Annotated in this window: 55 protein-coding genes and 1 tRNA gene (2 of these 56 cut by a window edge); 18 read left to right on the forward strand and 38 right to left on the reverse strand. The window is 71.5% G+C overall.

Features of this window, described 5'->3' with window-relative positions:
- The 5 genes from AB0F82_RS07420 to AB0F82_RS07440 form a co-directional block, all read left to right on the forward strand.
- On the forward strand, positions 1-843 hold the 3' portion of the coding sequence (locus AB0F82_RS07420; RefSeq protein WP_356815651.1) for a cellulose-binding protein. It extends 96 nt beyond the left edge of the window; 843 of the gene's 939 nt are visible here — the last part of the coding sequence; its start codon lies off the left edge, out of view; its stop codon occupies positions 841-843.
- Between the two features lie 101 nt (positions 844-944).
- Positions 945-1949 carry an ABC transporter ATP-binding protein gene (locus AB0F82_RS07425; RefSeq protein WP_356815653.1) on the forward strand — a complete coding sequence of 335 codons (1005 nt, stop codon included), beginning with the start codon at positions 945-947 and terminating at the stop codon, positions 1947-1949.
- Positions 1950-1951: 2 nt separating this feature from the next.
- Positions 1952-2728 carry an ABC transporter permease subunit gene (locus AB0F82_RS07430; protein ID WP_362624935.1) on the forward strand — a complete coding sequence of 259 codons (777 nt, stop codon included), beginning with the start codon at positions 1952-1954 and terminating at the stop codon, positions 2726-2728.
- A gap of 153 nt (positions 2729-2881) precedes the next feature.
- Positions 2882-3997 (forward strand): ABC transporter ATP-binding protein, encoded by a 1116-nt coding sequence (locus tag AB0F82_RS07435; protein WP_356815655.1) that lies wholly within the window; start codon positions 2882-2884, stop codon positions 3995-3997.
- The gene (locus tag AB0F82_RS07440; protein WP_356815656.1) at positions 3994-4827 is read left to right on the forward strand and encodes an ABC transporter permease; all 834 of its coding nucleotides are present in this window, start codon (positions 3994-3996) and stop codon (positions 4825-4827) included. The genes AB0F82_RS07435 and AB0F82_RS07440 overlap by 4 nt, the downstream gene beginning before the upstream one ends.
- A 20-nt stretch (positions 4828-4847) precedes the next feature.
- On the opposite strand, the gene AB0F82_RS07445 is transcribed toward AB0F82_RS07440, so the two are convergent.
- Entirely contained in the window at positions 4848-5174 is a 327-nt protein-coding gene (locus tag AB0F82_RS07445) for an ATP/GTP-binding protein (protein ID WP_356815658.1), read from the reverse strand.
- Between the two features lie 229 nt (positions 5175-5403).
- Here AB0F82_RS07445 and AB0F82_RS07450 point away from each other — a divergent pair, with 229 nt between their 5' ends.
- Complete coding sequence (locus AB0F82_RS07450; protein WP_362624819.1) at positions 5404-6435, forward strand: LLM class flavin-dependent oxidoreductase; 1032 nt, start codon at positions 5404-5406, stop codon at positions 6433-6435.
- Between the two features lie 22 nt (positions 6436-6457).
- Here AB0F82_RS07450 and AB0F82_RS07455 read toward each other — a convergent pair whose 3' ends face one another.
- Entirely contained in the window at positions 6458-6850 is a 393-nt protein-coding gene (locus AB0F82_RS07455; RefSeq protein WP_030386927.1) for an SCO5389 family protein, read from the reverse strand.
- A gap of 219 nt (positions 6851-7069) precedes the next feature.
- Here AB0F82_RS07455 and nucS point away from each other — a divergent pair, with 219 nt between their 5' ends.
- A complete protein-coding gene (gene nucS / locus AB0F82_RS07460; RefSeq protein ID WP_031148292.1) occupies positions 7070-7741 on the forward strand; it encodes an endonuclease NucS in 672 nt (223 codons plus the stop codon).
- A gap of 55 nt (positions 7742-7796) precedes the next feature.
- Here the strand turns inward: nucS and AB0F82_RS07465 are convergent, their stop codons facing one another.
- The 3 genes from AB0F82_RS07465 to AB0F82_RS07475 all read right to left on the reverse strand — a co-directional run bounded on the left by AB0F82_RS07465 (position 7797) and on the right by AB0F82_RS07475 (position 11929).
- Positions 7797-10394, reverse strand: a complete 2598-nt coding sequence (locus AB0F82_RS07465; protein ID WP_362624822.1) for an ATP-binding protein — start codon at positions 10392-10394, stop codon at positions 7797-7799.
- 190 nt (positions 10395-10584) lie between these two features.
- A complete protein-coding gene (locus AB0F82_RS07470) occupies positions 10585-10908 on the reverse strand; it encodes an STAS domain-containing protein (protein WP_362624824.1) in 324 nt (107 codons plus the stop codon).
- Positions 10909-11080: 172 nt separating this feature from the next.
- The gene (locus AB0F82_RS07475; RefSeq protein ID WP_362624826.1) at positions 11081-11929 is read right to left on the reverse strand and encodes a 3-hydroxyacyl-CoA dehydrogenase family protein; all 849 of its coding nucleotides are present in this window, start codon (positions 11927-11929) and stop codon (positions 11081-11083) included.
- Between the two features lie 215 nt (positions 11930-12144).
- On the opposite strand from AB0F82_RS07475, the gene AB0F82_RS07480 reads away from it, so the two are divergent.
- A complete protein-coding gene (locus tag AB0F82_RS07480; RefSeq protein WP_356812376.1) occupies positions 12145-12717 on the forward strand; it encodes a cob(I)yrinic acid a,c-diamide adenosyltransferase in 573 nt (190 codons plus the stop codon).
- 35 nt (positions 12718-12752) lie between these two features.
- On the opposite strand, the gene AB0F82_RS07485 is transcribed toward AB0F82_RS07480, so the two are convergent.
- Entirely contained in the window at positions 12753-13328 is a 576-nt protein-coding gene (locus tag AB0F82_RS07485; protein ID WP_362624937.1) for a hypothetical protein, read from the reverse strand.
- A 161-nt stretch (positions 13329-13489) separates the two neighbouring features.
- Between AB0F82_RS07485 and AB0F82_RS07490 the strand changes: the two genes are divergently transcribed.
- The 3 genes from AB0F82_RS07490 to AB0F82_RS07500 all read left to right on the forward strand — a co-directional run bounded on the left by AB0F82_RS07490 (position 13490) and on the right by AB0F82_RS07500 (position 17363).
- Entirely contained in the window at positions 13490-14674 is a 1185-nt protein-coding gene (locus tag AB0F82_RS07490) for a sensor histidine kinase (RefSeq protein ID WP_362624829.1), read from the forward strand.
- Entirely contained in the window at positions 14671-15324 is a 654-nt protein-coding gene (locus AB0F82_RS07495) for a response regulator transcription factor (RefSeq protein WP_356812378.1), read from the forward strand. Before AB0F82_RS07490 ends, AB0F82_RS07495 begins: the two co-directional genes overlap by 4 nt.
- Before the next feature lie 137 nt (positions 15325-15461).
- Positions 15462-17363 carry a glycoside hydrolase family 18 chitinase gene (locus AB0F82_RS07500; protein ID WP_362624831.1) on the forward strand — a complete coding sequence of 634 codons (1902 nt, stop codon included), beginning with the start codon at positions 15462-15464 and terminating at the stop codon, positions 17361-17363.
- An 82-nt stretch (positions 17364-17445) separates the two neighbouring features.
- On the opposite strand, the gene AB0F82_RS07505 is transcribed toward AB0F82_RS07500, so the two are convergent.
- The 25 genes from AB0F82_RS07505 to AB0F82_RS07625 form a co-directional block, all read right to left on the reverse strand.
- Positions 17446-17892 (reverse strand): DUF2550 domain-containing protein, encoded by a 447-nt coding sequence (locus AB0F82_RS07505; protein WP_030826849.1) that lies wholly within the window; start codon positions 17890-17892, stop codon positions 17446-17448.
- A 164-nt stretch (positions 17893-18056) separates the two neighbouring features.
- Positions 18057-18428: a F0F1 ATP synthase subunit epsilon gene (locus tag AB0F82_RS07510; RefSeq protein ID WP_030027381.1), complete on the reverse strand. Its 372-nt coding sequence runs from the start codon at positions 18426-18428 to the stop codon at positions 18057-18059.
- Positions 18429-18569: 141 nt separating this feature from the next.
- Entirely contained in the window at positions 18570-20012 is a 1443-nt protein-coding gene (gene atpD / locus AB0F82_RS07515; RefSeq protein WP_101390156.1) for a F0F1 ATP synthase subunit beta, read from the reverse strand.
- Entirely contained in the window at positions 20012-20929 is a 918-nt protein-coding gene (locus AB0F82_RS07520) for a F0F1 ATP synthase subunit gamma (RefSeq protein WP_356812380.1), read from the reverse strand. Before AB0F82_RS07520 ends, atpD begins: the two co-directional genes overlap by 1 nt.
- Before the next feature lie 20 nt (positions 20930-20949).
- A complete protein-coding gene (atpA, locus tag AB0F82_RS07525) occupies positions 20950-22545 on the reverse strand; it encodes a F0F1 ATP synthase subunit alpha (protein WP_030660299.1) in 1596 nt (531 codons plus the stop codon).
- 129 nt (positions 22546-22674) lie between these two features.
- Positions 22675-23490, reverse strand: coding sequence for a F0F1 ATP synthase subunit delta (locus AB0F82_RS07530; protein ID WP_356812381.1), 816 nt, complete (start codon positions 23488-23490; stop codon positions 22675-22677).
- Positions 23487-24020, reverse strand: a complete 534-nt coding sequence (locus AB0F82_RS07535) for a F0F1 ATP synthase subunit B (RefSeq protein ID WP_266497670.1) — start codon at positions 24018-24020, stop codon at positions 23487-23489. Before AB0F82_RS07535 ends, AB0F82_RS07530 begins: the two co-directional genes overlap by 4 nt.
- A 50-nt stretch (positions 24021-24070) precedes the next feature.
- Positions 24071-24298: an ATP synthase F0 subunit C gene (gene atpE / locus AB0F82_RS07540; RefSeq protein WP_030386954.1), complete on the reverse strand. Its 228-nt coding sequence runs from the start codon at positions 24296-24298 to the stop codon at positions 24071-24073.
- A gap of 81 nt (positions 24299-24379) precedes the next feature.
- Positions 24380-25216: a F0F1 ATP synthase subunit A gene (gene atpB, locus AB0F82_RS07545; protein ID WP_356812428.1), complete on the reverse strand. Its 837-nt coding sequence runs from the start codon at positions 25214-25216 to the stop codon at positions 24380-24382.
- A 210-nt stretch (positions 25217-25426) separates the two neighbouring features.
- Positions 25427-25864 (reverse strand): hypothetical protein, encoded by a 438-nt coding sequence (locus tag AB0F82_RS07550; RefSeq protein WP_356812382.1) that lies wholly within the window; start codon positions 25862-25864, stop codon positions 25427-25429.
- 274 nt (positions 25865-26138) lie between these two features.
- The gene (locus tag AB0F82_RS07555) at positions 26139-27473 is read right to left on the reverse strand and encodes an MraY family glycosyltransferase (protein WP_356812383.1); all 1335 of its coding nucleotides are present in this window, start codon (positions 27471-27473) and stop codon (positions 26139-26141) included.
- Between the two features lie 116 nt (positions 27474-27589).
- Positions 27590-28819 (reverse strand): serine hydroxymethyltransferase, encoded by a 1230-nt coding sequence (glyA, locus tag AB0F82_RS07560; protein WP_362624837.1) that lies wholly within the window; start codon positions 28817-28819, stop codon positions 27590-27592.
- A gap of 143 nt (positions 28820-28962) precedes the next feature.
- Complete coding sequence (locus tag AB0F82_RS07565; RefSeq protein ID WP_030030387.1) at positions 28963-29595, reverse strand: low molecular weight phosphatase family protein; 633 nt, start codon at positions 29593-29595, stop codon at positions 28963-28965.
- Complete coding sequence (locus tag AB0F82_RS07570; RefSeq protein ID WP_356812385.1) at positions 29592-30239, reverse strand: L-threonylcarbamoyladenylate synthase; 648 nt, start codon at positions 30237-30239, stop codon at positions 29592-29594. The genes AB0F82_RS07565 and AB0F82_RS07570 overlap by 4 nt, the downstream gene beginning before the upstream one ends.
- Positions 30240-30288: 49 nt before the next feature.
- A complete protein-coding gene (prmC, locus tag AB0F82_RS07575) occupies positions 30289-31134 on the reverse strand; it encodes a peptide chain release factor N(5)-glutamine methyltransferase (RefSeq protein ID WP_362624840.1) in 846 nt (281 codons plus the stop codon).
- Positions 31135-31183: 49 nt separating this feature from the next.
- Positions 31184-32263: a peptide chain release factor 1 gene (gene prfA / locus AB0F82_RS07580; protein ID WP_356812386.1), complete on the reverse strand. Its 1080-nt coding sequence runs from the start codon at positions 32261-32263 to the stop codon at positions 31184-31186.
- Between the two features lie 127 nt (positions 32264-32390).
- The gene (gene rpmE / locus AB0F82_RS07585) at positions 32391-32609 is read right to left on the reverse strand and encodes a 50S ribosomal protein L31 (RefSeq protein WP_030008686.1); all 219 of its coding nucleotides are present in this window, start codon (positions 32607-32609) and stop codon (positions 32391-32393) included.
- Between the two features lie 206 nt (positions 32610-32815).
- A complete protein-coding gene (locus tag AB0F82_RS07590) occupies positions 32816-33916 on the reverse strand; it encodes an LCP family protein (RefSeq protein ID WP_362624843.1) in 1101 nt (366 codons plus the stop codon).
- A 443-nt stretch (positions 33917-34359) separates the two neighbouring features.
- On the reverse strand, positions 34360-36489 hold the full coding sequence (gene rho, locus AB0F82_RS07595; protein ID WP_362624845.1) for a transcription termination factor Rho: 2130 nt from the start codon (positions 36487-36489) through the stop codon (positions 34360-34362).
- 430 nt (positions 36490-36919) lie between these two features.
- A complete protein-coding gene (thrB, locus tag AB0F82_RS07600) occupies positions 36920-37846 on the reverse strand; it encodes a homoserine kinase (RefSeq protein WP_362624847.1) in 927 nt (308 codons plus the stop codon).
- Positions 37847-38183: 337 nt separating this feature from the next.
- Entirely contained in the window at positions 38184-39254 is a 1071-nt protein-coding gene (thrC, locus tag AB0F82_RS07605; protein WP_356812390.1) for a threonine synthase, read from the reverse strand.
- 6 nt (positions 39255-39260) lie between these two features.
- On the reverse strand, positions 39261-40550 hold the full coding sequence (locus AB0F82_RS07610) for a homoserine dehydrogenase (RefSeq protein WP_362624939.1): 1290 nt from the start codon (positions 40548-40550) through the stop codon (positions 39261-39263).
- Between the two features lie 128 nt (positions 40551-40678).
- Positions 40679-42070: a diaminopimelate decarboxylase gene (gene lysA / locus AB0F82_RS07615; RefSeq protein WP_362624849.1), complete on the reverse strand. Its 1392-nt coding sequence runs from the start codon at positions 42068-42070 to the stop codon at positions 40679-40681.
- A gap of 19 nt (positions 42071-42089) precedes the next feature.
- A complete protein-coding gene (gene nrtL, locus AB0F82_RS07620) occupies positions 42090-43073 on the reverse strand; it encodes an ArgS-related anticodon-binding protein NrtL (RefSeq protein WP_362624851.1) in 984 nt (327 codons plus the stop codon).
- Between the two features lie 406 nt (positions 43074-43479).
- Positions 43480-43977: a response regulator gene (locus tag AB0F82_RS07625; protein ID WP_356812430.1), complete on the reverse strand. Its 498-nt coding sequence runs from the start codon at positions 43975-43977 to the stop codon at positions 43480-43482.
- 82 nt (positions 43978-44059) lie between these two features.
- Between AB0F82_RS07625 and AB0F82_RS07630 the strand changes: the two genes are divergently transcribed.
- Positions 44060-44131 (forward strand) — tRNA-Arg (locus AB0F82_RS07630).
- Between the two features lie 405 nt (positions 44132-44536).
- On the opposite strand, the gene AB0F82_RS07640 is transcribed toward AB0F82_RS07630, so the two are convergent.
- On the reverse strand, positions 44537-45151 hold the full coding sequence (locus tag AB0F82_RS07640) for a hypothetical protein (protein WP_362624853.1): 615 nt from the start codon (positions 45149-45151) through the stop codon (positions 44537-44539).
- 395 nt (positions 45152-45546) lie between these two features.
- Between AB0F82_RS07640 and AB0F82_RS07645 the strand changes: the two genes are divergently transcribed.
- Together AB0F82_RS07645 and AB0F82_RS07650 are read left to right on the forward strand one after the other, a co-directional pair.
- Positions 45547-46530, forward strand: a complete 984-nt coding sequence (locus AB0F82_RS07645) for an XdhC family protein (RefSeq protein WP_362624855.1) — start codon at positions 45547-45549, stop codon at positions 46528-46530.
- 78 nt (positions 46531-46608) lie between these two features.
- Positions 46609-47004, forward strand: coding sequence for a DUF6479 family protein (locus tag AB0F82_RS07650; RefSeq protein WP_356812414.1), 396 nt, complete (start codon positions 46609-46611; stop codon positions 47002-47004).
- 53 nt (positions 47005-47057) lie between these two features.
- Here the strand turns inward: AB0F82_RS07650 and AB0F82_RS07655 are convergent, their stop codons facing one another.
- On the reverse strand, positions 47058-47939 hold the full coding sequence (locus tag AB0F82_RS07655) for an ATP-dependent DNA ligase (RefSeq protein WP_362624942.1): 882 nt from the start codon (positions 47937-47939) through the stop codon (positions 47058-47060).
- Positions 47939-48835 carry a non-homologous end-joining DNA ligase gene (gene ligD, locus AB0F82_RS07660; RefSeq protein WP_362624857.1) on the reverse strand — a complete coding sequence of 299 codons (897 nt, stop codon included), beginning with the start codon at positions 48833-48835 and terminating at the stop codon, positions 47939-47941. Before ligD ends, AB0F82_RS07655 begins: the two co-directional genes overlap by 1 nt.
- A gap of 31 nt (positions 48836-48866) precedes the next feature.
- Here ligD and AB0F82_RS07665 point away from each other — a divergent pair, with 31 nt between their 5' ends.
- Complete coding sequence (locus AB0F82_RS07665; protein WP_362624859.1) at positions 48867-50003, forward strand: Ku protein; 1137 nt, start codon at positions 48867-48869, stop codon at positions 50001-50003.
- A 185-nt stretch (positions 50004-50188) separates the two neighbouring features.
- Here the strand turns inward: AB0F82_RS07665 and AB0F82_RS07670 are convergent, their stop codons facing one another.
- Complete coding sequence (locus AB0F82_RS07670; protein WP_362624861.1) at positions 50189-51028, reverse strand: nuclease-related domain-containing protein; 840 nt, start codon at positions 51026-51028, stop codon at positions 50189-50191.
- A gap of 186 nt (positions 51029-51214) precedes the next feature.
- Between AB0F82_RS07670 and AB0F82_RS07675 the strand changes: the two genes are divergently transcribed.
- From AB0F82_RS07675 to AB0F82_RS07685, 3 genes are all read left to right on the forward strand, one after another.
- Positions 51215-51859 carry a hypothetical protein gene (locus tag AB0F82_RS07675; RefSeq protein ID WP_356812418.1) on the forward strand — a complete coding sequence of 215 codons (645 nt, stop codon included), beginning with the start codon at positions 51215-51217 and terminating at the stop codon, positions 51857-51859.
- A 162-nt stretch (positions 51860-52021) separates the two neighbouring features.
- Entirely contained in the window at positions 52022-52939 is a 918-nt protein-coding gene (locus tag AB0F82_RS07680; protein WP_362624863.1) for a hypothetical protein, read from the forward strand.
- Positions 52936-54222 carry a HAMP domain-containing sensor histidine kinase gene (locus AB0F82_RS07685; RefSeq protein ID WP_362624865.1) on the forward strand — a complete coding sequence of 429 codons (1287 nt, stop codon included), beginning with the start codon at positions 52936-52938 and terminating at the stop codon, positions 54220-54222. The genes AB0F82_RS07680 and AB0F82_RS07685 overlap by 4 nt, the downstream gene beginning before the upstream one ends.
- Before the next feature lie 216 nt (positions 54223-54438).
- On the opposite strand, the gene AB0F82_RS07690 is transcribed toward AB0F82_RS07685, so the two are convergent.
- The 3 genes from AB0F82_RS07690 to AB0F82_RS07700 all read right to left on the reverse strand — a co-directional run.
- Positions 54439-54711 carry a hypothetical protein gene (locus AB0F82_RS07690; protein WP_362624867.1) on the reverse strand — a complete coding sequence of 91 codons (273 nt, stop codon included), beginning with the start codon at positions 54709-54711 and terminating at the stop codon, positions 54439-54441.
- A 10-nt stretch (positions 54712-54721) separates the two neighbouring features.
- A complete protein-coding gene (locus tag AB0F82_RS07695) occupies positions 54722-55435 on the reverse strand; it encodes a TetR/AcrR family transcriptional regulator (RefSeq protein WP_030834079.1) in 714 nt (237 codons plus the stop codon).
- Between the two features lie 129 nt (positions 55436-55564).
- Positions 55565-56101, reverse strand: the 3' portion of a protein-coding gene (locus AB0F82_RS07700) for an AurF N-oxygenase family protein (protein ID WP_356812421.1). It continues 393 nt past the right edge of the window; the window shows 537 of its 930 coding nt (coding positions 394-930); its start codon lies off the right edge, out of view; it ends in the stop codon at positions 55565-55567.

Genomic DNA, 56101 nt, shown 5'->3' on the forward strand with positions numbered 1-56101 from the left:
CGCGACAGCGCCCTTGGACGAATCAACTCTCTGGAAAAGCGGATCGAGGAACTGCACCTCGAGACGCAGAACGCCCAGGCCCAGGTGAACGACGCCGAGCCGTCGTACGCGGGTCTCGGCGCCCGGGTCGAGAAGATCCTGCGGCTGGCCGAGGAGGAGGCGAAGGACCTGCGCGAGGAGGCCCGTCGCGCGGCCGAGCAGCACCGTGAGCTCGCCGAGTCGGCCGCCCAGCAGGTGCGCAACGACGCCGAGTCGTTCGCGGCCGACCGCAAGTCGAAGGCGGAGGACGAGGGCGTCCGCATCGTCGAGAAGGCCAAGGGCGACGCCTCCACCCTGCGCGCCGAGGCCCAGAAGGACGCGGCCTCCAAGCGCGAGGAGGCCGACGCGCTGTTCGAGGAGACCCGCGCCAAGGCCGCCCAGGCCGCCGCGGACTTCGAGACCAACCTGGCCAAGCGCCGCGAGCAGTCGGAGCGCGACCTGGCCTCCCGTCAGGCGAAGGCCGAGAAGCGCCTCGCGGAGATCGAGCACCGCGCCGAGCAGCTGCGCCTGGAGGCCGAGAAGCTGCGTACGGACGCCGAGCGCCGGGCCCGCCAGACCGTGGAGACCGCGCAGCGCCAGGCCGAGGACATCGTGGCCGACGCGAACGCCAAGGCGGACCGCATCCGCAGCGAGTCGGAGCGCGAGCTGGCGGCGCTCACCAACCGCCGCGACTCGATCAACGCGCAGCTGACCAACGTCCGCGAGATGCTGGCGACGCTCACCGGTGCGGCCGTCGCGGCGGCCAGCCCGATCGTGGACGACGAGCCGGTCACCCGCGGCGTCCCCGCGCAGCAGAGCCGCTAGACCACGGGCATTACTCGCTGGTAGCGACAAGAGTCTGATCGAGGGCCCTCCGTCACTCTTTTGAGGTGGCGTAGGGCCCTCGGGCGCTCTAGCGTGGCCGCATGATCGAGCTCGAGGGCCTCACGAAACGATTCGGCGCCAAGACCGCCGTGAACAACCTCAGCTTCCAGGTCAGACCGGGGATGGTGACCGGCTTCCTCGGCCCCAACGGGGCGGGCAAGTCGACGACCATGCGCATGATGCTGGACCTGGACAATCCGACCAGCGGTGCGGTCCGGATCTACGGGAAGCGCTACCGGGACCTCCAGGAACCGCTCAAGCACGTCGGTGCGCTGCTGGACGCCAAGGCCATGCACGGCGGCCGCAGCGCGTACAACAACCTCCTCTGCCTGGCCCGGTCGAACCGCATCCCGGAGCGCCGGGTCGGCGAGGTGCTGGACCTGGTCGGGCTGACGCCCGTGGCCAGGAAGAAGTCCAAAGGATTTTCGCTGGGCATGGGCCAACGGCTGGGAATCGCCGCCGCATTGCTGGGTGATCCGCAGATCCTCATGTTCGACGAACCCGTCAATGGTCTGGATCCCGAGGGAATTCTGTGGATCCGCAATCTGATGAAGGGCCTGGCGGCAGAGGGGCGCACGATCTTCGTGTCCTCGCATCTGATGAGCGAAATGGCCCTGACCGCAGACCATTTGATCGTCATCGGACAGGGAAGACTACTGGCCGATACCTCTATGGCTGATTTCATTCACCAGAACTCCCGCAGTTACGTCCGCATGCGCTCGCCGCAGCAGGAGCGGCTCAAGGACGTCCTGCACGAGGCCGGGATCAACGCCGTCAGCGTTCCCGCCACCGGCACGCTGGAGATCGACGGCGCCGGCGCGGAGCAGCTCGGCGAGCTGGCCGCCCAGCACCAGATCGTGCTGCACGAACTCAGCCCGCAGCGGGCTTCACTGGAGGAAGCGTTCATGCGCATGACGGCGGACTCCGTGGAGTACCACTCCCACGCACCGGGCGCGCCCCGCACGGCCGCCGACAACCCGGCCCGGCCTGCCGACGTCCCCGCCTGGGGCGCCGCCTTCGACTCCGCACGCAAGGGCGGGCAGTGACCATGGCCTTCACCGCCGTCCTCACCTCCGAGTGGACCAAGATCCGCACCGTCGCCTCCACCAGCTGGACGCTCGCGCTGGCCCTGATCGTCACCGCCGGCTTCGGCGCCCTGATCTCCAACGCCGTCGCGGCGGCCTTCGACGACATGAGCCAGATCGAACAGGCCACCTTCGACCCGACCCTGGTGAGCTTCACCGGGATGGAGTTCGGCCAGCTTGCGATGATCGTCTTCGGCGTCCTGGTGGTCAGCACCGAATACAGCACCGGCATGATCCGCACCTCGCTGGCCGCCGTGCCCGCCCGCGGGGGCTTCCTGTTGGGCAAGCTGAGCGTCGCCACGGCGCTGGCGCTGCTGGTCGGACTGCTGACCAGCTTCGTGTCGTTCTTCCTCAGCCAGGCGATCCTGGGCGACCACGGCACCGGTCTCGACGGGGAGAACGTCCTGCGCGCGGTGGTCGGTGCCGGCGTGTACATGGCACTCCTCGCCCTGTTCTCCATGGGCGTCGCCACCATGCTGCGCAGTTCGGTCGCCTCGATCAGCATCCTGATCCCGTTCTTCCTGATCGTCACGAACCTCCTGAACACCTTCGAGGCGACCCGCACATACGGCCAGTACCTGCCCACCTCGGCCGGGTCGAAGATCATGCAGGTCGTGCCGAACGCCACGGGCAGCACGGAGTCCCCGTACGGGCCGTGGGGCGGGCTCGGGATCATGCTCCTGTGGGTGGCCGCGTCGGTCCTCGGGGGCTACCTCGTCCTCAGGAAGAGGGACGCCTGACGCCCGGTCCCCTCCGGAAGGACTACGGGTCATGCCAGGGTCGGCATCGGGGACGCGTCAGGGATCCGGCCCGGGACGGAACCGTAGGATCCTCGCTATCCTCTTAACCCTTACACGGGCGAAAGTCGTCCCGGCCTGGTAAGGGGCAGCAAGATGATCGAGGCAGTCGGCCTGACCAAGCGCTACGGCGCCAAGACCGCCGTCGACCAGTTGTCCTTCCAGGTCAAGCCGGGTCACGTGACGGGTTTCCTGGGGCCCAACGGCTCCGGGAAGTCCACGACGATGCGCATGATCGTGGGCCTCGACCGGCCCACTTCCGGCCAGGTCACGATCAACGGCCTCCCCTTCCGGGAGCTGCCGAACGCCCAGCGGCACGTCGGGGCCCTGCTCGACGCCAAGGCCGTGCACGGCGGCCGCCGGGCCCGTACGCACCTGCTGTCCATCGCCCAGCTCTCCGGGATCCCGGAGAAGCGGGTGGACGAGGTGCTGGCCGTCGTCGGCCTCCAGGACGCCGCCCGGCAGCGGACGAAGGGCTTCTCGCTCGGCATGGGGCAGCGCCTGGGCATCGCCACAGCGCTGCTCGGCGACCCCCAGGTGCTCCTGTTCGACGAGCCGGTCAACGGGCTCGACCCGGAGGGCATCCTCTGGGTCCGCAACCTGATGCGCCGGCTCGCCTCCGAGGGCCGCACCGTCTTCGTCTCCTCGCACCTGATGGGCGAGATGGCGCTGACCGCCGACCACCTGATCGTCATCGGCCGCGGACGGCTCCTGGCCGACATGGGAACGCAGGAGTTCATCGCGCACAACTCGGCCGGATTCGCTCGGGTGCGTGCGGCCGACACCGATCCCGATGGCCGGGAGACGCTGGGCAGGGCCCTCACCAAGGCGGGCGGACGGGTCCTCCAGGAGCCCGACGGAGCACTGCGCGTGACCGGGCTGGAGCTGCCCGGCATCTCCGACCTCGCGCACGCGGCCGGCGTACGGCTGTGGGAGCTGTCCCCGCACCGGGCCTCGCTGGAGGAGGCGTACATGCGGATGACCCAGTCCGCCGTCGAGTACACCTCCACCGAGGACCCGCGGGCCGAGCTGTGGGAGCAGGACCCGCTGGCCCTCCCGGCCTGGGAGGACGGGCCGGCCGCCCCGGAGGTCCCGCAGGCGGGCTTCTTCGCCCCGCCGCCGCCCGGAGCGGGCGGGAAGCCCTTCCTGATGCCCAGCAATCCCGGCGAGCTCGCGAGCACCGCCAAGGACTCCGCAGAGGACACCCGATGACCCCGACGACCACGACGCCGGACCGGCCGCGGAGCTACAGCTCCCCGCTGCCCACGCCGCGGCCGCACCTGGGGCACGCCCTCGCCTCCGAGTGGACCAAGCTCATCTCGATCCGGTCCACCCTGTGGACGCTGGGCGCCCTCGTGCTGACCGTCGTCGGCATCGGGCTGCTCTTCGTCACGCAGAGCGTGGACCGGGACTACGAGTCCATCTCCTTCACCACGCCCGCCCTCTTCGGCCTGATGGTCGGGCAGGTCGCGGTGATGGTCCTCGGTGTGCTGACCATCGCCTCGGAGCACGCCACCGGACTGGTGCGCACCACGTTCACCGCCGCCCCGGACCGCTTCCGGGTGCTCACCGCGAAGTACCTCGTCTTCAGCATCACGGCCTTCGTCGCCACCACGCTGTCCGTCTTCGTGGTCGGGATCGCCGCCATGCTCGCCCACGCCGGGTCCGCGGCCGGCCCGCACGCGGGGGACGAGTGGCTGGGCGCAGCGGCCGGCTGCTTCTACGTCACCCTGCTCGGCGTGCTCGCGCTCGCGGTCGGCGCGCTGGTGCGGCACTCGGCGGGGGCGATCGCCGTCATGCTCGGCGTGGTCACGCTGCCGCCGGTGGTAGGGGCCATGCTCACGGTCTGGGAGGCCGTGGCCCCCATCGGGCGGGCGGTCCTCCAGCGCAACGTGCCGGTCGCGCTGAGCCAGTTGTTCGGCATGCAGGAGAGCGACATGGGCCCGGCCCCGAGCAACCTGTCCAACCTGCTGATCCTCGTGCTGATCACGGGCGCTGCCGTGGCCGCCTCGTACGTCGTCGTCGGCCGCCGGGACGTCTAGCCGATCGGGTGTCTCCGGGGTCAGTACCTCGGCGCGTTGCGGGACCGCTGCACCTTCGTGGTGCGGCGGTCCTTCGCGTTCCAGCAGGCCTTGTGCCAGTGCCGCCGGTCGTCCACGCCGCCGTACTCGGGCCAGGCCACCAGGTGGGGGGTACCGGAGGGGATCTCCTGGTCGCAGCCGGGGCAGCGGTAGCGCTTGCCCGCCGCGCTCGCGCCCGCGACGTGCCTGACCTTCCAGTCCTCGCCCTGGTACTCCTCGGTGCGCTCCAGCCCGAAGCGGTCCAGGCCGCTCCCCGGGCGCTCCTCCGGAGTCTCGCCGCCCCTGCGGCGGTTGTTGCGCGGTGACACGTATACCTCACGGATGGGCAGACGGCAGTGACTTTCCTCCAGACTACGCGCAGCGAGGCCGGGTAACCGCAGGGTGTCTACGGGCGGTCGGACCGTTGGCCGGGACTGGCCCGACAATCCCAATAACTTTCCTGTCAGCCCGTGCCTTTGGCACGTGTCAGACGTTGTTGCCATAGGAAGAACCGGTCCGCCTGGGGAGGCCGCGTCAGCCGCGAGGAGGCTAAAGGCGATGCGCGTAGGAGCGTTTGTACTGGCGGCCCAGTTCCCGGGCCAGGGACAGGGCGAGGCACTGCACCGGGCGGTGCGGACCGCGGAGGTGGCGGAGGAGGCCGGGCTCGACTCGGTCTGGCTGGCCGAGCACCACTTCGTCCCGTACGGGGTCTGCCCGTCGGCGGTGACCCTGGCGGGCCTGCTGCTGGGCCGGACCCGCCGGCTGCGGGTGGGCACGGCCGTGAGCGTGCTGCCGAGCACGCACCCGGTCGCCCTCGGGGAGCAGGCGGCTCTGCTGCACCTGGCCTCGGGCGGCCGTTTCACGCTCGGGGTGGGGCGCGGCGGGCCGTGGGTCGACCTGGAGGTGTTCGGGGGCGGCCTGGAGGCCTACGAGAAGGGCTTCCCGGAGTCCCTGGACCTGCTGCGGCGATGGCTCACGCAGGCACGGGTGGGCGCCGCCGGCGAGCGGTACGCCTTCCGCGAGGTGGCCGTCGTACCGCGGCCGTCGGAGGCGCTGGACGGGGACGGATCGGGCCCGGAGGTGATCGTGGCCTGTACCTCGCCGTCGTCGGTGCGGATGGCCGCGCGGCGGGGGCTGCCGATGCTGCTGGGCATGCACTGCGGGGACGAGAACAAGGCCGAGATGGTCACGCTGTGGCGCGCCACCGCGCTCGCCGCGGGCCACTCCCCCGAGCACGTGGCCGCGGCCGGACACGTGTCCGCCGGGGTGTGCCAGATCGCGGACAGCGCCGCGGACGCGCGCGAGACCCTGCTGAAGTCCATGCCGGGCTGGCTCAAGCTGGGCCTGGACGCGCACGTGACCGTGGACGGCCGCGTGCGCGCGATGCGGGATCCGGTCGCGTACACGGAACTGCTGTGCGACCTGCACCCGGTGGGCACTCCTCAGCTGGCGGCGGACCGCCTGGCGGCCACCGCCGCGCGCACGGGCATCACCCGCTTCGCCCTCCTGACGGAGGGCTCCGGGGATCTCGCCGCGACGGAGGAGAACGTACGACGACTCGGCGCCGAAGTCCTGCCCCGTCTCGGCTGAGATCTACCGGCTCCGGGCCTGCTCAGCAGTCGCGCAGTTCCGGCGACTGGTTGAGCAGCTGACCGCGGATCGAAGTGAACTTGGCCAGCCGGTCGTCCACCGAGGGATCCAGCGGGAAGACCGCCAGCCGGTGACAGTTCTGGAATGCCAGGCGCACTCCGAAGTGCCGCTGCAGCGCACCGCGTATCGCGTCACTCGCGAGTGCGCGCAGCAGCTGCCCACGCGCCTGCTCGTCGGGCGGCGGCGTCTGGTTGTCGGCGAACTGTCCGCCGTCGACCTTCAGCTGGGCCACCAGCGAGCTGATCATCTCCCATGCATAGGGCAGGGAGGTCCGGACGCAGTCGACGAAAGCGGCTTCGTCGACCTCGCCTCGCTCGGCCTGTTCGAGTAGGGCCGGTGAGACGTCGAGCGACATGGGTTCTCCTCTCGCGACCCCGGCTGACTGGTTGCCGGAGCCTTACGGGCAGGGAAGGAGATCGCGACGCAGAGTGCACGCTCGACGACCTCCCGCTCACCACGGTAGGCGCCCCATGGGTGACGCACCAGGAGAATGCGCATACAACGCGCCATCGGCGAACGGGGCTTTCAGGGGCGAATCGCGTGGAGGGCCGTAGGTCGAGTAGCGTTGCCGACCATGCGTCTCGTGATTGCCCGCTGCTCCGTCGACTATGCGGGCCGGCTCACCGCCCATCTGCCCTCGGCACCCCGTCTGATCCTCGTGAAGGCCGACGGCAGTGTCTCGATCCACGCGGACGACCGGGCGTACAAACCGCTCAACTGGATGTCGCCGCCGTGCACCCTCAAAGAGGGGAGCGGTGACGACGCCGGTGTGTGGACGGTCGTCAACAAGGCGGGCGAGAAGCTCATCATCACCATGGAAGAAGTGCTCCACGACTCCTCCCACGAGCTCGGCACCGACCCGGGGCTCATCAAGGACGGCGTCGAGGCGCACCTCCAGGAGCTGCTCGCCGACCGCATCGAGACGCTGGGCGAGGGCTACACCCTGATCCGGCGCGAATACATGACGGCGATCGGCCCGGTGGACATCCTGTGCCGGGACGCCTCGGGCGCGACGGTCGCCGTGGAGATCAAGCGCCGCGGCGAGATCGACGGCGTGGAGCAGCTGACCCGCTACCTGGAGCTGCTCAACCGCGATCCGCACCTGGCCCCGGTCCGGGGCGTCTTCGCCGCGCAGGAGATCAAGCCGCAGGCGAAGGTGCTGGCGACGGATCGCGGCATGGACTGCGTGGTGCTGGACTACAACGCCCTGCGCGGCATCGAGGACGACAAGCTGCGCCTGTTCTGATCCCGTTCGGCGAACGAACGACGGCTCCGTCCGCGAGGACGGAGCCGTCGGCGTTTCAGGGGGCCGTGGTCGGCGAGGTGGCGGTGGCCGTTCCCGGTCCGGTGGGCGCGGTGGCCGTCGGCGTGGCCTCGCCGGTCGCCGAGGGGGACGGGGTCGGGTCCGTCGTGGTCGGTGCGGTCGAAGGGGTGCCCGGCTGCTGGGAGTTGCTCGGGGTCGAGGACGGGCGGCGGGACGGGGTCCGTCCCGGTGTACGGCCGGGCGAGGGCGCGGCGGCGCTCGCCCCCGGGGTGGTGCCCCCGTCCGACGGGGCCGTCACGGGCGGTTCCTCAGCAGGATCGTTCCCGCTGTTCTGCTGCACCGTGGTGGGCGCCGCGGACGTCGGGGTCGAGGACACGGCCGGCCCGTCCGCGGGCGGCTCGGTGTCCGGAGAGCTCATCGCCAGGCTCACCACGGTGCCCAGCGTGACCACCGTCAGCGCTCCGGCGGCTGCCAGCAGCACCCGCCGCCGACGGCCCGGGTCCCGGGAAGGCCTGGCAGGTACGAGTGCGGGGGCGGCGGGCGCGGCGGCGGGCGGCGCCGGCTGCGGCGACAGCGGGAAGGCGTTCTCGAAGACCTCGGAGAGCGTCGTGGGCGGCTCCGAGCGCTGGGTCACGGGCACCACCGGGGTCATCCGGGTGACCGCGTCGGAGGACACCGGGACCGCGGGCACCTCGGGGGCCGCCGGGGTCACGGCGGCCTTGGAGACGGCCGGAGCCACCCGCGGGGCCGCGGCCGGAGCGGACCGCACGGCGGGAGCCGGCTTCGCCGCCGGGACGGCCTTGGCGGTCGCGTCCGTCCGCGCGGCCGGCATCACGCGGGTGGCGGGAGTGACGTGAGTGCCGGCAGTGGCGGGGGCGGCGGGAGTCGCCACCGTCGCGGCCTCCGAGGCGGCCGCGGGGGCTTCCAGGCGCAGCGGCGGCGAGGCCGCCGCCCCCGCGACCTCGCGGTCCACGACCAGCGCCAGCGCCCGCCGGCCCGCCACGGTGCCCCGCTTGTCGGCCAGCGCGCCCCGCAGTCCGATCGATGTCTCCAGCTCGGCGCGGGCCCGGTCGACACGCCCCTCGCACAGGGCGAGCACGCCCAGCTCGTGGTGGAAGTACGCCTGCTCGGCGACCTCGCCCGCCTTGCGCGCGGCCTCGGCTCCCGAGCGCAGCACGCGCTCCCAGGCCTCCCAGTGCAGCGAGGCCGCGAAGGCGGGGGCGGCCGTGCGCGCCAGCACGGCCGCGGCCACCACGTCCGCGCCGGCCAGCGCCGCGAGGACCGCGTCCGCTTCCCTCCCCACCCGCTCCGGGACCACCGAGGCGTGCCCGGTCCACCAGGCGTAGTGCCGGGCGGCCGTACGGGCCTCCTCCGACGCGGTGTCCCCGTAGCCGACGTCCTCCAGCTGGCGGGCGACACCGGCGGCCAGCCGGTAGCGCGTCCCGACGGGCGTCAGCAGCCCGCAGTCCAGCAGCTCCGCCACCGCCGTGTCCGCGTGGGTGTCCCCCACGAGCGCCGGCAGGTGGGCGTGGTGCGGCAGCTCGCCGCCGAGCGCGCACGCGATCCGCAGGGCCGCCCGCGCCGACTCGCTGACCCGCGACGCGAGCAGCTCCGCCGGGGCCGCGCCCTCGGCGAGCGTCGGCAGCGGCACCGCTGCGCTGTCGCGCGGGCGCTCCTCGAAGACGCCGGGCTCCTCGTCGTCGTCGTCCTCGTCGCCGTGGTTGAGCTCGTCCCGCTGCCGCAGCATCGCGGCGGCCTGTACGAAGCGCAGCGGCAGCCCCTCGGAGGCGAACCTCAGATCGCCCGCCCAGGCGGTCTCCTCGTCCGTCAGCGGCCGCCCCAGGCCCGCCTCCAGCAGCGCCGCGCAGTCGTCCTTGCCGAGGCCGGTGAGGAAGACCTCTTCGACGTGGGAGTCGTCGGAGGGGGCCTTGGTGTCGGGGGTGGCCGCCAGCAGGTAGGCGCATTCGGGGGTCGCGCGCAGCAGCTCGTCGAGGGCGGCGCCGCCCATCTCCACATCGTCGAGGAGGACGACGGCCCCGATGTCGCGCACGCGGGCGAGGAGCTCGTCGCGTCCGGGGCGTTCCCGCGGGGCGTCGTACACGGTCGCGTAGAGCGCGTGGAGCAGTTCCCCGGGCTGCTGGTGGCCGTACCCGCTGAGCCGTACGACGCCGTCGGGGGCGAGGCCCGCGCACCGGGCGGCGACCGCGTCGAGCAGCGCGCTGCGCCCGGAACCGGAAGGTCCGGTCAGCCGTACGGACCGGCCTCGGCCCAGGAGCCGGACCAGCCGTTCCAGCTCCTCGCCACGGGCGAGCAGGGGCCGGGCGGATATCGGGGGGCCGGGCAGTACGGGCGGCCGGGCGGCGGCGTCGCAGGCCGCGCGGCCGGCGGCGTCGCGCTTGGCGGGGCGGCCTCGCTCGGTGCCGGGCCGCAGCGGTTCGATCTCGCTGCCGTCGACGGGGTTGACGGTGAGGCTGAAGTCTCCGGCGGTCAGGGTGACGACGCGCGCGGGCCCGGAGGGCGCCGGCGCCTGCCCTGACGAGGCGGGCGCGGCGGCGGAAGCGGAGGCTGAGGACGGCGTCCCGGGGCCGCCCGCGGCCTGCTCGTCCCGCCCGGTCTGCCCTTGTGTACGGTCCATGACCCAGTCCCCCATCGCGGGCCGCGCGCCTCGCCGTCGTACCGCCCGGCCGTCGCGCACCCGCTGTCGCCACTGGTCCGGTTTCCGCCCGAACCCTAGACCGTGGCCGGTCGTGCGGGAAACCGTAGGGGCTCGATCACCACCGGACCGTTACTTTCCGCAGGAAATGCAAAGGTCAGCGGGTTGTGGATCAGACCCGGGGCAGCGACTCGGCTTCCAGGCCGCCCTCGATGGCGAGGATCCGGTGCAGGCGGGTCGCCACGAGCAGCCGCTGCATCTGCGGCGGCACGCCGCGCAGGACGAGGCGTCGTCCCGTCCGGCCGGCCCTCCGGTGCGCGCCCATGATCACGCCGAGGCCGGTCGCGTCCCAGGAGTCGAGCCCGGTGAGGTCGAGCACGAGGTCGCCGTGGCCCTCGTCGAGGGCGGCGTGGAGGGCCGTACGGGCGTCCGCCGCGCTGCGCACGTCGAGGCGGCCCCCGACAGCGAGTTCGGCGTGGTCGCCCCTGATGTGCATGTGTACTCCCGGCAGTACTGCGTACGTATGGCAACTGGTCCGTGGTCGGCAACTCTCACTGCAACTGACTGCCGCGCGGGCAGGGAAGTTGCCGACCGTGAGCGAACCGATACCTAATTCACCCTGACGGGTGAAGGCATTCGAACGATGGCGCTCAGTGGGTGGACCGCTCTCAGTGCTTGTAGAAGCCCTGGCCGCTCTTGCGGCCGATGTCCCCGGCGTCCACCATGCGGCGCATGAGCTCCGGCGGCGCGAACTTCTCGTCCTGGGACTCCGTGTAGATGTTGCTGGTGGCGTGCAGCAGGATGTCGACGCCCGTGAGGTCGGCGGTGGCCAGCGGGCCCATGGCGTGCCCGAAGCCCAGCTTGCAGGCGATGTCGATGTCCTCGGCGGTGGCCACGCCCGATTCGTACAGCTTGGCGGCCTCGACGACCAGCGCGGAGATCAGACGGGTCGTCACGAAGCCGGCGACGTCGCGGTTGACGACGATGCAGGTCTTGCCGACGGACTCGGCGAACGCCCGGGTCGCGGCGAGGGTTTCGTCGCTCGTCTTGTAGCCGCGGACCAGCTCGCACAGCTGCATCATCGGGACGGGCGAGAAGAAGTGCGCGCCGACGACCCGCTCCGGACGCTCCGTCACGGCCGCGATCTTGGTGATCGGGATGGCGGAGGTGTTGGAGGCGAGGATGGCGTCCTCACGCACGACCTTGTCGAGCGCGCGGAAGATCTCGTGCTTGATCTCGATCTTCTCGAAGGCCGCTTCCACCACGATGTCGACGTCGGCGACCGCGTCCAGGTCGGTGGTCGTCGTGATGCGCGCGAGCGCCGCCTCGGCGTCCTCGGCCGTCAGCCTGCCCTTGGAGACGAACTTGTCGTACGAGGCCTTGATCCCGTCCGTGCCCCGGGTCAGCGCCGCGTCGGTGACGTCGCGCAGCACGACGTCCCATCCCGCCTGAGCGGAGACCTGAGCGATCCCGGAACCCATGAGTCCCGCACCGATGACGGCGAGCTTCCCAGCCACTGCACACCCCTCGTTGTTCTCAAATACGGCACGGCTTCGCAGCCACTCCGGCGGAGACTAGCGCCCGGGGGGTGCGGTGTGACCGCGAAGTAACACGCGTCACGTCTCAGATGACGGACATCACACCGGTACGGCCCATGACCGGTGCGCTGCCTCACAGTTCACGCGCCGCCGCCGGCCGCCGCGTGCCCGGCGGGCCCGTCTACCCTGGCCGCATGGTGAACCTCACGCGCATCTACACCCGTACCGGCGACAAGGGCACGACCGCCCTGGGCGACATGAGCCGCACGGCCAAGACCGACCTGCGGATCTCCGCGTACGCGGACGCCAACGAGGCCAACGCGGCCATCGGGACGGCCGTCGCGCTCGGCAGCCTGCCGGCGGAGGTCGTGAAGGTGCTGGTCCGGGTGCAGAACGACCTGTTCGACGTGGGCGCGGACCTGTGCACCCCGGTCGTCGAGAACCCCGAGTACCCGCCGCTGCGCGTGGAGCAGTTCTACGTCGACAAGCTGGAGGCCGACTGCGACCTCTTCCTGGAGCAGGTGGAGAAGCTGCGCAGCTTCATCCTGCCCGGCGGCGCCCCGGGCGCGGCCCTGCTGCACCAGGCCTGCACGGTGGTCCGGCGCGCCGAGCGGTCGACGTGGGCGGCGCTGGAGGTGCACGGCGAGACGATGAACCCGCTCACCGCCACCTACCTGAACCGCCTCTCCGACCTCCTGTTCATCCTGGCCCGGGTGGCCAACAAGGAGGTCGGGGACGTGCTGTGGGTTCCGGGCGGCGAGCGCTAGACGCTCCCCGGGCCGTCCCTTCCGGATCTCGGGGCTCAGCGCCCGCTCCCGGCGAGGGAAGGGCGGTCCTCCTCGGCGCCCGCGGGGGCCTTCTTCGGCCAGATCGTGTAGGCCGCCGCGACCAGGGCGTGGATGCCGACGGCCCGCAGGGCGCCGAACTGCCAGGCCTTGAGCGAGCTGGTGTCGCCCGCGTCGCCGACGTACCAGATCGCCGCCTGCAGCAGGGCCAGGGCGACGGCGGCGGCGATCACGGTACGGACCCAGAGCTTCCACTCGTGCCGGGCCCGCTCCTTGCCGTAGGCGGGGCCCGCCGGCTTCGGTCCCCCGGCGAGCCGGTACGCGGCGTGCCCGTCGAGCCACTTGATCGTGTAGTGCCCGTAGGCGACGGTGTATCCGATGTAGAGCGCGGCGAGGCCGTGCTTCCAGTCCGGCTCGGCGCCGTTCTTGAGGTCTACCGTGGTGACGGCCAGCAGGGCCAGCTCCATCAGCGGCTCGCAGAGCAGGACCGCCGCGCCCAGCCGGGGCATCTTCGCGAGGTAGCGCAGGGCGAGTCCCGCCGCCAGCAGGACCCAGAAGCCAACCTCGCAGGCGATGATCAGCGCGACGATCACGGGATTCTCCATCCGCTCGGGTGCGTCGTCCTTCAAGGCTCCCGTCCGCCGACGCCCGATTCGTCGTCGCCGATGACCATGTGCGTCTGCATCCTTCGATGTAGCCGCGCCTCGGCCGCTCCGCCGACGTGCGGCGGCCGTACACCCTGTTGGATGGGACCGTGACCGAGAAGAGCCTGCGCCCCCACCGTGACGACGTCCTCCTCGCGGTGGTCAGCGTGGCAGCGGGCCTGGTGTTCTGGTCGCTCGGCGTCTACAGCAGTCCCGGCCGCGGCTTCCTGCCCGCCTGGGCCGCCCTGGTGCCCCTCGTGGCCCTCGGCGCGATGGAGCTGCTGCGCCGCACCCGACCGCATGTGACCCTGGCCGTCGGCACCCTGGGGGTGATCGCCGACCAGTTCACCGTCGGCAACCTCGCCACGGTCGTGATCTTCACCGACCTGATGTACGCGGCCGTCGTGTACGGGAAGCCGGCCATGGCCCGGCGGCTCCCGGTCAGCACCGGCCTGATCACCGTCGTCGTCACCATCGCCTCGCTGGCCTGGCTGCGCACCCCCCAGGCCCTGCTGATCGGCGCGATCACCGGCATCGTCAGCTTCGCCCCGGCCCTGACCGGGGCCACCCTGCGCAACCACCGCGAGGCGGCCGAGGCCGCCCGGCTGCGCGCCGAGCAGACGGCGCTGCTGGCCGAGATGGACCGCAAGCAGGCCGTGGCCGCCGAACGCGCCCGGATGGCCCGGGAGCTGCACGACATGGTGGCCAACCACCTCTCCGCCATCGCCATCCACTCCACCGCCGCGCTCTCCATCGACACGGCGGCCACCAGCCGCGACGCGCTCGGCGTGATCCGCGAGAACAGCGTGCAGGGGCTGGCCGAAATGCGTCGCCTGATCGGTCTGCTGCGGGACGCCGGCGGCGACCGGGAGCCGGTCGCGGTGCCCTCCCTGGACGGCCTCGATGCCCTGATCGGGCAGGCCGGGACCAACGGCTCGGCCAGCGGGCTGACCTTCGTACTGCACGACGACCGGCCGTGCGGGGAGCCCGCGGCGGCCCCCGTGGAGCTGGCGGCGTACCGGATCGTCCAGGAGTCCCTGACCAATGCCCTCAAACACGCCGCGCCCGGCACGGTGACGGTCCGGGTGGCGCACGTGGACGGACTGCTGAGCGTGGCGGTGGAATCGCCCTACGGGGACCGCCCCGGGCCCCGCGCGCCCGGTTCGGGGGCCGGGCTGATCGGCATGAAGGAGCGGACGGAACTGCTGGGCGGGCGGTTCACGGCGGGCCGCCGCGGTGCGGTGTGGCAGGTACGGGCATCACTGCCCGCGGAGGACAAGGCGGTGGAGGCATGACCATTCGAGTGGTGGTGGCGGAGGACCAGGCCGCGGTGCGGGCCGGGCTGGTGCTCATCCTGCGCAGTGCGGGCGACATCGAGGTGGTGGGCGAGGCGGCCGACGGGGAGGAGGCGGTGCGCCTGGCCCGGGAGCTGCGGCCGGATCTCGTCGTCATGGACGTGCAGATGCCCCGCCTCGACGGGGTGTCCGCGACCCGTCAGGTGGTCGAGGAGGGGCTGGCGGACGTCCTGGTGCTGACCACTTTCGACCTCGACGAGTACGTCTTCGGAGCACTGCGGGCGGGTGCCGCGGGCTTCCTGCTGAAGAACGCCGACGCGGCGGAGCTGATGGCGGCGGTACGGACGGTCGCGCGCGGGGAGGGCCTGATCGCCCCGGCGGTGACCCGACGGCTGATCGCCGAGTTCGCGGCGCCGCGTCCGGCGCGCAGTACCCCGGCGCCGGAACGGGCGGAGGCGATCGCCTCGCTCACGCCCCGCGAGCGGGAGGTGCTGAGCGCTCTGGGCGCGGGCCTGTCGAACGCGGAGATCGCCGAGCGGCTGGAAATGGCGGAGGCCACGGCGAAGACCCACGTCAGCAGGCTGCTGGGCAAGCTGGAGCTGCGCAGCAGACTCCAAGCAGCCGTCCTGGCGCAGGAGTTGGGCATCTAGCAGGTGCCCGGCGGGGAGCGGGCCCACACCGGTCTGGACCTCTTGACGGTTGGTCCAGACCTTTCTACGCTCGCGGCAACACTGTGGTGAGCGTGCCATGACAAAGCGTGCTCACGGGCGGCGCAGGTCCCACCCCCATGTCGCAGCCGGCCCCACGGCCGCGACGGACCTACGGAGGAGCACCCTTGAGCACAGCATCCCCACCCCCCACCAGGCGTACCCGGTTCTTCACCCGAGTCGCGGCGGTCGTCGCCGTGCTCGCCCTGCCCGTCACCGGGCTCGTGGCCCTGGCCGGCCCGGCCCAGGCCGCGGCCTCCGCGACCGCGACGTACACCAAGGTCTCCGACTGGGGTTCCGGCTTCGAGGGCAAGTGGGTGGTGAAGAACACCGGCACCACCACCCTGAGCAGCTGGACCGTGGAGTGGGACTACCCGGCGGGCACCTCGGTCACCTCGGCCTGGGACGCCACCGTCACCGGCTCCGGGACGCACTGGACGGCCAAGAGCGTCGGCTGGAACGGCACCCTCGCCCCCGGCGCCACGGCCAGCTTCGGCTTCAACGGCGCCGGCTCCGGAGCCCCGAGCGGGTGCAAGGTCAACGGCGCCTCCTGCGACGGCGGCACCCAGCCGGGCGACACTCCCCCCACGGCTCCCGGCGCCCCCGCCGCGAGCAACGTCGCCGACACCTCGCTCACCCTGACCTGGACCCCGGCCACCGACGACAAGGGCGTCAAGAACTACGACGTCTACCGGGGCTCCGCCAAGATCGCCACCGTCACCGGGACCAGCTACGCGGACTCGGGCCTGACCAAGGGCACGACGTACACCTACAGCGTGACCGCCCGCGACACCATCGACCAGACCGGCCCCTCCTCCGGCTCCACCACGGTCACCACGACCGGCGGGGGGCTCCCGCCCGACCCGGGCGACAAGGTCAAGCTCGGCTACTTCACCAACTGGGGCGTCTACGGACGCAACTACCACGTGAAGAACCTGGTCACCTCCGGCACGGCGAGCAAGATCACGCACATCAACTACGCCTTCGGCAACGTCCAGAACGGCCAGTGCACGATCGGTGACGCCTACGCCGACTACGACAAGGCCTACACCGCCGACCAGAGCGTCGACGGCGTCGCCGACACCTGGGACCAGCCGCTGCGCGGCAGCTTCAACCAGCTGCGCAAGCTGAAGAAGCAGTACCCGAACCTCAAGGTGCTGTGGTCCTTCGGCGGCTGGACCTGGTCCGGCGGCTTCCCGCAGGCCGCCGCCAACCCGACCGCCTTCGCCCAGTCCTGCTATAACCTGGTCGAGGACCCGCGCTGGGCCGACGTCTTCGACGGCATCGACCTGGACTGGGAGTACCCGAACGCCTGCGGCCTGTCCTGCGACACCAGCGGAGCGGCCGCCTTCAAGAACCTGATGCAGGCCGTGAAGGCAAGGTTCGGCGCGAACAACCTGGTCACCGCGGCCATCACCGCCGACGCCTCGGACGGCGGCAAGATCGACAAGGCGGACTACGCGGGCGCCGCGCAGTACACCGACTTCTACAACGTCATGACGTACGACTTCTTCGGAGCCTGGGCGGCCCAGGGCCCGACGGCCCCGCACTCCCCGCTGACCTCGTACGCCGGCATCCCGCAGGCCGGCTTCAACTCGGCCGACGCCATCGCCAAGCTCAAGGCCAAGGGCGTCCCCGGCTCGAAGCTCAACCTCGGCATCGGCTTCTACGGCCGCGGCTGGACCGGCGTCACCCAGGCCGCCCCCGGCGGCACCGCCACCGGACCGGCCCCCGGCACGTACGAGCAGGGCATCGAGGACTACAAAATGCTCAAGAACAGCTGCCCGGCCACCGGCACCGTCGCCGGCACCGCCTACGCCAAGTGCGGCAGCAACTGGTGGAGCTACGACACCCCCGCCACCATCGCCGGGAAGATGACCTGGGCCAAGCAGCAGGGCCTCAGGGGAGCCTTCTACTGGGAGTTCAGCGGCGACACCGCCAACGGTGAGCTCGCGAACGCGGTCCACACCGGGCTCCGGTAACGAGACGGAAGCCGGGGAGACGGGTCCGCCCCCGTCTCCCCGGCTTCTCCATGTCGTCCCGGCGACTACCCCCGCAGGGGTACTACGCCACGTTCACCCGCTGGCCGGGCGGCGCCGCCTCCAGCCAGGCGAGGAAGCCCGTCAGCGCGTCCTCGCTCATCGCCAGCTCCAGACGCGTCCCCCGGTGGAGACAGCCGAGCACGACGGCGTCGGACAGCAGGGCCAGCTCCTCCTCGCCCTCCGGGGCGCGACGGGCCAGCACCTCGATGGAGGACCGCTCCAGCAGCCGGCGCGGGCGCGGCGAGTACGAAAACACCCGGAACCACTCGATCCGGTCACCGCTGTAGCGCGCCACCCCGTACACCCAGCCCTTGCCGGAGATGTCGGGCTCCTCGGCCACACCCCAGCGCATGCTGCAGTCGAAGGTGCCGCCGGACCGCTGGATCAGTCTGCGGCGCAGTCCGAAGACGAACAGCCCGATCACCACCAGGGCTACGACCAGGCCGCTCACAAGCAGAGCGAGGAGCATCTTCACCGACCTCCTCGCTCATCGAATACGCATGAGAAAAAAACGGACCTGCATCGCCTCAGCCGCGACCCGGTCTGGAAAATTCCAGAACGGACCGCGGCTGAGGTCTGCCGAGTCCCGAAGGTCGCCCTCCGGGACTCAGCGGTTGAAACTCCGACGGGCGGTCAGCCCGTTACGGCGCGCAGCCGGACATCCGCGCGACGCTCGGCGGCCGCGTCGGCCTCCGCCTTCGCGCGCTCCAGTGCCCGCTCCGCACGCTGGACATCGATCTCGTCCGCGAGCTCGGCGATCTCGGCCAGCAAGGACAGCTTGTTGTCCGCGAACGAGATGAATCCGCCGTGCACCGCGGCGATGACAGTGTTGCCCTCGCTCGTGCGGATGGTCACCGGGCCCGATTCCAGCACACCGAGAAGCGGCTGGTGACCGGGCATGACGCCGATGTCGCCGGACGTGGTGCGGGCGACAACAAGGGTGGCCTCGCCGGACCAGACATTGCGGTCCGCCGCGACCAGCTCGACGTGCAGCTCAGCAGCCAAGGTGGCTCCTCGGGTCACCACCCGGCGGGTCAGCCGGGTGTTGGGTCAAATTCTAATGGGCGTGGGGAGAAGGACGGGACACACCCGCCCCTCTCCGTCGAAACCTGCGAACCGGATGCGCTCCTGGCGGAGCGCGCCGGATCAGGAGACGCCCAGCTCCTTGGCGTTGGCCTTCAGGTCTTCGATGCCACCGCACATGAAGAACGCCTGCTCGGGGAAGTGGTCGTACTCACCGTCGCAGATCGCGTTGAACGCGGTGATCGACTCGTCGAGCGGAACGTCCGAACCGTCCACGCCGGTGAACTGCTTGGCGACGTGGGTGTTCTGAGACAGGAAGCGCTCGACGCGACGGGCACGGTGGACAACGAGCTTGTCCTCCTCGCCCAGCTCGTCGATACCGAGGATCGCGATGATGTCCTGGAGGTCCTTGTACTTCTGCAGGATCCCCTTGACACGCATGGCGGCCGCGTAGTGGTCCGCCGCGATGTACCGCGGGTCGAGGATGCGGGACGTCGAGTCCAGCGGGTCCACGGCCGGGTAGATGCCCTTCTCGGAGATCGGACGGGAGAGAACCGTCGTCGCGTCGAGGTGGGCGAAGGTGGTCGCCGGCGCCGGGTCGGTCAGGTCGTCCGCGGGGACGTAGATCGCCTGCATCGAGGTGATCGAGTGACCACGGGTCGAGGTGATGCGCTCCTGGAGGAGACCCATCTCGTCGGCCAGGTTCGGCTGGTAACCCACCGCGGAGGGCATACGGCCGAGCAGGGTCGACACCTCGGAACCCGCCTGGGTGTACCGGAAGATGTTGTCGATGAAGAAGAGCACGTCCTGCTTCTGCACATCGCGGAAGTACTCCGCCATGGTCAGACCGGCCAGGGCGACGCGCAGACGGGTGCCCGGGGGCTCGTCCATCTGGCCGAAGACGAGCGCCGTCTTGTCGATGACGCCGGAGTCGCCCATCTCCTCGATGAGGTCGTTGCCCTCACGGGTGCGCTCACCGACGCCCGCGAAGACCGACACACCGTCGTGGTTGTTGGCGACGCGGTAGATCATTTCCTGGATCAGAACGGTCTTGCCGACACCGGCACCACCGAACAGACCGATCTTTCCACCCTTGACGTACGGGGTGAGAAGGTCGATGACCTTGACGCCGGTCTCGAACATCTCCGTCTTGGACTCGAGCTCGTCGAAGCTCGGGGCCTTGCGGTGGATGGGCCAGCGCTCGGTGACCTCGGCGTTCGCCTCGGGGTAGTTGAGCACCTCACCCAGGGTGTTGAAGACCTTGCCCTTGGTGAAGTCACCGACGGGGACGGTGATGCCCTCGCCCGTGTCGGTCACCGGGGCCTGGCGGACCAGGCCGTCGGTCGGCTGCATCGAGATGGTACGGACGAGGCCGTCACCCAGGTGCTGCGCGACCTCGAGGGTCAGGGTCTTGAGCTTGCCGTCCTCGGCCGGGTCGGCGACCTGGACCTTGAGGGCGTTGTAGATCTCGGGCATGGCGTCGACGGGGAACTCCACGTCGACGACCGGGCCGATGACCCGGGCGACGCGGCCCGTGGCGGCGGCCGTCTCAACAGTGGTCGTCATTACTTGTCACTCCCCGCGGTCGCGTCAGCCATGGCGCTCGCGCCACCGACGATCTCGCTGATTTCCTGGGTGATTTCGGCCTGGCGGGCCGCGTTGGCAAGCCGGGAGAGGCTCTTGATGAGGTCCCCGGCGTTGTCGGTCGCCGACTTCATCGCGCGGCGGCGGGCGGCGTGCTCGGAAGCGGCCGACTGCAGCAGTGCGTTGTAGATGCGGCTCTCGACGTAGCGCGGCAGCAGGGCGTCGAGGACGTCCTCCGCCGACGGCTCGAAGTCGAACAGCGGAAGGATCTCGCCCTTCGCGCCGGTCTCCTCCACGGCCTGGTCGAGGCTGAGCGGCAGCATCCGGCCGTCCACCGCGTTCTGCGTCATCATCGACACGAATTCCGTGAAGACGATGTGCAGCTCGTCGACGCCGCCCTCGGCCGTGTCCAGCTGGATGGCCTCGATCAGCGGCGCCGCGACGCGCTTGGCGTCGGCGTAGGCCGGGCTGTCGGTGAAGCCGGTCCACGACTCCGTGACCTTGCGCTCACGGAAACCGTAGTAGGCGACACCCTTGCGGCCGACGATGTACGAGTCGACCTCTTTGCCCTCAGCGCGCAGCCGCTCGGTGAGCCGGTCCGCCTGCTTGATGGCGTTCGAGGAGTAGCCGCCGGCCAGACCGCGGTCGCTCGTGATGAGCACGATCGCGGCGCGGGTCGGCGCCTCGACCTCGGTGGTCAGGGCGTGCTTGGTGTTCGAACCGGTCGCCACCGCGGTCACCGCACGGGTGAGCTCGGTCGCGTACGGCATCGACGCCGCCACCTTGCGCTGCGCCTTGACGATGCGCGAGGCGGCGATCATCTCCATCGCCTTGGTGATCTTCTTGGTCGCCGTGATGGCACGGATGCGACGCTTGTAGACCCGGAGCTGCGCTCCCATGAGTCAGGTCCCTTCCGTCGTCACTTGGAGACGTTGACGGCCGGCACGTCCTCGCCCAGGAGCTTGCCGTCCGAGGTCTCGAACTGGCGCTTGAAGGCCGCGATGGCGTCAGCGATCGAGCCCAGGGTGTCGTCCGACATCTTGCCGCCGTCGGCGATGGAGGTCAGGAGGTCCTTGCGCTCGCGGCGCAGGTGCTCCAGCAGCTCCGACTCGAAGCGACGGATGTCGGCGACCGGGACGTCGTCCATCTTGCCGGTGGTGCCGGCCCAGACGGAGACGACCTGCTCCTCGACGGGCATCGGCTGGTACTGGCCCTGCTTCAGCAGCTCGACCATGCGCTTGCCGCGCTCCAGCGAGGCCTTCGACGCGGCGTCCAGGTCGGAACCGAAGGCGGCGAACGCCTCCAGCTCGCGGTACTGGGCCAGGTCGACGCGGAGACGACCCGAAACCTGCTTCATGGCCTTGTGCTGGGCGGAGCCACCGACGCGGGAGACCGAGATACCGACGTTCAGCGCCGGGCGCTGGCCCGCGTTGAACAGGTCGGACTCCAGGAAGCACTGGCCGTCGGTGATGGAGATGACGTTGGTCGGGATGAACGCCGACACGTCGTTCGCCTTGGTCTCGACGATCGGCAGACCGGTCATCGAACCGGCGCCCATCTCGTCGGACAGCTTCGCGCAGCGCTCCAGCAGACGGGAGTGCAGGTAGAAGACGTCACCCGGGTAGGCCTCACGGCCCGGCGGGCGGCGCAGCAGCAGCGACACGGCGCGGTAGGCGTCGGCCTGCTTCGACAGGTCGTCGAAGATGATCAGGACGTGCTTGCCGGCGTACATCCAGTGCTGGCCGATGGCGGAACCGGTGTACGGCGCCAGGTACTTGAAGCCGGCCGGGTCGGACGCCGGGGCGGCGACGATCGTCGTGTACTCGAGCGCGCCGGCCTCTTCCAGGGCGCCGCGAACGGACGCGATGGTCGAGCCCTTCTGGCCGATGGCGACGTAGATGCAGCGGACCTGCTTGTTCACGTCGCCCGAGCGCCAGTTGTCGCGCTGGTTGATGATCGTGTCGACGGCCAGAGCGGTCTTGCCGGTCTGACGGTCACCAATGATCAGCTGACGCTGGCCACGGCCGATCGGCACCATCGCGTCGACGGCCTTGTAGCCGGTCTGCATGGGCTCGTGCACCGACTTACGGACCATGACGCCCGGGGCCTGCAGCTCGAGGGCGCGGCGGCCTTCGGTCGCGATCTCGCCGAGGCCGTCGATCGGGTTGCCGAGCGGGTCGACAACGCGGCCGAGGTAGCCCTCGCCGACACCTACGGAGAGAACCTCACCGGTGCGCTGCACCGGCTGGCCCTCCTCGATACCGCTGAACTCGCCGAGGACGATCGCACCGATCTCGCGCTCCTCGAGGTTGAGGGCGAGACCGAGGGTGCCGTCCTCGAACTTCAGCAGCTCGTTCGCCATGGCGGAGGGCAGGCCCTCCACCTTCGCGATGCCGTCGCCGGCAACGCTGACCGTTCCGACCTCCTCGCGCGAGGCCGCGTCCGGCTGGTACGACTGGACAAAGTTCTCCAGTGCGTCCCGGATCTCCTCCGGCCGGATCGTGAGCTCCGCCATCTGGGTTCCCTGCTCTCCTTGTTGGGCCTGAAGCTTCTTAGGGGTCTGGGGGCGACCCCCAGGAATCTTCTGCAAGTTCTGCACGGCCCAACCGGGCCGCTAGGAATGCTTTGTACTTTTGGTGGCTGGTCAGCCGGCCATGCGGCGGGACGCCTCTGCGAGGCGGTCCGCGATGGTGCCGTCGATGACCTCGTCGCCGACTCGCACCGAGATCCCGCCGAGGACCTCGGGGTCCACGTCGAGGTTCAGGTGCATCTGGCGGCCGTACAGCTTGGCCAGCACCGCGCCGAGACGCTGCTTCTGCACGTCGCTGAGCGGAACCGCGCTGGTCACGGTGGCGACCATGCGGTCACGGCGCTCGGCGGCGAGCTTGGAAAGGGACTCGAGTCCCGCCTCCAGGCTACGTCCACGCGGATGCGTGACAAGACGCGTCACCAGGCGCTCGGTGACGGCGTTCGCCTTGCCGCCGAGCAGACTGCGCAGCAGCTGGCTCTTGGCGGAGGCGGTCGCCGCACGGTCGGTCAGCGCGGCACGCAGCTCGGTGTTCGAGGACACGATCCGGCCGAAGCGGAAGACCTCGTCCTCGACGTCGTCGAGCGCGTCGGCCTGCTGGGCCGCCGTGAGGTCGGCGGTGGCCGCCAGCTCCTCCAGCGAGTCCACCAGGTCGCGGGACTGCGACCAGCGGGACCGGGCCATGCCGGACACCAGGTCGAGGGTCTCCCCGCCGACCTGACCGCCGAGCAGCCGAGCGACGAGCTCGGCCCTGGCCTCGCCGGCCTGCGCCGGGTCCGTGATGACCCGACGCAGCGAGACCTCACGGTCGAGCAGCGCGGTGACAGCGGCCAGCTCACCGGCGAGCTTCGCCACGTCGACGGACGTGTTGTCCGTCAGCGCGTCGAGACGCTCGCGCGCGGAGGCCAGCGCCTCGCGGCTCGCTCCGTTCATCGGGCCGCCTCGGCCTTCTCCTCAAGCTCGCTGAGGAAGCGGTCGATGGTGCGGCTCTGCCGGGCGTGGTCCTCGAGGGACTCGCCGACGAGCTTGCCGGCCAGGTCGGTGGCGAGCTTGCCGACGTCCTGACGCAGCGCCTGAGAGGCGGCCTTGCGGTCTGCCGCGATCTGGGCGTGGCCGGCAGCGATGATCTCCTCACGCTGCCGCTGGCCCTCTGCGCGCAGTTCTTCCTTCAGCGCAGTGCCCTGCTCCAGCGCTTCCTGGCGCAGGCGCGCGGCCTCGTGCCGGGCCTCGGCGAGCTGGGCCTTGTACTGCTCCAGCACGCTCTGGGCCTCGGTCTGAGCGGCTTCCGCCTTCTCGATACCGCCCTCGATGGCCTCACGGCGCTCTTCCAGAACCTTGTTGATGTTCGGGAGGAGCTTCTTCGCGAGGAAACCGAAGACGATGACGAAGGCGATCAGACCGATGACGAGCTCGGGGATCGGCGGAACGAGGGGGTTCTCTCCACCCTCAGCCGCGAGAACCATGAGGTTCACATCAATGCCTTTCGTCTGTTCGGACTAGTGATCGCGGTTCGTCAGCTGTAGACGAACGGCATGACCAGACCGATGAGGGCGAGCGCCTCACAGAAGGCGAAGCCGAGGATCTGGTTGGCGCGGATCAGACCGGCAGCCTCGGGCTGACGAGCAAGAGCCTGCGTGCCGTTACCGAAGATGATGCCGACGCCGACACCGGGGCCGATGGCCGCGAGACCGTAACCAACGGAGCTGAGGGAGCCGGTGACGGCGGCAAGGGTCTGGGACATGCCAGTTCTTCCTTCTCTTTCACGGACCGGTGGGGGTTGGCCACCGGACGAATACGGGGGGCTGAGCGGGGCGGGCGCGGCTCAGTGGTGTTCGGCGAGCGCACCCTGGAGGAAGCTGCAGGCCAGGAGGACGAACACGTACGCCTGGACAGCCTGGATGAAGAGCTCGAACGCGGTCATCACGATGACCATGACGAACGAGACGCCCGCGTAGGCGATACCGATCCCGTTCAGCAGGTACCAGCTGGCGATGGTGAACAGCAGCAGCAGGGTGTGACCGGCGAACATGTTCGCGAACAGTCGGACCGCGTGGGTGAAGGGCCGGACGAGGACGTTCGAGAAGAACTCGATGACCATGACGAGCGGGAGGACCGGGCCGAGCGACTTGTCGTAGCCGGTCAGGTTCTTGAAGCCGCCGACGAAGCCGTGGCGCTTGAAGGTCACGCTCATCCAGATCACGTACACGATCAGCGCGAGGCCGGCCGGGTAGGCGATGATCGAGGTCACCGGGAACTGGGCGAGCGGAACGATCGACCAGAGGTTCATGACCCAGACGAAGAAGAAGATGGAGACCATCAGGGGGACGTACTTCTCCCCCTCCTTCTTGCCCAGGGTCTCGTAGACGATGCCGCGGCGCACGAAGTCGTAGCCGGCCTCGGCGACCATCTGCAGCTTGCCGGGGACGACCTTCGGCTTGCGGAACGCGGCCCAGAAGAAGCCGACGATGATGACCGAGCCCAGCAGGGCCAGGAGCATCGTCTTGTTGAAGTAGAAGTTGCTGTCCGCGTCGCCGAAGATCGGCTGGAACAGGAACGAGTGCAGGCCGGGAGCCGGGAAGCCACAACCGTCGAAGATGTGGCAGTCGGTCTCGAAGGCGAGCACCGTCGTCGGGTCAGCACTCACCGCGGGCTCCTTCAGCGTGGCGCATAGGTACGGCAACCTCGTTGTGTCGGCGCGGCGAGCAGCCGCTGTTCGGCACTGGACTGGTGTTACGGATGATGTGGCGGCGATCAGGCATCGAGCCTCGCGATGGGACAGGCGTCAGCTCAGATGCCCGCGCCCGCAATGCCGCAGTTGGCACCGGACGATAGCAGGATCTCGAACGCCCACTTATCCCGGCCCTACCCTTCACGTCTTCGGTCCCGGATTTTCGGGCTTGTTGCCCGTCGTCGAGTCCGGTTCGACGTAAAGGATCTTGGCCTTCATGTGCGCGCGGGTCTGCGCTGCGATCCACACCAGGGTGGTCGCCACGAGCGTGATCGCGAACGCCTTGGGGTTGAACAGGGTGGTGTTCTTGAACGCCGCGACAAACACGAAAAGCAGCAGGATCTGGGCCGTGTAGAGCATGAGCCCCATGGCCTGGAAGAGGTGCGGAAGCGATTTCGCCGTGCGCTGCAGAACGACGAATCCGATGCCCATGAACACGATCACGACCAGCGTCGCGACGACCGCTCCGACCGCACCCTTGCCGCCGACGACAAGCCCGCTGATCAACGCGGCGAGTGCGCCGGCGATGGCCGTGGGCACGGCGGCTTGCAGAAGGGATCGGACGTCATCTGACCGCATGGCGGTTTGCTCCGCGTGGTGGTGGGGGCACTGGACTCGTACGGGACGAGCGTAAGCCCGGTCCGAGAGAGAACCTCGGGCCAAGGGACCGTCGCACTACGGTCCTTCGGCTCTGTCGCCGGGTTTAGTGAACGGTATCACAAACTATTTGATGAGAGCTTTACCTGCCGGGTGTGCCGACTGTCACACATGAGAGTGACCCTGCGCGTGTGTGCGCGACAGGCGCGTGGTCTGTCTGCTAATGAGCATCCATGTCGGACATGTGATGCGACGGTCAGCGGGTGGATTCAGCCTTACGCCGTTCCGGGAAGCGCGAACGGGGGCCCACCGCGGTCGCTCCGTTGACGCCCGAGACGCCCGCGGCGATCGGCCTGGCGGGCGCCGGCTCGGTCCCCGAGGCGTCCTGGGCGGCCGCCTCCGCGGCCGCGTCCGCCACGCGCGCGGCGTGCCGGTAGCGCGGCGGAACCAAACCCTCCGCCCACTTCGGGGCGCGCGGCGTGAAGCGCGGCAGGAGCAGCAGGAAGAGCCCCACCGCACTGAGCACGGCGATCACCAGCACGATCCACATCGCGGTGGAGTGCACGGAATAGGCCACGGTGCCGAAGGCGATCAGGCCCGACCAGAAGTACATGATCAGGACCGCGCGGCTGTGCGAGTGGCCCAGTTCCAGCAGCCGGTGGTGCAGGTGCCCGCGGTCGGCCGCGAACGGCGACTGGCCCTTCCACGTACGCCGCACGATGGCCAGGACCAGGTCCGCCATCGGGATGGCGATGACCGTCAGGGGCAGGATCAGCGGGATGTAGGCGGGGAGCATCGCGTGCGTCGCGTTGCGCTCACCACCGGCGAACAGGGCCAGCGCGTCCGGGTCCACCTGTCCCGTCAGGGAGATCGCCGCGGCGGCCAGCACCAGGCCGATGAGCATCGAGCCGGAGTCGCCCATGAAGATCCGGGCGGGGTGCATGTTGTGCGGCAGGAAGCCCAGGCACATGCCCATCAGGATGGCCGCGAAGAGGGTGGCGGGGGCCGCGGACTCGATGCCGTAGCCGAACCAGATCCGGTAGGCGTACAGGAAGAGCGCGGCGGCGGCGATGCAGACCATGCCCGCGGCGAGGCCGTCGAGGCCGTCCACGAAGTTCACCGCGTTGATGGTGATGACGACGAGCGCCACGGTGAGCAGGTTGCCCTGCCACTGGGTGAGCGGGACCGTGCCGATGAAGGGCACCGGGATCCACAGGATCGTCAGGCCCTGCATGACCATCACGCCGGCGGAGATCATCTGCGCGCCGAGCTTGATCAGGGCGTCGATCTCGAACTTGTCGTCCAGGACGCCGATCAGCCAGATCAGGGCGGCTCCGGACAGCAGCGCGCGCGGTTCGTTCGACTTCTCGAAGACCGCGTTGAGGTTCTGCAGGTGGTCGGCGACCAGCAGGCCCGCGCACAGGCCGCCGAACATCGCGATCCCGCCGAGGCGCGGCGTCGGCTCGCGGTGCACGTCGCGGGCGCGGATCTCCGGCATGGCCCCGGCCGCGATCGCGAACTTCCGCACGGGCCCGGTCAGCAGGTAGGTCACCGCGACCGTGACGCAAAGCGTCAGCAGATATTCACGCACTGGCTGCCCCAGATGTATCGCCGGCCATCTCAGCCCCACACATTAGCTGCGATGTCCCCTCGACCGAGGACGCGAGGGGGCGGTATCCCGGTTCCACTACACCCCTCTTGCCCCACTTACTCCCCGTAAGGGGGAAATCCTTCCGTGAGCTCGCCGACCTCCGTACGTGTCTTCGCGGCTTCCCCGTCCAGGGCGGCCGCGAACAGCTCCGCGATCCGGCGCATCTCCGGCTCCCCCATCCCCTGGGTGGTCACCGCGGCCGTGCCCAGCCGGACGCCCCGCTGGTCCCCGTACGGCAGGACGCAGGTGTCCAGCACGATCCCGGCGGCGGCCAGCCGGCCGCGGGCGGTCGGGCCGTCCACCCCCAGCGGCCCCGGATCCGCGGTGATCATGTGCGTGTCGGTGCCGCCGGTGGTGATCGTGAACCCGCGCTCCTCCAGCGCCTCGGCCAGCACCCGGGCATTGGCGACCACCCGGTGGGCGTAGGTGGTGAAGGCCGGCCGGCCCGCCTCGCCGAAGGCGACGGCCTTGGCGGCGATGGTGTGCATCTGCGCCCCGCCCTGGGTGAAGGGGAACACCGCCCGGTCGATGCGCTCGGCGAACTCGGCGCCGCACAGGACCATGCCGCCGCGCGGCCCGCGCAGCACCTTGTGCGTGGTCGCGCAGACCACGTCGGCGTACGGGACCGGACTGGGCGCGGCCCCGCCGGCCACCAGCCCGATCGGGTGGGCGGCGTCGGCGATCAGGTAGGCCCCGACCTCGTCGGCGATCTCCCGGAAGGCGGAGTACTCGGGGTGGCGGGGGTAGGAGATGGACCCGCACACGATGGCCTTCGGCCGGTGCGCCCGGGCGAGGTCCTGCACCTGCCGGTAGTCGATGAGGCCCGTCCGGGCGTCGACCCCGTACCCGACGAAGTCGAACCACTGCCCCGAGAAGTTGGCGGGCGAGCCGTGGGTGAGGTGTCCCCCGTACGGGAGCCCCATCGCCAGCACGGTGTCCCCCGGCCGCAGCAGCGCCGCGTAGGCGGCCAGGACGGCCGAGGAGCCGGAATGCGGCTGCACGTTGGCGTGCTCGGCCCCGAACAGCGTCTTGGCCCGCTCCACGGCCGTCTGTTCGGCCAGGTCGGCGTACTCGCATCCGCCGTGGTAGCGGGCGCCGGGGTAGCCCTCGGCGTACTTGTTGGCGAGCGGCGACCCCAGCGCCGCCAGGACGGCCGACGAGGTGAAGTTCTCCGCCGCGCTCAGCTGCAGGGTGTCGGCCTGCCTGCGGGCCTCCCCGGCGAGTACGTCGGCCATCTGCGGGTCCTGCCGGCGCAGCAGGTCCGTGGGCTGGGTGATGACGCTCATGGCGCGACTCCAGGGGGGTGCCGGGTACCAGCCACTGTAGGCCCGCGGCCCCCGCGGCGCTCCACGGCCGCTCCGCGCCGACCCCCGGCCGGCCGACGGCCTCCCGGGCACCGGCCCGCTGCGCCGGCCTCCGGCCGCCGGGGTCAGCGGCGGGCCGCGACGCCCGTCAGGGCCGTCACCACGGGGTCCAGTGCCTGGTTGATCTCGTCGCCGATGGAGCGGAAGAAGGTGATCGGCGCCCCGTACGGGTCGTACACCTCGTCCGCGTCGGGCGACGGCGCCAGCAGCCACCCGCGCAGTGCCGCCGCGGCCCGTACGAGCGCCCGCGCCCGCTCCGCCATGCCGTCGTCCAGCGGCGGCAGCGTGGCCGGGTCTATGGCCCGGACCAGCCGGGTGAACTCCTTCAGCGTGAAGGTGCGCAGCCCCGCCGAGTGGCCCATCGAGATGACCTGCGCACGGTGGTCGCGCGTGGCGGTCAGCACCAGGTCGGCGCGTATGACGTGCTCGTCCAGCAGCTCGCGGCCGGTGAACCCCGACGCGTCGGCCCCGAAGTCCGCGAGCACGGCGGCCGCGTTCGCCTCCATCGGGGCGCCCTCGTGGCCCCACGTGCCGGCGCTCTCCACGATGAGGTCGCCGCCGACGGGACCGCCGAGGCGGTGCGAGAGGGCGTGCCGCGTCAGCCGCTCGGTGATCGGCGAGCGGCACACGTTGCCCGTGCTGACGTGGAGTATGCGGAAAGTGCTTCCCCCTGCTATGCCACGCCCCTCAGGGCTCACGGGGCCACCTCGAGGTCGGGTACGACCTCCCGCAGCCGGTCGGCGCTGAGCGCCCCCTCGCGCAGCAGCACGGGAACCTTCCCCGTGACGTCGACGATCGACGACGGCTCGATGCCGGGCGTCGGACCGCCGTCCAGGTACACGGACACCGAATCGCCGAGCATCTCGCGCGCCGCGTCGCAGTCCTCGGGCGCCGGCTGTCCGGAGAGGTTGGCCGACGACACCGCCATCGGGCCCACCTCCGTCAGCAGCTCGATGGCGACGGGGTGCAGGGGCATGCGCACGGCCACGGTGCCGTGGGTGTCGCCCAGGTCCCACGCCAGCGAGGGCTGGTGCTTGGCGACAAGCGTCAGCGCACCCGGCCAGAACGCGTCGACGAGCTCCCAGGCCTGCTCGGAGAAGTCCGTGACGAGGCCGTGCAGGGTGTTCGGGGAGCCGATGAGCACCGGGGTGGGCATCCCGCGGCCGCGCCCCTTGGCGGCGAGCAGATCGTGGACGGCCTCCGGGCTGAAGGCGTCCGCGCCGATCCCGTACAGGGTGTCGGTGGGCAGCACGACGAGCTCGCCGCGGCGCACGGCGGATGCGGCTTCACGCAGACCCGTCTTGCGGTCCGTCGCGTCGTTGCAGTCGTATCGCCGGGCCATCAGCGGGCCTCCTCGTGCAGCAGGGGGGTGGCGGGATTCGTCGCGCCGGTCACGGCAGTGCCTTGCGGGCCGTGGCGAAGCGCGGGCGGTTGTTCAGGTCGGGGTGGTCGGCCGCGTCGGCCCAGCCCCGTTCCTCGGCGAAGATCCACGGGACCTGGCCGCCCTGGGTGTCGGCGTGCTCGACGACGACGATGCCGCCGGGCCGCAGCAGCCGGTGGGCGGTGCGCTCGATGCCCCGGATGGTGTCGAGTCCGTCCTCGCCGGAGAAGAGCGCCATCTCCGGGTCGTGGTCGCGGGCCTCGGGGGCGACGTACTCCCACTCGGTGAGCGGGATGTACGGCGGGTTGGAGATGACCAGGTCGACCTGGCCGTCGAGCTCGGGCAGCGCGCTCAGGGCATCGCCCTGGTGCACGGTGACGCGGGAGCCCTCGGCGTTCTTGCGGGTCCACCGCAGGGCCTCCTCGGACAGCTCGACCGCGTGCACGCGCGAGCGGGGCACCTCCTGCGCCATGGCCAGCGCGATCGCGCCGGATCCGGTGCACAGGTCGACGATCAGCGGCTCGACGACGTCCATCGCGCGGACGGCGTGTATGGCCCAGTCGACGACCGACTCGGTCTCGGGCCGGGGCACGAAGACCCCGGGCCCCACCTGGAGCTCCAGGTACCGGAAGAAGGCGCGCCCGGTGATGTGCTGGAGCGGCTCGCGCGCCTCGCGGCGGGCGACGGCCTCCCAGTAGCGGGCGTCGAAGTCCGCGTCCTTGACGTGGTGCAGTTCCCCCCGTTTGACGCCGTGCACGAAGGCGGCGAGCTCCTCCGCGTCGAAGCGCGGTGAGGGCACGCCGGCGGCGGCCAGCCGCTGGGTGGCCTGGGCCACCTCGGCAAGCAGCAAGTTCACGCTGGTCCTCCGGGCTGCTGTCGTACGGGGGGTGGTGCGGGGTTGCGGATCAGTGCGCGGCCGCGAGCTTGGCCGCGGAGTCCGTGTCCACGCAGGCCTGGATGACCGCGTCGAGGTCACCGTCGAGCACCTGGTCCAAGTTGTACGCCTTGAAACCGGTGCGGTGGTCCGAGATCCGGTTCTCCGGGTAGTTGTACGTGCGGATCTTCTCCGAGCGGTCCACGGAGCGGACCTGGCTGCGGCGCACGTCGGAGGCTTCCTGCTCGGCGGCCTCCTGGGCGGCGGCCAGCAGGCGGGAGCGGAGGATGCGCATGGCCTGCTCCTTGTTCTGGAGCTGGCTCTTCTCGTTCTGGCAGGAGGCGACCACGCCGGTCGGGAGGTGCGTGATGCGCACGGCCGAGTCGGTGGTGTTGACGGACTGGCCGCCGGGGCCGGACGAGCGGTACACGTCAATGCGGAGGTCGTTCGCGTTGATCTCGACCTCGACCTCCTCGGCCTCCGGGGTGACGAGCACGCCGGCGGCGGAGGTGTGGATGCGGCCCTGCGACTCGGTGGCCGGAACGCGCTGGACGCGGTGCACGCCGCCCTCGTACTTCAGGCGGGCCCACACGCCCTGGCCGGGCTCGGTGGCGCCGTTGCCGCCCTTGGTGCGGACGGAGACCTGGACGTCCTTGTAGCCGCCGAGCTCGGACTCGGTGGCGTCGATGATCTCGGTCTTCCAGCCCACGCGCTCGGCGTAGCGCAGGTACATGCGCAGCAGGTCGCCGGCGAACAGGGCGGACTCGTCGCCGCCCGCGCCCGCCTTGACCTCCAGGAGCACGTCCTTGTCGTCGCTGGGGTCGCGCGGGACGAGCAGCAGGCGGAGCTTCTCGGTGAGCTCGTCGCGCTGCTGGGCGAGGTCCTTGGCCTCGGCGGCGAAGTCCGGGTCGTCGGCCGCGAACTCCTTCGCCGTCTCGATGTCGTCGCCCGTCTGCTTCCAGGCACGGAAGGTAGCGATGATCGGGGTCAGCTCCGCGTAGCGCTTGTTCAGCTTGCGCGCGTTGGCCTGATCGGAGTGGACCGAAGGGTCGGCGAGCTGCTTCTCGAGGTCGGCGTGTTCGCCAACCAGTTCCTCGACCGCCTCGAACATCGGGGGACTCCTGTGGTGAAAGTGCGGGGGGACTGCACGGGGTGACGGGCTTGAACGACGACAAAGGCGCCGGTCCGGCCGCCCCCGAGTGGACAGGGGGCGGCCGAAGACCGGCGCCTGGGTCGCGCTACTTCTTGGCCGCGCCCTTGCCGAAGCGCGCCTCGAAGCGGGCCACGCGGCCACCGGTGTCGAGGATCTTCTGCTTGCCCGTGTAGAACGGGTGGCACTCGGAGCAGACCTCGGCACGGATGGTGCCCTCGGTCAGGGTGCTACGGGTCGTGAACGACGCGCCGCAGGTGCAGCTGACCGCGGTCTCGACGTACTCGGGGTGAACATCGCGCTTCAAGGTGTCTCCTAGATTCGGGAGGGCGCCGGGTCGCAGGAGCCGAATTGCGCACTGCGTGAACCGGGGCCGACAGACCAGTCTGCCAGGACCGGGCTGCCTGTCAAAATTCTGAGGACGTCTCCCTCAACGGGAAGGGGGGCCGGTCTATTCCGGCGCGCTCCGACGGGCCCCGCGAGGCCCTCCCGGGCGGCGGCCGGCGGGCGGTCCTACTGGACGACGGTCCCGGCGGCGCTCTTGTCGCCGGTGGAGTTCGCGGTGGCCTCGGCCGGGATGGGCCGGTCCGCCAGCAGGGCGTCCCAGACCATCTTGGACTCCTTCTGCAGCGGGGCGACGCGGTTCGCGTCGAGTGCGTCCGTGGTCACCGGCAGGGTGATCATCTGCATGTCCTGGGCGTCGATGCCCTGGAGGCTCTGGGCGAAGCCGGCGAGGGACTTCACGTCGCCGAGCGCCTTGTCGGTGGTGAGCGCCTTGGTCCCGGCGTCGGCGAGGTCGAACAGCTTCTTGGGGTTGTCGAACACGCCGACGCCCTTGACCTGCTTGATCAGCGCCTTGATGAAGGCCTGCTGCAGCTGTATTCGGCCGAGGTCTCCGCCGTCGCCGACGCCGTGGCGGGTACGGACGAGGCCGAGGGCCTGCTCGCCGTTGAGCTGGTTCGGGCCGGCCGGGAGGTCGAGGTGGCTGTACTCGTCCTTGATCGGCTTGGTGGTGGTCACCTGGACCCCGCCGAGGGTGTCGATGATCTTCTTGAAGCCGGTGAAGTCGACCTCGATGTAGTGGTCCATGCGGATCCCCGACATCTTCTCGACGGTCTTGACCGCGCAGGCGGCGCCGCCGACGGTGTAGGCCTCGTTGAACTGCCGGCGCTTGCCGCCGGGGTCGCTCTTTCCCTTGCCGGTGGGGCACTCGGGGCGGGAGGTCATGGTGTCGCGGGGTATGGAGACGACGCCGGCCTTCTCGTGGCCCTCGTACAGATGGACGATCATCGCGGTGTCGGAGCGGGCGGAGCCGCCGTCGTCCGGGCCGTACGCGCCGTTGGCGCCGCCGCGGGAGTCGGAGCCGAGGACGAGGATGTCCATCGAGCCGTTGTCGACGTTCGCCGGGCGGTCCGTGCCCAGCGCCTGGTCGATGTCGACCGTCTTGAGGTTGCCGTTGAGCTTGAAGTAGAAGTAGCCCAGGCCCGCCCCGCCCAGCAGGACCACGGCGGCGGCGCTCCACGCGGCCATGGCGAGGGCCCTGCGGCGCCCCGCCGGTTTGCGTCGGCGCCGGCCTGCGGCCCGCCGGCCGCGGCCCCTGCTGTCCTCGGTCATCCTCAGTCCCCAAGTCCTCAGTCTTCGGTCCGGCCCCTTGGTGCGTACCGGCCTGCCGTCCGCCCGCGGGCCCTCTGACACAGACGGGCGAATGTCTTGAAGGGTTCCACGGGCGACGCAACCCCCCGTACGGCTGCCACTGCGTACGAACCGGGACAAAGCTCTGCGTAGCGCATTCCTCACCTGCGGTTTCAGGGCGTGCGCCGGGAGGCCGCCCGGCGGCTGTGATGTGGCGAAGCTCGCACGAGGGGCCGACCGCGGTCCGCGTGGCGCCCCGCGCCGCCCCAGGGCCCGTTCTGCAGCCGCCCCAGGGCTCCCCTTCCGAGCCGCTCCAGGGCCGTTCGGGGGCCGGGAGAACGCGCGGCAGCCCCCGCCGCGGGTCTGCGGCGGGGGCTGCTCGTGGTGATGCCTCACGTCCGGCGCGGGGCGCCGGACGGCGGACCTCAGTCGTCGTTCTTGCCCGACGGGGTCGTCTTGGCGATCTGCATCAGGAACTCGGCGTTCGACTTCGTCTGCTTCATCTTGTCGAGGAGCAGTTCGATCGCCTGCTGCGAGTCGAGCGCGTGCAGCACCCGGCGCAGCTTCCAGACGATGGCGAGCTCTTCCGCGTTGAGGAGGATCTCCTCCTTGCGGGTGCCCGACGGGTCGACGTCGACGGCCGGGAAGATGCGCTTGTCGGCGAGCTTCCGGTCGAGCTTGAGCTCCATGTTGCCGGTGCCCTTGAACTCCTCGAAGATCACCTCGTCCATGCGCGAGCCGGTGTCGACGAGCGCGGTGGCCAGGATGGTCAGCGAGCCGCCGTCCTCGATGTTGCGCGCGGCACCGAAGAAGCGCTTCGGCGGGTACAGCGCGGTCGAGTCGACACCACCGGACAGGATGCGGCCGGAGGCGGGCGCCGCGAGGTTGTACGCGCGGCCCAGACGGGTGATGGAGTCCAGCAGGACGACCACGTCGTGACCGAGCTCGACGAGGCGCTTGGCGCGCTCGATGGCCAGCTCGGCGACGGTGGTGTGGTCCTCGGCCGGGCGGTCGAAGGTCGAGGAGATGACCTCGCCCTTGACCGACCGCTGCATGTCGGTGACCTCTTCCGGACGCTCGTCGACCAGGACGACCATCAGGTGGCACTCGGGGTTGTTGGTGGTGATCGCGTTGGCGATCGCCTGCATGATCATGGTCTTGCCGGTCTTCGGCGGGGCCACGATCAGGCCTCGCTGGCCCTTACCGATCGGCGACACGAGGTCGATGATGCGGGTGGTCAGCACGCCCGGGTCGGTCTCCAGGCGCAGGCGGTCCTGCGGGTACAGGGGCGTCAGCTTCTGGAACTCCGGGCGGCCGCGGCCGGATTCGGGCGGCATGCCGTTGACCGAGTCGAGGCGCACCAGGGCGTTGAACTTCTCGCGGCGCTCGCCGTCCTTGGGCTGGCGCACGGCACCCGTGGTGTGGTCGCCCTTGCGCAGACCCGCCTTGCGGACCTGGGCGAGGGAGACGTACACGTCGTTGGGGCCGGGCAGGTAGCCCGAGGTCCGGATGAACGCGTAGTTGTCCAGGATGTCGAGGATGCCCGCGACGGGGATCAGCACGTCGTCGTCGGCGACCTGCGGCTCGTTCGGCGCGAACTCGTCGCGGCCACGACGGCCACGGCGGTCGCGGTAGCGGCCGCGGCGGCCACGGCGGCCGCCCTCGTCGTCGAAGTCGTCCTGCGGGCCGCCGTCCTGGCGGCCCTGCTGGCCCTGGCCCTGGCCCTGACCGCGGCCGCCCTGCTGCTGGCGGTCCTGGCGGTCGGCGCGGTCCTGCCGGCCGCCGCCCTGGCCGCCCTGCGCGGGCTGGCCCTGGCCGCCCTGACCCTGGCCGCCCTGGCCCTGGTCGTCGGCCTTGGCGCCACGGTCACGGCGGTCGCGCTGGCGGTCGCCGCGCTCCCGGCGGTCGCGGCGGCCGCGGCCCTCGCCGTCCTGGCCCTGGGCCTGGCCGGCGGAGACCTCCGTGGCGGCCTCGGCCCTGGTCTCGGCGGGCGCGGTGGCGGTGGCCGTGTCGGCCTTCTGCTCGACCTGTACGGCGACGGGGGCCGAGCCCTCGGGGCTGCCGGAGGGGGCCGTGGCGCGACGGCGGCGGCGTTCGCCGGCCGGGGCGTCGTCTCCCCCGCTCTCGGCTGCGCTCGAGCGGGAGGGGCCACCTGCCGGCTGGCCCGGGATCTCGATCTGCGCCTGGGCGGCGGGCTTCTCGGCGGGCGCCGCCGGGGCGGCCGCACCCGTCTGGGCAGCCTCGGCGGCAGCCGTACGGGCCTTGCTGGTGGCACGGCGCTTCGGCTTGGCCTCGGCGGTGTCCGCGGCGGAGGCGGCGGCCTTGGGGGCACCGCTGCCCGCCTGCGCCTCCTTGATGACCTCGATCAGCTGGCTCTTGCGCATCCGCGCGGTGCCCCTGATGCCGAGGCCCGACGCGACCTGCTGCAGCTCGGCGAGGACCATGCCGTCAAGGCCGGTGCCGGTGCGTCGACGCTTGGGCGCGGCGCCCGCGGCGGGGGCACTGGTGTCGACAGAGGTGTCGGCAGCGCCCATCAGATCGGTGGTGTCGCTCACGAAGGGTCCTTCCCTGGAGCGGACGTCGGCCTGTCTGGCTCGGCGACCGGTTGTGCTGTCCGACAACGGTCCTTGGTGGGGACCGTGCCGGGGCGGTGGTCCGCCGATAGAGATACGGCGGAAAGAAACGTGCGTGGGTTCCGGCGAGAAGCCCCCGAGCTGAAAAGCGTGGGAAAATCACGCCGATTCCGGAGCGTGCTCGAAACTGCTGGAGTGATCAAAGCAGTCGGGGAGGCTCCCGGAAGAAATGTGGTCCCGGATGGGGACACTGAGCACCGAGCCATGGCGGCTTCCGATGCGCACTTGAGACTAACACTACCGGATCCAATAGATATTCCCCCTCTCAATCACCGGCAATCGCGCGCCTCCGCGCGGGCGGCCTGCCCTGGCCGCCCGCCCCTGGCCGACTGGTCCTGTCACGGAGACAGGATCAGCCGCCCTGGGTTCCCAGCGGGAGGACGCTCGCGCCCGCGGCGTCGAGTGCGAGCCGGTTGGCCGCCCACCCCTCGCCCGCGAGCTGCGCGACCTTGTCGGCCGCGTCGTTGTCGACCAGCGCGAGGACCGTGGGGCCCGCGCCGGAGATGACCGCGGGGATGCCGTCCGCCCGCAGCCGGTTGACGAGTGCCACGCTCTCGGGCATCGCCGGGGACCGGTACTCCTGGTGGAGCCGGTCTTCGGTGGCCGGCAGGAGCAGCTCGGGACGCCTGGTCAGGGCTTCCACGAGCAGACCCGCGCGGCCCGCGTTGACGGCCGCGTCCACGTGCGGGACGGTGCGCGGCAGCAGGCCGCGGGCCGTCTCGGTGAGGACCGGCCTGGAAGGTACGAAGACCACCGGAACGACGGACTCGGCGGGCTCCATCCGGATCGCCTTGGCGCTGCCGCCGTCCATCCACGCCAGGGTGAACCCGCCGAGCAGGCAGGCCGCGACGTTGTCGGGGTGGCCCTCGATCTCGGTGGCGAGCTCCAGCAGCGCCGCGTCGTCGAGCTTCGCCTCGCCGCCTATCGTGACGGCGCGGGCGGCGACGATGCCGGCACAGATGGCGGCCGAGGAGGAGCCCAGGCCGCGGCCGTGCGGGATGCGGTTGGCGCAGACGACCTCGAGGCCGCGCGGCTGTCCGCCCAGCAGGTCGAAGGCAGTGCGCATGGAGCGTACGAGCAGGTGGCTCTCGTCCCGCGGGAGGGTGTCGGCGCCCTCACCCGCGATGTCGATGTGCAGGCCGGAGTCGGCCACCCGGACGACGACGTCGTCGTAAAGGCCCAGGGCCAGGCCCAGGGCGTCGAAGCCGGGGCCGAGGTTGGCACTGCTGGCGGGGACGCGCACCCGTACGGCGGCGGCGCGGAACGCTGGACCGGCCATCGTCCGATGACACTCCTTGTGACTGTGCGAGGACTTCGCTCTTCGCTGGCTCGCTGCGAATGTACTGGAGAACGTACGACACCCGAAGGCCCTCGGGGCAGCACCGCAGTCATATGCGCGGTGGCGGATGTAAGTACAGCCTATCGAAGGAAGGTTCTCTCGCGACATAGGGCGCACAGGAGGCGCACGGTGCGTGTCGCGGGCTTCGACCGGGTTGGACCCGCTTCGGCCGCACTTTCGTCGTCGTACGAGGTGAGTTGCCGGGTTCCGGAGGGCCCCGGGAGTGCCGTCACGGCACTCGGGGAACCTCCGGAACCCGGCTCACACGGTCGTGCGCTCAGACCAGGCCGAGGCGCACCGCGGCGGCTTCGGCGTCCACCGGAACGGTGACCGGCTGCGGAGCGCCGGCGACCGCCCAGTCGGGGTCCTTCAGGCCGTTGCCCGTGACGGTGCACACGATCTTCTGCCCCGGGTCCACCAGGCCCAGCTCGGCGGCCTTGAGCAGACCGGCCACGGACGCGGCCGAGGCGGGCTCGACGAAGACGCCCTCCTGAGCGGCCAACAGCCGGTAGGCGGCCAGGATCTGCCGGTCCGTCACCTCGTCGATGAAGCCGCCCGACTCGTCACGCGCGGCCAGCGCGTAGTCCCAGGAGGCCGGGTTGCCGATACGGATCGCGGTGGCGACGGTGTGCGGCTCCTTGACGACCTCGCCGCGCACGATGGGCGCGGAACCGGACGCCTGGAAACCCCACACACGGGGCGTACGGGAGGCCAGGCCGTCGGCCTTGTACTCTTTGAACCCCTTCCAGTACGCGGTGATGTTGCCCGCGTTGCCCACCGGCAGCACGTGCACGTCCGGGGCGTCGCCGAGCGCGTCGACGATCTCGAACGCGGCCGTCTTCTGACCCTCGATACGCACCGGATTGACGGAATTGACCAGCGCCACCGGGTAGTTGTCGGACAGCGCGCGGGCGAGGTCGAGGCAGTCGTCGAAGTTGCCGTCCACCTGCAGGATCTTGGCGCCGTGCACGAGGGCCTGGCCCATCTTGCCGAGCGCGATCTTGCCGCGGGGCACGAGCACCGCGCAGACCATCCCGGCGCGCACCGCGTACGCGGCCGCGGAGGCCGAAGTGTTGCCGGTGGAGGCGCAGATGACGGCCTTGGCGCCCTCCTCCTTGGCCCGGGTGATCGCCATGGTCATGCCGCGGTCCTTGAAGGACCCGGTGGGGTTCGCCCCCTCGACCTTGAGGTGCACCTCGCAGCCGGTGCGCTCGGACAGAACCTGCGCGGGAACGAGAGGAGTGCCACCCTCGCGGAGCGTGACCACCGGAGTCGTGTCCGTCACCGGCAGGCGGTCCCGGTACTCCTCGATGATGCCGCGCCACTGGTGGGTGCGATTGCTGCTCATGGGTCCTTACTCCCCTTCAACACGCATGATGCTGGCGACACCGCGAACGGTGTCCAGCTTCCGCAGCGCCTCGACGGTCCCGGAGAGGGCGGCGTCGGCCGCGCGGTGGGTGACGACGACGAGGGAGGCCTCGCCGTCCTTGCCCTGCTGCCGCACGGTGTCGATGGACACACCGTGCTCCGCGAACGTGGTCGCCACCTGGGCGAGGACGCCCGGCTTGTCCGCCACATCGAGGCTGATGTGGTAGCGGGTGACGACCTCGCCCATGGGGCTGACCGGCAGCTGGGTGTACGCCGACTCGCCGGGCCCCGTTGCCTCGGCGAGCTTGTTGCGGGCGACGGCGACGAGGTCGCCGAGGACCGCGGACGCGGTCGGGGCACCGCCCGCGCCGGGCCCGTAGAACATGAGCCGCCCGGCGGCCTCCGCCTCGACGAAGACGGCGTTGTACGCCTCGCGGACGGAGGCGAGCGGGTGGCTGAGCGGGATCATCGCCGGGTGGACGCGGGCGGTCACGGACTCGCCGTCCGCCGCGCGCTCCAGGATGGCGAGGAGCTTGATGGTGCAGCCCATCCGCTTGGCGGACGCGAAGTCGGCGGCGCTGACCTCGGTCATGCCCTCCCGGTACACGTCGTCCAGGCGGACGCGGGTGTGGAAGGCGATGCCGGCCAGGATCGCGGCCTTGGCGGCGGCGTCGTAGCCCTCGACGTCGGCCGTCGGGTCCGCCTCGGCGTACCCGAGGGCGGTGGCCTCGTCGAGCGCCTCCTGGTAGCCGGCGCCCGTCGAGTCCATCTTGTCGAGGATGAAGTTCGTCGTGCCGTTGACGATGCCCATCACGCGGTTGATCTTGTCGCCCGCGAGGGACTCGCGCATCGGGCGGACCAGCGGGATGGCGCCGGCGACGGCGGCCTCGTAGTACAGGTCGCGGCCGTGCTGCTCGGCGGCGGCGTGCAGCGCTGCGCCGTCCTGGGCGAGCAGCGCCTTGTTCGCGGAGACCACCGAGATGCCGTGCTCGAAGGCGGTGTTGATCAGGGTGCGGGCCGGCTCGATGCCGCCGATGACCTCGATGGCGATGTCGATGTCGCCGCGTTTGAGCAGGGCGGTGGCGTCGGTGGTGATCAGGGCCGGGTCGATGCCCTCGCGCACCTTGGAGGGGCGGCGCACGGCCACGCCGGCGAGCTCGACGGGCGCGCCGATCCTCTGCGTGAGGTCGTCGGCGTGCGTCGTCATGATGCGAGCCACCTCTGAGCCGACCACTCCACAGCCCAGCAGCGCCACCTTCAGCGGACGCGTACGCATCATTCGACCTACGCCTTTCGATCTTCCATCAATACCCCGCGCGCGGTTTTGCGCGCGGGGTGTGAACCAGTCTCACTCAATGGACAGCACTTTCCATCCTCGGTCCATTGAGTGAGATGCCTATTTCATCATCCGAGGTCGAGACGCAGGAGATCTTCCTCCGTCTCGCGGCGAACGATCACTCGTGCCTGTCCGTCACGCACCGCGACGACGGGCGGGCGGAGCGCGTGGTTGTAGTTGCTGGCCATGGACCGGCAGTACGCGCCGGTGGCGGGCACCGCGAGGAGGTCGCCGGGCGCCAGGTCGGCCGGCAGGAACGCGTCCTTCACGACGATGTCACCGCTCTCGCAGTGCTTTCCGACGACGCGCACGAGCATGGGCTCGGCGTCGGAGGCACGGGAGACGAGCGAGATGGAGTATTCGGCGTCGTAGAGGGCCGTACGGATGTTGTCGGACATCCCGCCGTCGACGCTCACGTACGTACGGAGCCCCTCCAGCGGCTTGATGGTCCCCACCTCGTACAGGGTGAACGCGGTCGGGCCCACGATGGCGCGGCCGGGCTCGACGGAGATCCGGGGGGCGCGCAGTCCGGCGCTCTCGCACTCGCGGGCCACGATCTCGGTGAGCGCCTTGGCGATCTCGTGGGGCTCGCGGGGGTCGTCGCTGGAGGTGTAGGCGATGCCGAGACCGCCGCCGAGGTCGATCTCGGGCAGTTCGACGCCGTGCTCGTCGCGGACGGCGGCGAGCAGCCGCACGACGCGCTTGGCGGAGACCTCGAAGCCGGCCATGTCGAAGATCTGCGAGCCGATGTGGGAGTGGACGCCGAGCAGCTCCAGCGAGTCGTGGCCGAGGGCGCGGCGCACGGCCTCGGCGGCGGACCCGTCCGCGACGGCGATGCCGAACTTCTGGTCCTCGTGGGCGGTGGCGATGAACTCGTGCGTGTGCGCCTCGACTCCGACGGTCACGCGGATCTGCACGGGCTGGCGTACGCCCAGCTCGCGGGCGATGTGCGCGACGCGGGCGATCTCCTGGAAGGAGTCCAGGACGATCCGTCCGACTCCGGCCCCGACGGCCCGGCGGATCTCACCCTCGGACTTGTTGTTGCCGTGGAAGGCGATCCGGTCGGCCGGCATCCCGGCGGCGAGGGCGGTGCTCAGCTCGCCGCCGGAGCACACGTCGACGTTGAGCCCCTCTTCCTTCAGCCACTTCACGACGGCCTTGGAGAGGAACGCCTTGCCGGCGTAGAAGACGTCGGCGCCGGGGCCGAAGGCGTGCGCCCAGGCGCGGCAGCGGGCCCGGAAGTCCTCCTCGTCGAGGAAGTAGGCGGGGGTCCCGAACTCCTCGGCGAGCTTGGTGACTTCGATGCCGCCGACGGAGACGACGCCGTCGTCGTCGCGCCGGACGGTGCGGGACCAGACCTTCTCGTCGAGCGCGTTCAGGTCGGCGGGCGGCGGGGAGTAGTGCCCTTCGGGCAGGACGTCGGCGTGGCGGGGGCCGGCGGGGTGCGCGGAGCGGCTCATCGGTTTCTCTCTTCGCGGTTCATAGGCGTTCGGGTGCGTCCATGCCGAGTAGGGCCAGGCCGCCGGCCAGCACCGTCCCGGCGGCTTCGGCGAGTGCCAGCCGGGCGCGGTGGGCGGCCGAGGGTTTCTCGTCCCCCTGGGGCAGTACGCGGTACTGGAAGTCGAGCAGTGCGTCGGCCAGCTCGACGAGGTTGCGTACGAGCCGCTCGGGCGCGTGGTGGTGCGCGGCGGCCTCGAGGACGAGGGGGTGGTCGGCGAGGAGGCGCAAAAGGGCGGCGGCGTCGACGTCGACGACGCCGGCCTCCGGGTGGAAGCCCAGCTGCTCGGCGTTGCGTACGAGGGCCCGGCTGCGGGCGTGGGCGTACCGGACGCGGAAGAACTCGTTGGCCTCGCCCTGGTGCAGCAGCGCGTCGGAGAAGGAGGGGGTCTCCCGGGCGGGCACGGCGAGCATCGCCCAGCGGGCGGCGTCGGCGCCGTAGCGGGCGACGACGTCGCCGTCCCGCTTGGCGACGGGGGCGACGGGCAGGCCGGCGGGCAGGTCGCTCTCGGTGCCGCCCTGGGCGCACACCAGCCGTAGGACGCTGCGCCGCACGACGCGCTCGCGCAGCCCGAGCCCGCTCTCGTCGGCGGGGAGTACGTGGGCCGCGCCACCGCGCACGTCCCGGATGACGATGTCGCGGATGATCGCGTCCGTGACGAGTGCGGTCGCGGAGGGGGCGGGCAGCACGAAGTTGAGGAACCCCGCTCCGGTGACCTCGACGCGCTCGATGCCCGGCTCGGCGCCGAGCCGGCGGGCCAGTACGCCGGCCACGTCACGCGGCGCGCATCGGGCGGCCTTGGCGACCTGGAAGGCGACGGGGGTGGCGTAGTCCCCGACCCCGCCGGGCCGGGTCCGCTCGACGACGACCCGCTCGGGCGCGGCCGCCCCGGCGGCCAGCTCCCCGTCCGCGACGGCGCAGCGCACGGCGCGTACGACGCAACGGGAGAGGTCTGCGGGGGTCACGGGACCCAGCCTAGGCGAGTCGCCGGGTCATCCCACGAAGGGTTTCGCCATGTGAACAACAGCCCTGGGGGATGCCTTGCCGCTCACCAGGCGGACGAGGCAAACGAGGGAGACGGGTCAGACAAGGGAAACGAAGGAGACGAGGGAGGTGACGCGGAGCGAGGCACGGCGCCGGGCGCCACCAGCTGATCCGACCTCGCAGGCACGACACCCGCCAGGCGTGTCGTCGAAGTGGCGTCGGCCGCCCGAAGGGCGGGGCCGACGGGGCCTGGTGCGTACGACCGCAAGGCGGAGGAGGGGATCGACGCGGAGCGTCGGTGACCGACGACAACGCGGCGAGCGTGCGTGCCAGGCCCCGCCGGCCAGGCGGGACTTTGACGACACCACCTGGGGGACCGGCCGGGGCTCAGCCCCGCCCTCTCCCGGCGGGAGCCCCTTTCCTCCCGTCGCGCCGGTCCTTGCGCTCGACGAGCCGGCGGACGACGCGTACGAGCTCGGTGGGCTCGAACGGCTTGGCGAGGAAGGCGTCGACCCCGGCCGCGATCCCGGCCTCGACCTCCTGCTGCGAACAGGCGCTGACGATGGCGACGGGCACGTCGCGCGTCCGCGGATCGGCCCGCAACTGCGCGGCGGCCCCGAACCCGTCCAACCGGGGCATGACCACGTCAAGGGTGATCACGTCAGGGCGCACCCGGTGCACTACGTCCAGAGCCTCGGCACCATCGTTCGCGGTCACGACCTCGAAGCCCTCCAGCTCGAGATTGACCTTGATCAGCTGCCGGATGACCTTGTTGTCGTCGACAACGAGGACCCGGCCCGAGACGCCTGGCACAACTCGAGAGTAGGTCCGCCCGGGCCCCCGCGTCCGGGTTTTTGCCACTTCCACCCCGTGCGGGCGACCCACTCCCCCGTCCCCCACAAAACGGTTCCTGATCACCCCGCGGAAGCTGGTAGTGTTCAACCCGTCGCCGCACCACAAGCGACACGCCCCCGTAGCTCAGGGGATAGAGCAACGGCCTCCGGAGCCGTGTGCGCAGGTTCGAATCCTGCCGGGGGCACTCCAGCAGAGACAGCGCGATCACGTCGCTGACCAGCTGAAGTGCCAAGCATGAAGGCCCGAACTCAGTCCCACTGAGTCCGGGCCTTTGTCGTTGGTATGCACTGGTTCGACAACGGCGACCGGGAGCCTGGCATTCAGCCAGTTCGTGATGCAGGTGTGCCGCACGTCGTACGGCCGACGCGCAAGCGCGAGGGGGCCCGGTCGGGAGGCAGTGCGAATGCCCGTGCCTCCTGCCAGACCCTCCAGTAGCTGGAAGTACCCAGCACGCCGCCCCGCTCGTTGGCGAAGAGCCGACCGCCCTGAGCTGTCCCGAAGTCCTCGACGTACTCGCGGAGGACCGCTGCCAGGAGCGACGGACGAGGACGCGGCGGACATCCCGGCCAGGGCGGCATACCGCAGACCGTCAGGGTGTCGGCTTGTCGATCGCCGCGTCGCTGCCGGCCCAGAGGTAGATGCGGGTGGTGCCCGGCTGGAACTCGTGTGCGTAGATGTCCGTACAGAACCGGACCGCCTCGCCTTCGAGCGTCTTGGCGTCACCACGGCAGAGGCCGCCCATGCGCATGCCCTCCACGAAGGTCTCAGGCTCCGGCAGGCCGAGGTGGCTGAAGCCGTCGCTGCGGGTGTACCCCGGCTCCTCGGGATGGGCGTTGCGGACCAGTTGCGTGCCTTCCGGTTGCAGCGGCTTGAGGAAGCGGTCGGCCTCGGCGGTCGTCACCGTGAAGGCGAGCAGCGCGACGTCGTACTGACCGTTGGTGTGGAGCCCGGCCCGCCGGTCGACGGCCGTCGCCGGTACCCGGAAGCCCATGGTCTTCGCTGCCCACTCGGGCGTGACGTGCGCCTCCCAGCAACACGGCTTGGTGTGCTCGGCCGACTCCCCCGACCCGTACACAACCATCAGGACCGTACCGAGGACGCCGAGAACGCACAGGCCGGAGAACACCCAGGCGCCGACGGCGAGCTTTCGTCTCCAGGAACCCACTCGCTTCCCGGCCCCGGCCGGAATCTCAGAGTGGCTCATCGGTCGACATCACCTCCACCGTCCCGGGCATGCCGACCAGGATCACTGCGTTCGCCGGCGCGCCCGGGATCGTCGGGTACGGGCACGGCTGCTCCGCTGCCCAGTTCGCAGTGCTTGACCAAACTACTTCAGGACATCTTGAACTCCTGGGCCGACCCGGCGACTTGGGACACCTCGTCCACAGTCGCCCGTCCACCCTCCCCCGGATGCGTGGCCGGTGTTGCACACAGGGGCCTTGCTGTTCCGGTCATCCGTACGAGGCCGGCTCCGGGCAGTCTGTGGGTTTGTCGGGTGGGTAGGGGAACACAGACTGCCTAAGGTGGCACTTGAGGCCGCAGTGTGCCGCTGACCTGGCACTTTGCGGGACAGAGCTCGGAGTGGATGGGGCGGCACGGATGCGTGAGCTGGTGGAGACGGCGAAGCAGTGGGTGGCCGAGGGGCGGGCCGGGTATCTGGCCCGGCCCGTCACCGAGCAGGGTTTCGGGCCGCGGGATCCCGCGGGGGCCGTACTCGTCGACGCGCGGGGGGAGTGCGTCGGCAGCCTGTACCGCGGGGTCTTCGACGCCGAGCTCGTCGCCGAAGCCGTGGGCATGGGTCCCGGGGTCTCCGCGCGGGTGTGCGAGGTGTCCGTGGGCGGGGACGAGGCCGTGGCGGCGAAGCTGACGTGCGGCGGGCGGGCCGAGGTGCTGCTCCAGCCGCTCGCGGCGATTCCCGCCGAGTGGTGGGAGTCGCTCGGCGAGGGCGTCGGGGTGGCGTTGGTGACCCGGCTGAACGAAAACGCCGACCAGGCGTCCAGTGAGGTCGTACGGGCCACCGCGGTGCCGCGCGACGACGCCGGGCGGCGGGCCGGTGAGCTGCTGGCCACCCGGCGGCCCGGGCGCGACGCCCTGTACGGGGAGGACGGCCTGGTGCTGGTCGAGGCGCAGCCGTCGGCCCCGTACGTGGTCATCGGCGGCGGCGGTGAGCTCGCCGTCGTCATCGAGCGGCAGGCGCTGCTGCTGGGCTGGGAGGCCGTACGGGTCGAGGCCGCCGGTCCGGCGGTCGAGGCGATCGAAGCGCGCCGCGACTCCGCGTGCGTGGTCGTGCTGAGCCACGACGAGGAGTTCGACGTGCCGACGCTGCGGGCGGCGCTGGCCGCCGGGGTTCCGTACATCGGGGCGCTCGGGTCGCGGCGTACGACGGCGCGGCGCCGGGAGGGGCTGCTCGCGGCCGGGGTCACCGAGGCGGAGCTGGCCCGGGTGCACGGGCCGATCGGGCTCGACCTCGGGGCCCGCACCCCGGCAGAGACCGCGCTGGCGATCTGCGCCGAGATCCTCGGGGTGCTGGGGGCGCGCACGGCGGGTGCGGTGCGGGACACCGACGGCCCCATCAACACATGAGCCCGGGGCGGGTCCGCGTACATCCATACCGCCCCGCGAAATGCGCATAACCGGATGGTATGGGGGAAAATGCTCCGTATGGACATGATCCTGAGCGTGGACTCGATCCTCACGGATGTCGCGTGGTTCCCGATCGTCGGACTGGCCGTCGTGGCCCTCCTGCTCGGGGGCTTCAAGCTGGGCCAGCTGGTCCGGGCGAAGGAGCCGCCACCGCCCGCCAGCGAGGAACAGCCCCACCTGCCGAACGGCGGAGCGGTCTACGAGGTCCGCGAGGAGCGGGACCAGGTGGAGATCCCCGAGGGCGGCCTGCGGCCGCACGAGATGCAGGGCTACGGGAACTTCGGCTCGACGACCTCCAGCCACCCGGACGAGGTCCGCAAGGAGCGCGAGTCCGGCTACGAGCTGCCCGAGGGGCCGGGCCCGCACCCGCAGCCCGGCTCTCCGCCGGATGCCGGACGTGGGGCGCACGCCTGACCCGCACTGCCCGACGGCCCGCGACGACCTCTGGCCCGCGCCTCCCGCGCGGGTCAGAGGTCTGTTCGCAGCCGGAGCACCTCCGGGGGCGGATGCCGGGCCGAGGTGTGCCGGACCTCCGCCGTGAGCGGCGGGTCCAGGACGCGGTAGGGGACCTCGCCGAGGCCGATGGCGGTCACCGTGGCCCGCGGCTCGGCGGCCCCGCGCGCGGCGGCCGCCGCCGCCACCTCCCGGCGCAGCGCCGCCGTCAGCGGGCTCGACACCAGCGGGGTCTCGTCCCCGACCGGCAGGACCAGGACGAGGGCGAGCGGCCGGCGCGGGGTTCCGGTGTAGCCGATCACCGCCGCGTCCCGTACGTCGGTGTGCCGCAGCTTCTGCCAGCCGCGCCGCCCGGCCGGGTAGGACTGGTCCAGCCGTTTGACGACGAGGCCCTCGATGCCGCTGGCGGGGAGGGTCTCGTACCAAGTGGCCGCCAGTTCCGGGTCGGTCGTCATCGGGACGGGCTGGAGGGGCGGCCCGAGCGGCAGGAGCAGGTCGAGGAGGAGGGAGCGGCGTCGTTCGTACGGGCGGCCGCGCACGTCCAGCCCAGCCAGTTCCAGCACGTCGAAGGCAGCGTACGAGGCCGGCAGGCTCTGCGCGAGCACGGCGGCCCGGGCGGCGGTGGCCGCAGCGCGCCGCTGCACGAGGGCGAAGTCCGTCCGGCCGTCGTGCCAGACCACCACCTCACCGTCGAGGACCGTCCCGGCGGGCAGGTGCAGCGCGGCAGCCGCCAGATCGGGGAACGCGCTGGTCACGATGCGGCCGGAGCGGGCCTGGAGCGTCACGTCGGCCGCGGAGCGCACGACGACGAGGCGGTGCCCGTCGAACTTCGGCTCGTACGCCAGTCCTGCCGTGCGCGGCAGCGTGCGCACGGCGGCGGCGAGCGCAACGCGGATCACGGCCGGGCCCTCGGGGCCGGGCGGCCCTGCGCGGGGTCGGCGAGCGGGGCGAAGAGGTCTCCGTGGCGGTCGAGTCGCGGCCCGATGTCGTCGGCGAGGAAGACCAGGTCGGCGGGGGTGCGGCAGGCCTCGACCTCGGTCCAGGAGACGGGGGCGGACACGGTGGGGCGGGCCCGCGCGCGCAGGGTGTAGGCGGCGGCGGTCGTCTTGGCGGCGGCGTTCTGGCTGTGGTCGACGAAGACCTTGCCGGGGCGCAGGGCCTTGGCCATGCGGTGGACCACCAGGTCGGGGAGTTCGCGCTCGGCCTCCTGGGCGAGCTGCTTCGCGTACGCGGACACCTGCGACGACGGGGTCGGCTCCAGGGGCACCGCCAGGTGCAGGCCCTTGGAGCCGGAGGTCTTGGCGTAGGCGTCGAGGCCGTCGGCGGCGAGGCGCTCGCGCAGCCACAGGGCGACGGCGCTGCACTCGACGACGGTCGCGGGCGCACCGGGGTCGAGGTCGAGGACCATACGGTCGGCGACGGCGGGGCTGCCGGCCGGCCACTGGTGGATGTGGAACTCCACGACGAGGTTGGCGGACCACATGAGGGTGGCCATGTCGGCGACGACCACCTGTTCGGCGGAAGGGTCCTCGGAGCGGGGCACGGGGGTGGTCCTCACCCAGTCGGGTGCGCCGGGCGGCGGGTTCTTGGTGAAGAACAGCTGGCCGTCCGGTCCGTCGGGATAGCGCAGGAAGGACACCGCCCGGTCGTGGATCTGGGCGAGCAGGGGCCCCGCGACGGTGGCGTAGTAGTGGAGCACCTCGCCCTTCGTGAAGCCGGTCTCCGGGTAGAGGACCTTGTCGAGGTTGCTGAGCGAGATGCGACGGCCCTCCACCAATGTGATCGGCGTCATACGATGAGATTGCCACGAAACAGGAGGAAACGTGCGATCCATCTGGAACGGAGCGATCTCCTTCGGCCTCGTCAGCATTCCGATCAAGCTCGTGAACGCGACCGAGAGCCACTCGATCTCCTTCCGTCAGATCCACCTCGCCGACGGCGGGCGGATCCGCTACCGCAAGGTGTGCGAGCTGGACGGCGAGGAGGTGCCGGGCGCCGAGATCGGCAAGGGGTACGAGGAGGCGGACGGGTCCGTCATCCCGATCACGGACGAGGACCTGGCGCAGCTGCCGCTGGCGACCGCGAAGACGATCGAGATCATGTCGTTCGTACCCGCCGAGGAGATCGATCCGCTGCAGATGGACGCGGCGTACTACCTGGCGGCGAACGGGGCGACCGCGGCGAAGCCGTACACGCTGCTGCGGGAGGCGCTGAAGCGGAGCCGGAAGGTCGCGATCGCCAAGTACGCGCTGCGGGGGCGGGAGCGGCTGGGCATGCTGCGGGTCGTCGACGACGTGATCGCGATGCACGGGCTGCTGTGGCCGGACGAGATCCGGGTGCCGGAGGGGGTCGCTCCGGACGTGGAGGTGACGGTACGGGACGCCGAACTCGACCTGGCGGACGCGCTGATGGCGACGCTCGGCGAGGTGGAGATGACCTCGCTGCACGACGACTACCGGGATGCGGTGGAGGCGATGATCGCGGCGAAGGCGGGTGGGGCGTTCGAGCCTGCGGAGGCCCCGGGGAAGCCGGCCGGTGGACAGGTGATCGACCTGATGGCGGCGCTGGAGAAGAGCGTGCGGGCGGCGAAGGCCTCGCGGGGCGAGGCGGGCGGCGGGGCGGACGGCGGGGTGGACGCGGCGCAGGACTCCGCGGCGGGCGGCGGGGCCGAGGTCACGCCGATGCGGCGGGGCGGGGCGGGGCGCAAGGCGTCGACCGCGCCGAAGTCCGTGGGCGGGAAGAAGTCGACGGCGGCTTCGGCGAAGAAGACCGCGGCGGCGGCGAAGACCGCGTCGGCCGCGTCGAAGAAGAAGGCGACCACCGCCAAGTCGGGGGCGGCGGGCAGGTCGGGGGCGGCGGCCAAGTCCGGTGCGACCAAGTCGACTTCGGCGGCGAGCGCGAAGAAGGCCGCGGCAGGTGCGAAGAAGGCCGCGACGCCGCGGAAGCGGAGTTCTGCCTGAGGCGGCTGGATTTGGGGCGAGCGCCCGTAGCGGCGAGTGCCGTTGAGGTGAGCGCCCGTTGCGGCGAGCGCCGTTGCGGTGACGGCCCGTTGGGGCGGGGCAGGGGTGCGGGCGGGCCTGCGGCGCGCCCTTTCCCCGCCCCGCCCTTTCGCCGTTTCCCGGGGCTCCGCCCCGGACCCCGCGCCTCAAACGCCGGCGGGGCTGGAATGGGGTCCGGCGAAGCCGGGGTTCGGCAGCCAGGTTCCGGTGTCTCGGGCCTGGGCGAACAGCGCTTCGACGTCCGGGGTTTTGAGGACAGTCGGGGACGCGACGAGGTCCGGGGTCGCCGTCGGCGGCTGGAGGATGCGGATGTCGCGCACCGTCGGGGCGGTGTCCAGGCGGGAGGCGTCGACCACCGCCAGGGCGGGGGTCACCTTCGCGGCCAGGAGCGCCGTCGCGCGGGCCGCCGCACCGCGGATCCAGCGGGGGTCCGGGCGGGGTTCCGCGCGGCCGACCGTCAGCAACAGGTCGCCGACGACCGCGCGTTGACGGCGCCCCGGGACCGTACGTACGCAGAAGATCCCCGCCGGGCCGATGACCAGGTGGTCGATGTGGCCGAAGCCCGGCAGCGGGACGCAGTGCAGGGTCCGCCAGCCGTCCGGCTCCAGGGCGTCGAAGGCGTCGCCCATCCGCTGCTGCGCAGTCAGGTCCTGGCGCAGCCGGTGCCGGGCGCGGGCGCCCGCGGCGCCGTGCTCCAGCTCCCCCGACAGGATCTCGGCGGGGCGGTTCGGTGCCAGGTCGGCGTCCGGCGGCAGGGCGAGGCGGCGCAGGTCGGCGGCGGTGGGTACCGGGGGCGGCCCGATGGACACGGTGCCGCTCAGGTAGGGGCGCAGCACCGCCAGGACGGCCTCGCGATGGCCGTCCGCGAGGACGCTGATCCGGTTGGCCTGGCGGTCGTACCAGGCGACCGCCTGTCCGTCGGGCAGGTTGACGTACAGCCGGCCGCGGCCGGGCCGGCCGCTGGGCAGTACCTTGAGTCCTCGCATTCACCCTCACCCCCGCCGTCCATGGGAGCAGCCGGGGCGCCGCACGGCAATCCCTCGACTGTGTAACGACTCCGACGGAACGTTGCGACTTCGCTGTTACACGAACGGGGTGTCGCCGCAACGGCCGCCCCCTAGGTTGGTCGCACCTGGAGACGCCAGGCCGTGACCAGCACCGAAGGACTTCCCGTGAGTACCGTCCGCCGCCGCACTCTCGTTCGCGCCGCCGCCGTGACCGCCTGTGCCGGCAGCCTGCTGGCGCTGCCCACCGCCGCCGCTCTGGCCGAAGGGGTACCGGCGGCCTCGTCCGCGCACTCGGCGGCCCCGCGGCGGATCCTGGTCAAGAGCCTGTCGCTGGCCGACGGGGTGTCCACGGCGAAGGTCTACCGCACCGCCCAAGGCGTCTACCAGGCCGACATCCTGGCCGCCGACGGCACCAAGGCAACCACCCTGACCAGCCGTGACGGGGTCACCGACTTCGGCGCGGCCGGCGAACTGCACGCGGCCCTGGACCCGGCGGGCCGGGTGACCTCCTGGGTGGGCGACGCCCCCGCGCAGGGCGCCGGCCACGCCGTCGCGGGCGCCGGACACAAGACCGGCACTCGTGACGGTGCGCGCAGCGGGCAGGTCGTCCCGGTCTCGGGCGAACAGCGGGCCGCCTCCGGCGACACCCGCGCCCTGGAGGCCGCGTCCGCCGAGGGGCGGCGGCTGAGTACGCTGGCCGACGGACCGGGCGACGGCGTACTGCTGCTCGCCGCGGGCGGCGGTATCGCGGCGGTCGGTGCGGCCGGGCTCGGCTTCGCCATGCTGCGCCGGGGACGCACGGACGGCTGACCGGGGCCGGGGTACCGGGGTATCGATGACCGGCGCGCCCGCGTGCCGGGGGGTCGGTACCCGTATCGGCATCGAGACCCGCATGGGCAAAAAGGGCGCACCTCCGCATATGGTGGGCGTGATCGACCGACGGCGCAACGCGGGCAGAAGGGCACGGGGGCTGTGGACAGGGGGGCCGTTAAGAGGTTCGGTTTCGCAGGCTCCGGCCACCGCCGCTCCCCCGCTCCCGCCGTCGCCCCGCTGCTGGTCCTCGCCGCCTTTCCGCTGTTGGCGGGGTGCGGCGACACGGGCGGGCTGGTCGCCGCCGGGGCGACCGCGACCGCGAGCGGTCCCGTACACCTGTGGCCCGACCGCCAGGGGGCGACCGTACCGCCGGCTGATCCGGCCGGGGCCCCGCCCGAGTACGTGAAGGGGATCCCGCCCGTCCGCGACGAGGACGTGCACGCGGTCGACCCGGTGGCCCTCGTCCAGGCGGAGCTGCGGGTCCACCCGAAGACCGGGGCGGGGGCCGACGGGATACCGGCCGAGACCGCGGCCGCGATCAACGCGTGCGAGAAGGGTGCCGCGGAGCCCGGGGCGTGCCCGGTGCTGGCGCCGTACTACCGGGACCTCACGGGCAACGGCAAGGACGAGCTGATCGTGGGCATCGAGTTCCCGGACCGGAGGATGTCCGTACGGGTCTACACAGCGGACCGTGACGGGCGGCTCAACCGGATCATGGCGACCACGCAGACCGTCGTCTCGGTGGAACTGGCCGGACGGGACGTGGTCCTGCGGGTGCCCAGCGGGAACCGCGGCTACGAGCTGATCACCGCCTGGTCCTGGGAGGAGAAGCAGCGCACCATGCTGCCGACGCGCGAGCAGATCGTACGGGTGCCCGCGAATCCGCAGGGCCCGGCGGACCGCGGCCCCGTCCCGGGCCCCGGGTCCGGTCCGGGATCCGGGTCCGGTCCGGGATCCGGGTCCGGTCCGGGATCCGGGTCCGGTCCGGGATCCGGGTCCGGTCCGGGATCCGGGTCCGGCCCCGGTCCGGGGACCGGGTCCGGCCCCGGTCGCGGTCCCGCCCCGGACCGGCCGTGAGCGAGGACCGCGGGCGACGGGCCGGGCGGCGGCTGCCGCTCCGACTCCGGCTACGGCTCCGGCTGCCCTCCTGGACGGCCACGCTGACCTGGAAGTCGGCGTGCTTCATCGTGGTGATGTGCTGCTCGCTGGCGGCCGTGCTCGGCGCGCTCGTGCACGTGGAGGTGACCCGCCAGACGGTGGCCACGGCGCGTGAGAAGGCGCTGGGCAAACTGGACGACGTCGTGAGCGCCTACGAGGCGGGCGAGAACCTGCCTCCCGGTTCCGGACTGGACCCGGTGGGGCTGCCGCCGGAACTGCGGGCCCTCGCGGTCAGCGGCCACCGGGGGACGGTGGTGGCCGAGCACCGCGGCCGCCCGACGATGTGGGCGGCGGCCCCGGCGGACGGCCGGGCGCTGGCGACCGCCGTCGACTACGGGCAGAGCGCCCGCACCATCAGCGGCCTGGACAACGCGATCATCGGGTCGTCGGTCCTGGCGATCGGCGGGACGCTGCTCGTGGGCGCCTTCTCGGTGACCCGGGTGACCCGGCGGCTGCACCAGACGGCGACCGTGGCGCGGCGGATCACCCAGGGCGATCTCGACGCCCGGGTGGACGACCCGCGCACGAAGGACCCGTCGCGGCGCCAGGACGAGGTGGCGACGGTGGCCGGGGCGCTGGACACGATGGCGGGGAGCCTGCAGTCGAAGCTGGAGAGCGAGCGGCGGTTCACGGCGGACGTGGCCCATGAGCTGCGCACGCCGCTGACCGGGCTGCAGGCGGCGTCGGAGCTGCTGCCGGAGGGGCGGCCGACGGAGCTGGTGCGCGAACGGGTACGGACGATGCGGCAGCTGACGGAGGACCTGCTGGAGATCTCCCGGCTGGACTCGGGCAGCGAGGCGGTGGAGACGGACCTGCACCAGCTGGGGAGGCTGGCCCGCCGCGTGGTGCGGGCGTCGGGGACGGACACGGAGGTGGTCGTCCTGCGGGACGCCCACGTGGAGACGGACCGGCGCAGGCTGGAACGGGTCCTGGGGAACCTGGTGGCCAACGCCCATCAGCACGGCCGCCCGCCGGTGGTGCTGACGGTGGACGGACCGGTGGTGACCGTGCGGGACCACGGGGACGGCTTCCCCGACTACCTGCTGGCGCACGGCCCGCAGCGCTTCCGCAGCGGCGGGAAGGGCCACGGGCTGGGCCTGACCATCGCCGTGGGCCAGGCGGAGGCGATCGGCGCGACGCTGCGCTTCCACGCCGCGGACACCGGCGGCGGCCTGGCGGCCCTCTCCCTCCCGGGCTCGTAGCGACGCCCCGGCCGGGCCCTGTGGCGTCGGCCCGGCCGCAGGCGGACGCGCCCAAGACGCCCCCTCGGGATGCCTTGTCGATCAGGCCGGATCAGGGAGCGGGGTCTGGCGTCATGGGGCCTCCCCGGGCCCGCAGGGGAGCGTCGGTGACCGACGACAACGCGGCGAGCGTGCGCACCAGGCCCCGCCGGCCAGGCGGGACTTTGACGACACTCCCTAGGCGCGGGGGGTCCTGGTCCTGGTCCAGGGCCAGCGGGGGCGGGGCTTGGTGCCCGAGGGGCGGAAGGCGTACTTCCAGCCCTTCTGCAGGCCCAGCCGCTTCGAGTAGCCCGACGGGACGCGTTCGTACAGCAGCACCGTCGGCGGGCCGTCCGGGGTCGGGACGGGGATCTCGTACCACTTCGGCGGGTGGCCGGTCGGGCCGAGCAGGATCGGGAGGACCCGGCCGTCCATCGGGCCGCCCTCGAACGGGGTCGGTTCGCTTCTCACCCCACCAGTGTCACAGCAGGTGGGCGGCCTCGGAGACCACCGGCATGACGCGCCGGGCCAGAGCCCCGACCGGGCCGTCCGCCGATTCCATGGCCAGGGCGGCCCGGGCGGCCGCCGCGGTCTCCGGATCCGTGGCGGCGGTGGCCGTCAGCAGGGCGATGAACTGGTCGAGCAGCCAGTCCCGGAGGGTGTCGACCTCGGGCTGTTTGCCCTCGTCGATCCATATGAGGGAGGCGGCCTCGACCGCCGTGATCCACGTGCGGACCATCATGCGCAGCCGGGGCCCGGGCGCCGGGACTCCCAGGTGGAGGAGGATCTGGTCGGCCGCGGCCCGCCGGATGCCGTCGACCGTCGCCGTCGTCCGGGAGGTCTCCACGACGCTGCCGCCCTGGAGGAGGGCCGCGAAGCCGGTGTCGTGTTCGTCGACGAACGCGAGGTAGCGGTCCAGGGCCCGGGACAGCCGCCGGGTCAGGGGGCCCTCCTGGGGCACGGCGAAGCAGAGTTCGAGGAGGTCGGCCGCCGAGCGCAGGGCCGCCTCGTAGAGCTGCTGTTTGCCGCCGGGGAAGTAGCGGTAGACGAGCGGGCGCGAGACTCCGGCGGCCTCCGCCACGTCGTCCAGTGAGACCTCCTCCGGAGCCCGGTGCGCGAACAGCGAGAGGGCCGCGTCGAGGAGTTGGGCCCGCCGCTCCTCGACGCTCAGCCTGCGGTACGCGCGTACGGTCATGACCGCAGGGTAGCCCGCGAGCGGCCGGCCGCGGCCGGCGTCGGCGAAGTCCCGGCCCGATCGCACCTCCGCGCCTCCGCCCCTTCTGCTTCCGCTTCCCGGGCCGGGGCTGCCGGCCGGGGTGCTGCCCTACGCCAGCAGTCCCGAGCTCTGCCACAGCCTCCGGCCGACGCCGCGCAGTACGCCGATGTCGTCGAGGAAGTCGGTGAGCCGCTTGGCGCCGGTCTGCATGACCTCGCGGCGGTGGCCGCTGGCCCGGACCTGGGCGACCGCCTCGCGGCGGTCCAGGCCGACGTTGTCGTAGACGGCCGGGTTGACGAAGGCGAGGGAGAAGACGCGGGCGGCCTCGCCGCAGCTGATCCGGGTGAGCTCCTGCTCCCAGCGCGGGGCCGTCAGCATCTGGCGGCGCAGTTCCTCGCGCGCGTACCGGACGTGCCGGGCCTCCTCGATGACGTGGATCCGGGTGACGCCGCGGACCAGCGGCTGGATGCGCTCGTCCGGGAAGGTCAGGCGCTGCATCCAGTCGAGGATCTCCTCGCCGAGCAGCGTGCACGCGAAGGAACCGGGCGTGGTGGAGACGGTCTTCAGGATCCGCGCGAGGTTGTGGTTGAGGCGGGAGACGGGGTACTCGGGGCTGCCGCTCTTCTGGATCATGCGGGCGAACAT

The sequence above is a fragment of the Streptomyces virginiae genome, from assembly GCF_040638905.1.
Taxonomy (GTDB): Bacteria; Actinomycetota; Actinomycetes; order Streptomycetales; family Streptomycetaceae; genus Streptomyces; species Streptomyces virginiae_B.

Bases quoted from the DNA above. Each gene is read 5' to 3' on its own strand.
- glyA (WP_362624837.1), bottom strand. From the start codon at position 28,819: ATGAGCGTCATCACCCAGCCCACGGACCTGCTGCGCCGGCAGGACCCG.
- AB0F82_RS07520 (WP_356812380.1), bottom strand. From the start codon at position 20,929: ATGGGAGCGCAGCTCCGGGTCTACAAGCGTCGCATCCGTGCCATCACG.
- AB0F82_RS07470 (WP_362624824.1), bottom strand. From the start codon at position 10,908: ATGCACATCAGGGGCGACCACGCCGAACTCGCTGTCGGGGGCCGCCTC.
- AB0F82_RS07695 (WP_030834079.1), bottom strand. From the start codon at position 55,435: ATGACCGTACGCGCGTACCGCAGGCTGAGCGTCGAGGAGCGGCGGGCC.
- AB0F82_RS07535 (WP_266497670.1), bottom strand. From the start codon at position 24,020: ATGGTTCTCGCGGCTGAGGGTGGAGAGAACCCCCTCGTTCCGCCGATC.
- AB0F82_RS07650 (WP_356812414.1), top strand. From the start codon at position 46,609: ATGGACATGATCCTGAGCGTGGACTCGATCCTCACGGATGTCGCGTGG.
- AB0F82_RS07465 (WP_362624822.1), bottom strand. From the start codon at position 10,394: ATGGACCGTACACAAGGGCAGACCGGGCGGGACGAGCAGGCCGCGGGC.
- atpD (WP_101390156.1), bottom strand. From the start codon at position 20,012: ATGACGACCACTGTTGAGACGGCCGCCGCCACGGGCCGCGTCGCCCGG.
- atpA (WP_030660299.1), bottom strand. From the start codon at position 22,545: ATGGCGGAGCTCACGATCCGGCCGGAGGAGATCCGGGACGCACTGGAG.
- AB0F82_RS07640 (WP_362624853.1), bottom strand. From the start codon at position 45,151: ATGAGCCACTCTGAGATTCCGGCCGGGGCCGGGAAGCGAGTGGGTTCC.
- thrC (WP_356812390.1), bottom strand. From the start codon at position 39,254: ATGAGCAGCAATCGCACCCACCAGTGGCGCGGCATCATCGAGGAGTAC.
- AB0F82_RS07610 (WP_362624939.1), bottom strand. From the start codon at position 40,550: ATGCGTACGCGTCCGCTGAAGGTGGCGCTGCTGGGCTGTGGAGTGGTC.
- prfA (WP_356812386.1), bottom strand. From the start codon at position 32,263: ATGTTCGAGGCGGTCGAGGAACTGGTTGGCGAACACGCCGACCTCGAG.
- AB0F82_RS07645 (WP_362624855.1), top strand. From the start codon at position 45,547: ATGCGTGAGCTGGTGGAGACGGCGAAGCAGTGGGTGGCCGAGGGGCGG.
- AB0F82_RS07570 (WP_356812385.1), bottom strand. From the start codon at position 30,239: ATGGCCCGGCGATACGACTGCAACGACGCGACGGACCGCAAGACGGGT.
- AB0F82_RS07670 (WP_362624861.1), bottom strand. From the start codon at position 51,028: ATGCGAGGACTCAAGGTACTGCCCAGCGGCCGGCCCGGCCGCGGCCGG.
- thrB (WP_362624847.1), bottom strand. From the start codon at position 37,846: ATGGCCGGTCCAGCGTTCCGCGCCGCCGCCGTACGGGTGCGCGTCCCC.
- AB0F82_RS07550 (WP_356812382.1), bottom strand. From the start codon at position 25,864: ATGCGGTCAGATGACGTCCGATCCCTTCTGCAAGCCGCCGTGCCCACG.
- AB0F82_RS07440 (WP_356815656.1), top strand. From the start codon at position 3,994: ATGACCCCGACGACCACGACGCCGGACCGGCCGCGGAGCTACAGCTCC.
- AB0F82_RS07500 (WP_362624831.1), top strand. From the start codon at position 15,462: ATGTCGCAGCCGGCCCCACGGCCGCGACGGACCTACGGAGGAGCACCC.
- AB0F82_RS07480 (WP_356812376.1), top strand. From the start codon at position 12,145: ATGGTGAACCTCACGCGCATCTACACCCGTACCGGCGACAAGGGCACG.
- atpE (WP_030386954.1), bottom strand. From the start codon at position 24,298: ATGTCCCAGACCCTTGCCGCCGTCACCGGCTCCCTCAGCTCCGTTGGT.
- AB0F82_RS07425 (WP_356815653.1), top strand. From the start codon at position 945: ATGATCGAGCTCGAGGGCCTCACGAAACGATTCGGCGCCAAGACCGCC.
- ligD (WP_362624857.1), bottom strand. From the start codon at position 48,835: ATGACGCCGATCACATTGGTGGAGGGCCGTCGCATCTCGCTCAGCAAC.
- AB0F82_RS07455 (WP_030386927.1), bottom strand. From the start codon at position 6,850: ATGTCGCTCGACGTCTCACCGGCCCTACTCGAACAGGCCGAGCGAGGC.
- AB0F82_RS07430 (WP_362624935.1), top strand. From the start codon at position 1,952: ATGGCCTTCACCGCCGTCCTCACCTCCGAGTGGACCAAGATCCGCACC.
- AB0F82_RS07530 (WP_356812381.1), bottom strand. From the start codon at position 23,490: ATGAACGGAGCGAGCCGCGAGGCGCTGGCCTCCGCGCGCGAGCGTCTC.
- AB0F82_RS07435 (WP_356815655.1), top strand. From the start codon at position 2,882: ATGATCGAGGCAGTCGGCCTGACCAAGCGCTACGGCGCCAAGACCGCC.
- AB0F82_RS07495 (WP_356812378.1), top strand. From the start codon at position 14,671: ATGACCATTCGAGTGGTGGTGGCGGAGGACCAGGCCGCGGTGCGGGCC.
- lysA (WP_362624849.1), bottom strand. From the start codon at position 42,070: ATGAGCCGCTCCGCGCACCCCGCCGGCCCCCGCCACGCCGACGTCCTG.
- AB0F82_RS07450 (WP_362624819.1), top strand. From the start codon at position 5,404: ATGCGCGTAGGAGCGTTTGTACTGGCGGCCCAGTTCCCGGGCCAGGGA.
- nucS (WP_031148292.1), top strand. From the start codon at position 7,070: ATGCGTCTCGTGATTGCCCGCTGCTCCGTCGACTATGCGGGCCGGCTC.
- AB0F82_RS07505 (WP_030826849.1), bottom strand. From the start codon at position 17,892: ATGCTCCTCGCTCTGCTTGTGAGCGGCCTGGTCGTAGCCCTGGTGGTG.
- AB0F82_RS07590 (WP_362624843.1), bottom strand. From the start codon at position 33,916: ATGACCGAGGACAGCAGGGGCCGCGGCCGGCGGGCCGCAGGCCGGCGC.